Consider the following 55796-nt stretch of genomic DNA (forward strand, 5'->3'; position numbering starts at 1 on the left):
TTGCTTCAGACTTAGTCACTTGCACAGCGTTGACTAGGTGAGCTTCTGTATGAACAACACGCATACCACGACCACCACCACCGGCAGCGGCTTTGATGATTACAGGGTAGCCAATACGTTTTGCAATTTTATAAAGCGTATCGTTGTCGTTCTCTGGCAGTGGTCCGTCTGAACCAGGTACTGTTGGAACACCCGCTTTCTTCATCGCTTCAATGGCTGACACCTTGTCACCCATTAATCGTATGGTTTCAGCTTTAGGGCCGATAAATGTAAAACCTGACTGCTCTACCTGCTCAGCAAAGCCTGCGTTTTCAGCGAGGAAGCCATAGCCAGGGTGGATAGCCACTGAATCAGTGACTTCTGCCGCTGCAATCAGAGAAGGAATGTTTAGGTAACTTTGAGCAGATTGAGCCGGGCCGATACAGACCGCTTCATCAGCTAGACGGACGTGCATCAAATCACGATCAGCCTGTGAATGAACAGCGACGGTTTTAATGCCTAACTCTTTACAAGCTCGCATGATACGTAGCGCAATTTCGCCACGGTTTGCGATCAGAACTTTATCCAACATGATGGAATATTCCTCTGTTGATTAGAGTTTAGGCAATGACAACGAGTGGTTGATCAAATTCAACCGGCTGACCATCTTCAACAAGGATGGCTTCAATCACGCCACTCTTGTCTGCTTCGATCTGGTTCATCATCTTCATCGCTTCAACGATACAGATGACGTCACCCGCTTTAACCGTTTTGCCCACTTCGATGAATGCCGGAGCACTTGGCGCTGGTGAACGGTAGAAAGTACCCACCATTGGTGAGTTAACAGTATGGCCCGCTGGCGCTGCAGGTGCGGCTTCTGCTGCAGCAGGTGCAGTGGCTGGAGCAGCAGCGGGTGCTGCTGCGGCAACGACAGTTGCAGGTGCTGCTACTGGAGCTGCAACGATAGATCCACCACGGCTAATGCGAACAGACTCCTCGCCCTCTTTGATCTCGATTTCATTGATGTTTGACTCTTCGAGAAGTTCGATCAGTTTTTTAACTTTACGAATATCCATGATGTGCTCCTGTAGCGCAGTTTAGTAATAAATTGTTGGGATATGGCTGTTAATTGCATCGAATAGGCAGATATCTATTAACAGAACCCTATAAGGTTAAGTTTGCATGAGACTAAAGGGGGTTGTCCAGCTGAAAGTTGCGAAAATGGTTTGAATTTCGGCAAATTTAACGCTATCTACACGTTAATTGTCTATTATTTGTGCAAAATAGCTTTTGATATTAAAACGAGGTTGTTTTAAGCAACTTATCGATGGATTGACCCAAGGGGCTGTACAGGTCATAGTGCAGTGCAGCATTTGTATTTTTGTGATGCTTATTTACGCAAAAGGTAGTGTATGAAAGGTCTATTTAGAACTCTGTTGGATCTCCTTGATCGTCTTCGGGAACGGCTCGGAGTGAAGCGCTTTTATCTGTTGCTGGCGCCTCTGGCAGCCTACTCATTGGTGGTGGTTGTATTGGGCTTTCTCTGGAGCTGGACTCCAGCTGAATTTGATGTGAAGCAGTTGACTGAAGCTAGCGCTGCCGAGCGAAATGAAACGGTGGTGGTCGGCAGTTACACAACCGCTACACTGATCGAACTGACAGAGTCGCTTCTTAACAAGCCAGGTGGCTACCTCTCCAATGATCGTTTTCCGCCGGGTGTTCTTATGGATAACCTGCCTAATTGGGAATTTGGTGTGCTTGTGCAGATTCGTGACCTGAGTCGAGCAATGCGCAAAACCTTCAGTCGTTCTCAGTCGCAGTCGACTGAACAGAAGGATCTAGCCTCTGCGGAACCCAAATTACACTTTGATAATAACTCTTGGTTGATACCCTCAAGTGAAAGTGAGTATCGAGATGCGTTGGTTTCATTAAGAGCCTATCAAGGCAAACTCTCTAGTCAGGATGAATCACAGGCGCAGTTCTATGCTCGTGCCGATAACCTTCAAGATTGGTTGGGCGACGTTTCAACTCGCCTGGGTAGTATTTCACAGCGCTTAAGTGCCAGCGTTGGGCAGCGCCGTATTAATACCGATCTCGCCGGCAGTCAGGGGGGCGCCCAAGCAACGGCTCAGCCCTCAGAGTTAGAGATACAAACGCCTTGGAGTGAGATTGATGACGTCTTCTATGAAGCGCGTGGAACTGCCTGGGCTCTGATTCATATTTTACGTGCTATCGAGTTGGATTTTGCACAGAGTCTTGAGAAGAAGAGTGCGGTCACCTCGTTGAAGCAGATTGTTCGTGAACTAGAGGCCACACAGGGCACCATCTGGAGTCCCATTATTCTTAACGGCACCGAATTTGGATTTTTAGCCAACCACTCTTTGGTGATGGCTTCATACATTTCCCGTGCTAATGCAGCCATTATTGATTTGAGAGATCTTCTCTCCCAGGGGTAATTTATGCGTCGAGTTATTTTCAACCAGAAAGGTGGCGTTGGTAAGTCGAGTATCGCGGTCAATTTGGCGGCTATCAGTGCAGCTCGCGGACTTAAAACGCTAGTGATCGATTTGGATCCGCAATGTAACTCAACACACTACCTGTTGGGTGATGACTCCGATGCGCCAGAGCTCGATGTACAGAGTTTCTTTGAGTCGGTATTGAGCTTTCAGCTGAACAAAGTGGCCGAACAAGATTACTGTTTTGCGACCCCATTCGATCATCTCGATATTATTCCCTGTAACCCGAATTTAGGTGATTTGCAGTCGAAGTTAGAGTCGAAACATAAGATCTATAAGCTTAGAGATCTGTGTGACGCTCTGGATGACCATTACGATGCGATCTACATTGATACGCCGCCAGCGTTTAACTTCTTTTCGCTCTCCGCACTTTGCGCCGCTGAGCGTTGTTTGATCCCCTTTGATTGTGATGAGTTTGCACGCCAAGCTCTTTACAGCCTACTGCATAACATCAACGAAACGCGTGAAGATCATAATGAGCAGTTGGTGTTGGAAGGGATTGTGGTGAATCAGTTTCAGCCACGAGCGTCGCTGCCTAGGCAGATCATTGAATCGCTCGTGGAGCAAGATCTGCCGGTGCTAAACGCCAAGCTACCTGCGTCAGTGAAAATGAAAGAGAGTCATATGCTGGCTAAACCACTGGTTCACATGGCAGCCAAACATAAATTGACTGAGGCATTTAACCTACTGTTTGATGAGATCAATCAGTAGGTTACTAAAGACCTTTGACTGCAAAGATACCGGGTGCGTTGCGCCAGTAGCCTTTGTAATCAAGTCCAAAGCCAAAAATGTAGCGATCCGGTATGGTTAGACCGGTGAAGTCTGCTTTCATCCCAGGCACGGCTTTGCGATCGTGTATTTTGTCGATCAGTACGACCGATGCCACGCTTTTAGCTCCACCCTCTTTGAGGTGATTCATCACTTCGTGAAGTGTGTGTCCCTCATCTAGGATGTCGTCGACCACTAACACATCGCGTCCCTGATAATCGATCATCGGTGGAACCTTCCACTCTAGTTCGTGGCCAGAGGTCGTGTTGCGGTAGCGAGTCGCATGTAGGTAGCCCGCTTCGAGAGGGAACTCTAAGCGAGTCAGTAGCTGACCGCAGATAACAAGACCGCCGTTCATTATCGTGAAGATGACAGGATCGCGATCAGCATATTCGCCGGTGATCTCATCAGCAATCTTGTCGATCGCTTGGTTGACTTCAGAGTTTGAAAAGAGCAAGTCTGATTCAATGTAAACTTGCTTGATTTCGTTAATATCGGGGCGGCTCATGTTAGCTCCAGAGCGGTTAAACTTGACTGAATCGACAAGTTTAACCTGTTACATACAAAAAAGCCCGACCCGCAGAGCGGATCGGGCTTTTTAATTATCTAATTACTTAGCTGCTTCGTAAGCTTCAGCTGATTTGATGATCGCGTCGCGAGCTGCAGCAGCGTCAGACCAACCTTCAACTTTAACCCACTTGCCTTTTTCAAGCTTCTTGTAGTTCTCGAAGAAGTGAGAGATTTGATCTTTCAAAAGTGGCGACAGGTCATCAACGTCATGGATGTCGTTGTAAGCCTGGCTTAGTTTCTCGTGAGGAACAGCAACCAGTTTCGCATCTTCACCCGCTTCGTCGGTCATGTTTAGAATGCCGACTGGACGACAGCGAATAACAGAACCTGTCATGACTGGATGTGGAGTCAGTACAAGTACATCTAGAGGGTCACCATCGTCAGCTAGTGTGTTGTTTACGTAGCCGTAGTTCGCTGGGTAGAACATTGGCGCAGCCATGAAGCGGTCAACAAAGATAGAGTCAGAGTCTTTATCGATCTCGTATTTTACAGGCGAGCTCTCAGCTGGGATCTCGATGATAACGTAGATGTCGTTTGGCAGGTCTTTACCCGCTGGTACTTTTTCAAAGCTCATGTTGTTTCCCTATGAACGTTTCATTAATTTCTGCGGCGCATTATAGGCACCTTGGTAATATAACTAAATGCTACTAAGCGCTATTTTTCACTTTTCTTACGGTGGTAGGCTTTCAACATCTCTACCTCCTGTTTTGAACCTAGCGCGACGGATACACGTTGGTGAATGTGCTCTGGGCTAAGATCCATAATCTCTTCGTAACAGGTCGAAGCGACGCCACCAGCCTGCTCGATAAGGAAACTCATTGGGTTGCCTTCGTACATCAGGCGTAGTTTGCCCGGTTTGCCCGGATCGCGTGAGTCCCATGGGTAGGTGAAGATGCCCCCACGGGTCAGTAGGCGATGCACTTCGGCCACCATAGAGGCCACCCAGCGCATGTTGTAGTTCTTCTCGCGAGGACCCTCTTCGCCAAGCAGTAGATCGTCGATGTACTCTTGCATCTGAGGTTCCCAGTGACGCTTATTCGACATGTTGATCGAAAATTCGCTGGTCTCTTCAGGAATTTTGACCGACTCCTCTGTCAGGATAAAGTCACCGGTATGAGCCAGCGTGAACATGTTAACGCCGCTACCAGTGGTTAGGGCTAATACTGCAGAAGGCCCATAAAGCACGTATCCTGCCGCCACTTGCTTACGTCCTGGCTGGAGGAACTCATTGGTGTCCTGTTTAGCCCAAGGTTTTGGGGCTTCGATGATTGAGAAGATCGTGCCAACCGAGACGTTGATGTCGATGTTTGATGAGCCATCCAGCGGGTCAAAAGTTACAAGGTAGCGACCATCACGAGATCCCCAAACTGGCTCCTCTTCCTCTTCTGAGGCAACGCCACGAACAAGTCGATTATCCAGAAGGACTTTTTTAATGATGTCGTTAGAAACGATATCGAGTTTCTTTTGGGTCTCGCCCTGTACGTTAGTCAGAGTGCTGGTGCCCAAAACGCCGGCCAGAGCGCCTTCGCGAAGCTGCAATGCAACCTCTTTACAGGCGATCATTAAGACTTCGATCACCTCTACAAGGTCTGCATCGGTTTTGTTGTGCTTTAGGAAGGAGCTCAGTAACTGCATTAGAGAATCTCTTAGTCGTGTGAAATATGGTGAAAATTATAGGCAAGTTGGTACGCTATTGCATGTGCGAAATGGGTTTTTCGGTTAATTAAAGCCCATCTTTATAATTTTTTGTGGGATACCACCGGTTTGCATCTTCATTTTCTTGGTATTTGTGGCACCTTTATGGGCTCTTTAGCGATTTTGGCCAAAGAGCTAGGTTATCGTGTCAGCGGTTCGGATCAGAACGTCTATCCGCCAATGAGTACGCAACTTGAAACCTTAGGCATTGAGATTATTCAAGGCTACGATCCCACTCAATTGGACTCCAATCCCGATCTAGTGATAGTCGGTAACGCGATGTCGCGCGGCAATCCTTGTGTTGAGGCGGTGCTTGAGAGAGGGATTCACCACACATCGGGACCACAGTGGTTACATGATCACTTGCTCAAGGATCGTTGGGTATTGGCTGTTTCAGGTACTCACGGTAAAACCACCACAGCGACCATGTTGGCATGGATTCTGGAGTACGCTGGGTTGAAGCCTGGTTTTTTGATTGGTGGCGTTCCGCTCGATTTTGACTGCTCAGCTCGTTTGGGAGAGACCGACTTTTTTGTTATCGAGGCAGATGAGTACGATACCGCTTTTTTTGATAAGCGATCTAAATTTGTCCACTACAACCCAAGAACACTGGTGATTAATAACTTAGAGTTTGATCATGCAGATATCTTTGATGATCTTGCAGCGATTCAGAGGCAGTTTCATCACCTCATGCGTTTGGTGCCTGCTACTGGGCGAGTGATCTACCCCTCGGATATTCCGGCAGTCGAGCAGGTGATAGAGCAGGGGTGTTGGAGTGAGTTAGAGTCAACTTCAATGAATCCTGGTCACTCTGGTGCTGCAATCGGTGAGCAAGAGTCTGGTGGTCAGCGTTTTCAAATTTGCGTCAAAGAGACGGCCCCTGTCTGGGTTGATTGGGAATTGACCGGTGAGCACAATCAACGCAATGCACTGCATGCTCTGTTGGCAGCAAGACACGTTGGCATTACCCCCGAAGTGAGTGCGGAGGCATTAAGCCAATTCAAAAGCGTGAAGCGCCGCATGGAGCTGTTAGGTCAGTTCTCAGGGGTCTCTCTGTATGATGATTTTGCTCACCATCCGACGGCTATTGCGACGACCTTGCAAGGTATGAGAGCGAAAGTGCACGATGAGAAGTTGATTGCCATCATCGAGCCAAGGTCTAATACCATGAAACAAGGCGTATTTAAGAGCCAGTTAGCTGAATCCGCCGCGCAAGCTGATACTGTTTTTTGGTATCAACCGGATTCTCAGGGGTGGTCTTTAGAGAATCAGATTGCTGGCTTTGACGGGCAGGCTGTATTTAATAGCATTGATCTTCTGCTTGAGTCTCTCGAATCAGAGCTACAACACAACAGTCATATCGTAGTGATGTCGAACGGTGGATTCGAAGGCATTCACGAGCGAATTAAACAACTCCTTATTTCGACGACACATTGAGGTGAACCGTGGCAGATTTTGACTCAAGAGTAACCCTAGCCATTACCGGAGCTTCGGGGGTTCAGTACGCACTGCGTTTGATGCACTGCTTGGTTCAGCAGAACGTTCAACTCTTTGTGATGGTCTCCAAAGCGGCTCAAGTTGTTGTCGCGGCTGAAACAGAGCACAGCTTGCCAGGGACTCCTGATGCTCAGCAGCAGTTTTTTACTGATTTCACGGGTGCTAAAGCGGAGCAGATTAAAGTCTTTGGTAAAGAGCAGTGGTTTGCTCCTGTCGCTTCAGGCTCAGGCGCTCCCAGTCAGATGGTGGTCTGTCCCTGTTCAACAGGAACACTGTCAGCCATTGCGACTGGGGCCAGTAATAATCTGATTGAGCGTGCTGCGGATGTTGCCCTAAAAGAGCGTCGATCACTTATTTTGGTGCCGCGAGAGGCTCCCTATTCTGAGATACATCTTGAGAATATGTTGAAGTTGACCCGCATGGGGGCGGTCATACTGCCGGCGTCACCAGGTTTCTATCATAAACCCACCACGGTCGAAGATATGATCGATTTTGTGGTCGCAAGGGTGTTGAGTCAGCTCGGTTATGATCAATCGATCATGCCATCCTGGGGCTCAGATTTAATTTAAGAGTAATATTATGACGAAGGTTCTAGCACTAGATACTTCAACTGATGCCTGTTCAGTCGCCTTACTAAACGGCGAACAGCGCATTTGTCGGTTTGAAGTGGTACCCAGAGGGCATACCCAACTGCTGTTGCCGATGGTTGAAAGTGTTCTTGAAGAGGCCAAGCTATCGGTAAAAGAGCTTGATGCGATCGCTTTTGGGCGCGGGCCAGGGTCATTTGCCGGCATTCGTATAGCAACAGGAGCAACACAGGGGCTAGCAGTCGCCTTTGATACTCCTGTGATCCCTCTATCGACCCTTGAGACCTTGGCTTATCAGGCGCTTGCATTATGCCCAGAGGCTGGCTTTATTCTATCGACTTTGGATGCCCGAATGGATGAGGTCTATTGGGCAGTCTATAAGGTGGAAAATGGCACAATCTTTGCTTTGACTGAGGAGCAGGTGACGGCACCCTCAGCCGTTGTTCTGCCTGAAAAGGTTTCTCAATGCGTAGCAATTGGCCCAGGCCTTAACTACTTGGATCAGTTGAATTCATTAGTTCAAAACGGTTTGGGTAGGGTGTTGTCTGATCAGTACCCTCAGGCTGAGAGTATGCTCAATATGGCAGTGTCAGCTCTAGAAAGGGGTGATCAAGTGCCGCCTGAAGAGGCTTTACCCGTTTATGTTCGAGAGGGCACTTGGAAAAAAAGGAGTGAGCAGTGACGCTCAGTGATTGGATACATACTCTGATATTGGCCCTGATACAGGGGTTAACTGAATTCCTACCGATCTCAAGTTCTGCACATTTGATTCTACCCTCCCAGCTGTTTGGTTGGAGTGATCAGGGATTAGCATTTGATGTTGGTGTTCATGTTGGCACGCTGACGGCTGTCATCATCTATTTTCGGCGCGAAGTGGTGTCGATTGTGGCAGCGTCAACATTAACTCTGGCTGGTAGAACCTCGGATGATGGGAAACTTGGTTGGTTTGTAGCATTTGCGACGATCCCAGCTGTCATAGCAGGCCTGCTGTTGGGCGACTGGATTGATACCTATGGTCGATCCATTTTGGTTATTGCTGGCACCACCATTCTATTTGGCCTTGCACTCGGTTGGGCAGACGCTACCAATAAGGCGACGCGTATTATGAAAGAGCTCGGCTTTAAGGATGCTATTGTGATTGGTGTAGCTCAGGCCATCGCTCTCATTCCTGGAACCTCTCGATCGGGTATCACCATTACAGCAGCGCTTATGTTGGGATTTGATCGTCAAAGTGCCGCCCGTTTCTCATTCTTGCTCTCAATCCCAGTTATTCTGGGGGCAGGGTTATTGAAGGGTAAAGAGCTTATCGATATCGGCGCAGACGCGCATTGGCAGATGATTGGTGTTGGTGCACTCGTAGCGGCCCTCAGCGCTTGGGCGTGTATTCATCTGTTTCTGAAGCTGCTTGATCAAATCGGCATGCGTCCTTTTGTAATCTATCGTTTGATTCTAGGTGTTACTTTGATCGCAGTTTGGGCTTTGACTCGCTGATGATTGGTCTTTCCGTTGAGTCTCATGAACTGCTTCCGGAAGCCGAAAAGCTTAGCAATGGCTTAAATCTTCCCTTGGTAAAAAGTGGTCAATCAGGTTCTGAGTTCGACTATCTACTTCAGGTGGGATTTGATGGTCTGTCGCTGGTCCAGCTTGGCCCTAAAGCGCCCGGTCCTATTCGAGTAGACTTTGAATCGGGTGCGGTGGCTCATCGTCGTCGTTTTGGTGGCGGTAAAGGGCAACAGATTGCTAAGGCTTGTGGCGTATCCTCTGCATTTACCCCTTACATAGCCGATCTGACCGCTGGGCTGGGTCGTGATAGTTTTGTGCTGGCGACCTTAGGTTGTCGTGTGGATATGGTGGAGCGGGTGCCAGTAGTTCATGCGTTGTTGAGAGATGGGTTGCACAGAGCTCAGTTCTCATCCGATCCAGAGTTGCAGGAGATTCTGGCCAGACTCTCATTAAGTCACCTCCAAGCGGTTGAGTTCCTTCAAACGACCTCTAATCAGTACGACGTGATCTATCTCGATCCGATGTTCCCTCACACGGATAAGTCGGCTCAGGTGAAAAAAGAGATGCTAGCCTTTCGCTCGCTTGTGGGTGCCGATCAGGACAGTGCAGAGTTGCTAGACGCCGCTTTGCAACATGACCCAGCAAGGGTTGTTGTGAAGCGACCAAGAAAGGCGCCTATTATTGAAGGACCGAAGCCTAGCTATGCATTAGAGGGTAAGTCTGGGCGTTTTGATATCTATGCGAGACGCAAGTTAGGCAGTTAGTTTGTTAACCGCTAAATGAGTCGATTAATAGTGTGGTGGTGGCACATCCGCCGCTGGTGAAAAGCCACTATTATCAGCGTTCTTAACACGGTCGTTCAGAATCATAATCATGCGTCGCAGTTCATCCAGCTCTTTCGCTTGGCGAATGGTGATTTCACTCAGTTGATCGATCGCTTCCTCTTGAAACGCTATTCGACTCTCCAGATCATCTAAACGACTGTTCGATTCACTCATAATTTCGTGTTCTTCTTACTCTTTGGGTTAATTTATCCGCCGTAAACCCCTAAGTTGTTGAAAAAATATAACTAATACGTTATATCTCACTTTCTGTGCGGGTTTTTTAATGTCGTACAGAGTAATTTGTTTGTTCCAAAAAATACAAAGAAATATTTCCAATGGGTGGTTAATCAGTGATTAAAAATATCATTATCAGCGTAATTGCAGCCTGTGTTATCGCAGCTGCTGGTCACTTCTTTAAAGCGGAATCGCACTACTTACCAGTGCTTGCCGTTTCGTTTGTGGCTGTTTTCATCAGTACTCTTGTGGCTAGCTCTGGCTCCGCATCAGCATCTCAATCTTCACGTCGTGTAAACGGTGCGGATGAAGAGGATGACATCGATGATGGTCGTGAAGTCGGTACTGTTAAGTGGTTCAATGTTTCTAAAGGTTTCGGTTTTATTACTCGTGCCAATGGAGATGATGTTTTCGTTCATTTCCGTAACATTCGTGGCCGTGGACACCGTTCATTAAACGAAGGCCAACGTGTTCGTTTTAATGTGCACGACAGCGATAAAGGTCTTCAAGCTGAGGATGTTTCAATCATCCGTGAGTGATGAATAAGACGTCTAACACAAGGGTAGCTCAAGCTACCCTTTTTTATGTCCAGGACGGACGGTATACAGCGATTCCATGGATGGAAATGAGCTGTGAATGTCCAGGACGGACGGTATGCAGCGATTCCACGGATGGAAAGGAGCTGTGAATGCCCAGAATGGTATGCGTATTCATTTTCTACTCAGTTAAGTGGGTTAGAATAAATCTTATGAAAATCTATCCTCTACTTTTTTTGTTCCTCAGCTCTTTGGCGTCGGCAGACACTCAATGTATGCAGAATTATTTTGCATCCAGAGTCGGCGAGACTCTTGAGTATCGTGTTGAAATTGATGGTATTCGGGCGAAAGGGGCTCGAGCGATCTCTCAATCAGATTCAGGTCAGTTCACATTGCTTCAGTCTGTCTCTGTTCTACTGGCTTCGCTAGAGGAGGAGAGCCATTTTATTGTTGATGAGCAAGGCATCGTTCCGATTAATTACCTCTTTGAACAGCAAGGGCTTGGGGCGCGTAAAACGACCATTCAGTTCAATGGCGCAACGGCTGAAGTGAATAGAAAAGGTAAGACGTCTCAGTTGGAGCTTCCGCAGGGTTTTCAGGATCCTTTGACCTTCATCCTTCAGCTTCAAGCAGCGACTAGTTGCGGTGAATCTATTGAAACGCTGAAGATACCTCTTGTGAAGTCGAAAGGGGTTTCGGAGGTTGTTTTTGTTAAAGGTGAGGACTCTTTAATTAAGAGCCGTGATAAGGATTTGGTTCTGGAAACTTGGCAAAGGGTCGATGGTGATAAAATTGAAAAGGTCGGCTTAATTCCTGAATTAAATAACCTTCTGTACTCATTTGAGCAACGAGAAGGAGAGAAGATCAATCGCCTTCAGTTGATTGATCTTCCTTAGTCTCTGCTGATTTTTGTGCTGCCTGCTGCTTTTGCCATGCGGCTCTATCTGCATAGTAGATATCCCAAACGCAGGGTTCACAACCACTTTCGCAGCAGTCGTAATCCCCTGGTGGAATCGGTTCCTGAAGAGAGTCTATCGAGCTCATCAGCCAATAATCTTCCCAGGGTTTAGAATCCCTTTAGGATCCAGAGCGGCTTTAATACTGCGCATGACGGCGAGTTCAGCTTCACTTCGGCTTAGCTGGATATAGGGCTTTTTACTCAGTCCAATGCCGTGTTCTGCCGAAACAGAGCCTTTGTATTTCTCTAGGATCTTATAGACTACCGTGTCGATCGCTTTTTTATCGCTGACCGGACCTACACAGAAGTGAATGTTGCCATCGCCAAGGTGCCCAAAGGTCAGGCAGGTCGATTCAGGGAACTGTTCTGACAGTGCCTCTTTGACTTCGTTTGTGTAGGCTTCCATATGACGCAACGGTAGGCTGATATCGTAAGGAATCAGAGGACTGAAGGCTTGAACCATCGCCTCAATGTCATCTCGAACTGCCCAGAGTGCCGCTGACTGCTGCTGACTTTCGGCAATCACAGCATCGACAATGACCTCTTGTTCTAGAAGTTCGCCAAGCACCTCAATGAACTGCTCTTTTCCGCGAGTGTCATCGACACACTCTGACTCTACTAGGATGTAGTAGGGTAGGGAGTCATCAATAAACTTTTGATGATTACCGGTTTCGTTAACCATAAAGCTATAGAAACTGTTCCACATCGCTTCAAATGCCGAGAGCTTACCTTCGAGTTTCTGTTTCAGCGTGTTAAGCAGTAAGAGTGCGTTATCAAAACTCTCGACGCCGACCAGTGCGGTTTGACGTGCTGGCGCTGAAGGCCAAAGTCTCAAAACGGCGCGTGTGATAATACCTAGAGTTCCTTCTGAGCCGACAAACAGCTGTTTTAGGTCGTATCCGGTATTATCTTTCAGTGTCTCTTTAAGATTGGTTAGGACGGTGCCATCGGCTAGCACCACCTCTAGACCGAGAACTTGATCACGTGCCATACCGTAGCGAATAACCTTATTGCCACCGGCGTTGGCTGCAAGCATTCCTGCAACCTGTGCTGAACCCCGAGCACCCCAATCTACTGCAAAAAGGAGGTCGTGCTCGGCTGCTGCATTTTGAAGATCCTCAACAACCACACCGGCTTGAACGAGCACAGTGGCACCTTGGGTATCTAACTGCTCAATGGAACGCATGCGCTCAAGGCTTAGAACAAAATCCCCTTCAGTCGCTTTGGTCGCGTCCGCTAAGCCGGTCATGCCGGCTTGTGGAATGATGGTCTGATTTGCCTCGTGACACAGGGCGAGCACTTTTGAGACCTCTTCCGTCGACGCGGGTCGAATCACCGCTTTCGCCGGACAGCTGCCTTTACTCCAACTCTCATTAGGTCGTTGAGCAACACGCTCGTCGGTGATGAGACCTTTATCACCTACAATGGCGTGGATTGCATTCAGTAGTTCAGACATAGTGTTTACCTGTTAGTCGCAAAGAGCATCCAGTTTAGATTTAAGTATGCCGGTGACCGCACCAGGGTTGGCTTTGCCACCGGATGCTTTCATGACCTGGCCCATAAAGAAACCTAACATTTTGCCGCGTTTCTCTGGTTCAGCGGCTTTGTATTGCTCAACCTGTGCTGTCGCATTGGCAATGACCTCGTCGATCATTGTCTCTATCGCACCGGTGTCAGTAACTTGCTTCAACCCTTTGGCTTCAATCACTTCGTCGGCGGTACCGCCTTCGTTCCATTGGATTTCAAAGACTTTCTTAGCAATGTTGCCAGAGATGGTGTTGTCCTTGATGCGAACCAGAAGACCGCCTAACTGCTCTGCGCTAACAGGGCTGTTATCAATGCTTAGATCGGCTGCGTTTAAGTTTTTGGCCAACTCTCCCATCACCCAGTTAGCAGCCAATTTGGCATCGCCACAACACTCAACCACTGACTCAAAGTAGTCCGCTTGGTTGCGATAAGCTGACAGAACACCAGCGTCGTATTCAGACAGAGCCAGTTCACTGATGAAACGCTCTTTTCGTGCGTCCGGCAGTTCTGGAAGCGTTAGACGAATGGCTTCTACATAGGCATCATCGACCACGACAGGAAGTAGATCTGGGCAAGGGAAGTAACGGTAGTCGTTAGCATCCTCTTTCGAGCGCATGCTTCGAGTCTCGTTTTTGTCTGGATCGTAAAGACGAGTCTCTTGTACTACTGTGCCGCCATCTTCGATTAAGTCGATTTGACGCTCTACCTCGGTGTCGATTGCGCGCTCAATGAAGCGGAACGAGTTGATGTTCTTGAGCTCGGTGCGAGTACCTAGGGTGTCACTGCCTTTTGGGCGAATGGAGACGTTACAGTCACAACGCATTGAGCCCTCGGCCATGTTACCGTCACAGATGCCAAGAGTGGTTACAATCGCATGGATCTTGCGAGCGTAAGCAGCGGCCTCTTTAGAGGTGCGCATATCGGGTTCAGAGACAATTTCGACTAGAGGTGTACCGGCTCGGTTAAGGTCGATACCGGATTGGCCGTGAAAATCTTCGTGTAAGGATTTTCCGGCATCTTCCTCTAGGTGAGCGTGATGAATACGAACACGACGTTCGCCATCTTCCGTTTCAATATCGACGTAACCTTCGCCAACAATAGGTGCTTCTAGTTGGGTTGTCTGGTAACCCTTGGGAAGATCTGGATAGAAGTAATTTTTGCGCTCAAAAACGGCACGTTTACCGATTTCGGCATTAATCGCTAAGCCAAACATGATGGCCATTTTCTGTGCGCCATCGTTGAATACCGGCAGTGTGCCCGGCAATGCCAGATCAACGGCGCACGCTTGTGTATTGGGTTCGGCACCGAAGGCAGTGCTAGCACCTGAAAATATTTTCGTATTGGTCGCGAGCTGAACGTGGATCTCTAGACCGATAACTGTTTCCCATTCCATATCGATCTCCTTATGCCGTAACCGGTGACAGGGTGTGCCACTCTGTATTTTGTTGGTATTGGTGAGCTACGTTCAATAGGCGAGCTTCGTCAAAGTAGTTCCCTATCAACTGAAGGCCAACAGGCAAGCCGTTTACCTGTCCACAAGGTACGGACATACCGGGAAGACCAGCCAGGTTTAACGACAGTGTGAAGATGTCCTCCATGTACATTGCGACAGGGTCATTCACTTTTTCACCAATGGTAAACGCAGGGCTTGGTGTTGTCGGCCCAACAATGACATCGACCTCTTCAAAGATGCGCATGAAATCTTGTTGGATTAAACGGCGAATCTGTTGAGCTTTGTTGTAGTAGGCGTCGTAGTAGCCGGCACAGAGTGCGTAGGTTCCAACCATGATGCGGCGTTTAACTTCAGAGCCAAAGCCTTCGCCACGAGTCCGTTTATAGAGGTCTTCCAAATCTTGTGGGTTCTCGCAACGGTAGCCATAACGTACGCCATCAAAACGTGACAAGTTTGACGATGCCTCCGCCGGAGCAATGATGTAGTAAGCCGGAATCGACATGCGTGTATTCGGAAGGCTAACCTCTTTGATTGTGGCGCCCAGCGATTCAAGCTGTTTGATCGCTGTCTCAATCTGAGCCGCCATTGCACTGTCTAAATCGGCACTCATAAACTCTTTCGGAACTCCGATTTTTAGGCCTTGAAGCGAGTTGTTGAGCGACGCAGTGTAATCCTCAGTCGGTTGTGCCGATGAGGTTGAGTCCATTGAGTCCTGTCCCGCCATGACGTTCAGCATAAGAGCACAATCCTCAGCACTGCGAGCCATTGGACCGCCCTGATCAAGCGAAGAGGCGTAGGCAACCATGCCGTAACGAGAGACGCGTCCATAAGTTGGCTTGATGCCGGTAATGCCACAGAACGCTGCCGGTTGGCGAATCGAACCACCTGTATCTGAACCTGTTGCTGCAGGTGTTAGTCGTGCTGCGATTGCAGCAGCAGAACCACCTGAAGAGCCTCCTGGTACACGGCTTGTATCCCAAGGGTTTTTACAAGCACCATAGAAAGAGCTCTCGTTGGTTGATCCCATCGCAAACTCATCCATGTTGGTTTTACCCAGCATTACAGCGCCTGCTGATTTGAACTTGGCAACTACGGTAGCGTCATAGGGTGACTCAAAGTTGTCCAACATTTTGGAGCCACAACTGGTTTTGACACCCTCTGTACAAAACAGATCTTTGTGTGCGATCGGAAGTCCTGTGAAAGGGCCTGCAGTACCCGCTGCAAGACTCTCATCAGCTGCTTTTGCTTGCTGCAGAGCCAGTTCAGGGGTGGTGGTGATGAACGAGTTGTACTCGCTGTCACAACGGTTGATGCGATCGATAAACGCTTGGGTAAGCTCAACACTGCTCACAGTGCCATTGCGAAGGTCTTGAGCCAGTTCGCTCAGTGTTTTTTCAAACATATCTCTAATCCGAATCCTGTTACTCAATGACTTTAGGGACAAGGAAAAGCCCCTCTTCAACAGCTGGTGCAACCGCTTGAAGTTTATCTCGTTGATTCAACTCGGTAACTTCGTCAGCACGCAAGCGTTGGACTGCATCCAGTGGGTGTGCCAGTGGTTCCACACCGTCTGTATCAATCTGCTGCATCTCATCAATAAGATTTAAAATGCTGCTTAGGTTTTCGGTGTAGGCCGGAATATCCTGCTCGTTCAGCTCTAAACGGGCAAGATGGGCAATACGTTCAACATCGGAGCGATCGATGGACATGCTTAACCTTCTTTCTTTAAATGGTGTGATTGAAACTATTTTGCGGCTGTAAGAAGTGGAAAATAGTTTCGTAAAAACATTGTGATGGCGCGTAATCTATCACATTTGCGCCTTGCCCAAAATCCCCGTCGTTGCTAACATTCTTTGATTAATGAATTGGCTTCTAAAGTCATCGCTTATAAGGTTTTAAATCCAATGTTTAAAAAGATTCGTGGTCTCTTTTCTAGCGACCTTTCCATCGACCTGGGAACTGCCAATACGCTGATCTATCTTCGAGATAGTGAGATCGTGCTAGATGAGCCATCTGTAGTGGCTATCCGCCAGCAAGGCAACCAGAAGACCGTAGCGGCTGTCGGTACCGATGCAAAAAGAATGTTGGGTAGAACGCCAGGCAATATTACCGCTATTCGTCCATTGAAAGATGGTGTTATTGCTGATTTCCACGTGACTGAAAAGATGCTTCAGTACTTCATCAGTAAAGTTCACAACAACAGTTTTCTTCGTCCATCGCCTCGTGTTCTGATTTGTGTGCCTTGTAAGTCAACTCAGGTTGAGCGTCGAGCAATCAAAGAGTCTGCAGTAGGTGCAGGTGCTCGAGAGGTCTACCTGATCGAAGAGCCAATGGCGGCTGCGATCGGTGCTGGTCTCCCAGTTGATGAAGCAACCGGTTCGATGGTGGTCGATATCGGTGGCGGTACCACTGAGATTGCGGTGATCTCGTTGAGCGGTATCGTCTACTCTGAATCTGTTCGTGTCGGCGGTGACCGATTTGACGAGGCGATTGTTACTTACGTTCGTCGTAATTATGGAAGCTTGATCGGTGAAGCGACAGCCGAGCGAATCAAACAAGAGATAGGTACAGCCTACCCAGCACCTGAAGTGCTAGAGATTGATGTTCGTGGTCGTAACCTGGCAGAGGGTATTCCTCGCATGTTCACGCTTAACTCGAATGAGATTCTTGAAGCCCTTCAAGAGCCTCTTCAGTCGATTGTTCAAGCCGTTAAAGGTGCACTAGAACAGTGTCCACCTGAATTGGCAGCGGACGTTGCTGAGCACGGTATTGTTTTGACAGGCGGTGGTGCACTGCTAAGAAATCTTGATCGCCTTCTGACGGAAGAGACCGGCCTTCCTGTGATTGTGGCAGAAGATCCATTGACCTGTGTGGCCCGTGGTGGCGGTAAAGCACTTGAGATACTGGATAAACAGGGTTTTGAGTTACTGTCACGTGACTGATCTTTAATAACGGCAACGCGAAGGGTTTAAAGTCATGATCTTTAAAAGTGGTCCGTCGCGTTTGCTGTTTACTCTTCTCATAATCGTAGCGCTCTCTATCGTAGCGCTCGATCTTACCTCCAACAAATTTCGTGAAGGCAAAGCCTATCTAAACCTTGTTGCTACCCCCTTGCAGTGGTTGGTGGATTTGCCAGTCAAAATGGCAGGTGGCGTTTCAGATGTGGTGGTCAGTCGTGCCACACTGATTGCAGAGAATGATGAGTTGCGAACAGAAGCCATTCTGCTAGAACAAAAAGTGCTACAAAACGCGACTCTTGCCAGTGAAAATCGCCGTTTAAGAACTTTGCTGAATGCTCGCCAGAAAGTGGAGGAAGAGGTTCAGATGGCTGAGTTGATCGGCGTTAGCTCTGACCCTTTTCAGCATGAAATATTGATTAACCGCGGTGAACAGGATGGAGTTGTTATTGGGCAACCTGCACTGGACTCCGGCGGTATCATGGGTCTTGTCGTTGATCTTGCGCCCGTCACCAGTCGAGTCATGTTGGTGACTGACTCTAGATCCTCTGTGCCTGTTCAACTGTTACGTACGGGTTTCCGTACCCTTGCGCTCGGTAGTGGATCCACTACTGAGCTCAAACTGGACCACATCCCCAATACTGAAGATATTCGTATTGGTGACCTGTTGGTTACCTCAGGGTTGGGCGGCGTCTTTCCAATGGGTTACCCTGTCGCTGAGATAACCGAATTTAGACAGGAGCCTGGTCGTTCCTTTGCAGTGGTTAGAGCAAAGCCAACGGCAACGCTTGATAAGAGCCGCTATCTGCTTTTGGTTCAGCAGGTGAATGGGTTAGAGAGGTTGGAGAGTGAGTGATCAAGCCTCTGGCGGTGGTTTTTTTGTCACTCTAGCTACTTTTCTGCTAGCAATAACGCTGAGTCAATTTCCTTTGGATAGCTCTCTGCAGTGGTTCCGGCCAGACTTCGTTCTGTTGGTTCTTTTCTTTTGGCTTATTTGGGCCCCCAATCGTGTTGGCTTAGTCTATGCGTTTTTTATTGGGCTATTACTGGACTTAATGCGAGGCTCAGTGCTTGGTTTAGGTGCTCTATCTCTGACTCTGATTGCCTTCATTACACAGTTACTGCACAGTCGGTTAAGAGTGTTTCCAATGCTTCAGCAGTCCTTTGTGTTGCTGCTGTTGGTGGGGCTTAATCAATTGATCTACTATTGGATGCAAGGTCTGGTGGGAAATTCTGCTGATACACTGCTGTTTCTTGTGCCGGCTTTGACCAGTGCGCTTCTCTGGCCATTCGTGTTTATGTCTTTGCGTCGCTTGGCACGATCCTTGGATTTGAACTAATGAACGTGGTTTTGGCCTCTCAGTCACCTAGGCGACTAGAGTTATTAAAACAGATAGGGATCTCTCCAGAAGTTCATCCGGCTCATATCGATGAGACACCACTTAGCGAGGAAACACCTGAGGATTATGTAAACCGCCTGGCACGCAATAAAGCCAAAGCAGTTGCAAAACACTACCCAGGGGCTCTGGTAATAGGTTCCGATACCAGTGTAGTGATCGATAATCAGATATTAGGGAAGCCTGAAAGTCCTGACCACTTCTTTACTATGTTTAAACGCCTGTCGGGTAATCAACATCAGGTTATGACGGCGGTCGCTATTACTGATGGTCAACAGACTCGCAGCGAAGTGGTGATTACTCAGGTTAGCTTCTATCCTGTCAATGAGAGAGATATGGAGCGCTATTGGTTCAGCGGAGAACCTCAGGATAAAGCGGGTGGATATGGCATTCAGGGCATGGGTGCACTGTTTGTCAAAGAGATTAAGGGAAGTTACAGCGCAGTCGTGGGTTTGCCGATCGCTGAAACTGGAAAGATTTTAGAAAAATTTGGATTCTCAGCGTGGACCCAAGGGTCTGTTGAGTAAGGAGTAAGGTTTTGGGTGAAGAGATACTAATTAACTTCACACCGATGGAGACTCGAGTCGCAGTCATTGAAAATGGCATGCCGCAAGAGATCTATGTTGAGCGTGCAAAGCGTCGCGGGATTTTAGGTAATATCTATTTAGGGCGAGTGGTTCGAGTGCTTCCGGGCATGCAGGCTGCATTTGTCGATGTGGGGCTTGAGCGAGCTGCTTTTATACACGTTGATGAAGTGGTTGATCAGTCTCTGACACCGGATGAACGTGCTGCTCTTTCCATTGCTCAGGTGTTGCGTGAAGGCGAATCACTGCTAGTACAAGTGACTAAAGATCCTATTGGCAGTAAAGGAGCCCGCCTGACGACCCATATATCTCTTCCATCACGCTATCTGGTCTTAATGCCAGATGCCTCTCATATTGGGGTCTCTCAACGAATTGAAGATGAAGAAGAACGAGATCGCTTGAAGCAGATTCTCAGATCTGAGTTGATCAATTCTGACGATGAGACAGCTGAGCCTGAGTATGGCTACATTCTGCGCACCGTCGCTGAGGGTGTGACAGAGTTGGAATTAAAAGCCGATATCAGTTTCTTGCATCGCTTGTGGGAGAGTATTCAGAACCGAGTTAAGGGGGCGAAAGCGCCGGCAACCGTCTATGAGGACCTGCCGCTCAATATGCGAGCACTCAGAGACATGACTCATTCTGAAATTGAACGTATCAGAATTGACTCTAAAGAGACCTTTCAGCGTGCACAAAGCTTCGCTCGCACACTAGTTCCTGAAATTGAATCGAAGCTGGAATACTACCCAGGTGAACGTCCTATTTTTGACCTCTTTAACGTTGAAGAGGAGATGGAGAAGGCTCTGGGTCGCAAGGTTGAGCTTAAGTCGGGTGGCTACCTGATCTTTGACCAAACCGAAGCGATGACCACGATTGATATCAATACCGGCGCTTTTGTCGGTCATCGCAATTTGGAAGAGACGATATTTAAAACCAATTTGGAGGCTGCGACGGCGATTGGTCGACAACTGAGGCTTCGTAATTTGGGTGGCATTATTATTATCGATTTTATCGATATGGAAGACCCAGAACACCAGCGTCAAGTTTTGCGAACTCTTCAGCGACAGCTAGATAAAGACCACGCTAAATGCAAAGTGACTGGCGTATCCGAATTGGGGCTGGTTGAAATGACGCGTAAACGTACTCGTGAGAGTTTAGAGCAGGTTCTGTGTGAAACCTGTGAGACCTGTTCAGGTAGAGGCATGATTCGCACGCCTGAGACGGTGTGCTATCAAATCTTTCGAGAGATCTTGCGTCAACATAGGGCCTACGATACCGACTCCTATTTGGTCATTGCGGCTAAAGCCGTGGTTGATTACTTGCTGGATGATGCATCAGACCATGTCGCTGAACTGGAGTCGTTTATTGGGAAAACGATTCGCTTCCAGAGCGACACTCACTACAACCCAGAACACTTTGATGTGGTTCTGAGGTAGCGGGGAATTCATGGTTCGGCATACGCTTTGGGTCACTTGGTGGGTTTTGATGGTAGCAGCACTGTTAGCCATCTTGCTAACGGCTGTGCGCTTAGCCTTCCCTTTGCTGGGCGATTACCGAACCGATATTGCGGCTCAGCTTAGTCAATATCTTGGCGTTGAAGTCTCGATAGGTGAGCTTGAGACTGGCTGGCGCGGCCCCTATCCAACTTTTGAGTTTAAAGAGATCCATTCGGATATCGACTACCTCAAACCAAAGCAGATCGAGTTTCACCTCCAAAACATCTCGTTTGAATTGGATCCATGGCGTTCATTGATTGATGCTGCACCTATTTTTCAACGGGTCACGGCAAAGGGGTTGAACGTAAAATGGCGTCAGTCTGAAGGGCGGTGGTTAGCTGACTCGAATCAATCAAAGACGGATAATCGCGCAATCGATACGTTGATTGCTATTCTATTTGAACAGCCTTCCATCGAATTTTCTGAATCACAACTTCATCTGATTCCAGAATCAGGTCGCTCTCGTTTCATCAATCTGGACAATATGTCTCTTGAAAGCAGTGAAACAGAGCATCAATTGAGCGGTAGTTTTTGGATGCCAGTGTTGGGTCAAGATAGTCGCATGCGTTTTGCGATTCAGCACCAAGGTCAATCCACAAACGGTCAGCTACTATTACCTTTCTATGTTGAACTCGATAACATTGGCTCAGAGTTGGCCGATCTTGCAGGGGTCGAACAGCGCTTCTCTATTAGTGCGAATGCGCGGCTATGGGGGCAGTTGCGTGGCGCCAGTCTGGATTATCTTGTCGGTAATTTATCAGCCAATAGCTTGCAACTTGTACTGCCCGATGAGCTTGGTGAGCTGGCACTAGAGCAGCTTTCAACAAATTTCTCTGTTCAGTCGGTTGATCGTGATTATCAGCTGCAACTTCAAGACTTTTCAACCCTCTATCAAGGCAGTGAATTCTCACTGCCACCGACTGCGATCGATTTAAGTACTGGCGTCAATGGTTGGATGGCTAATCGAATTCAACTGGCTGAGCTTAATCTATCAGACCTGTCGGCTCTTGCGCTTAACCAGCCTTTGGGTGATCAAAGCAGAGAGGTGATTAAATCGCTCTCTCCCGGTGGTTTAGTCAAAGGGTTAACCGTTGATCTTAGCCAGGGATTTGAAAACCTCTCTGTGGTCGGTGAGTTGTCAGATGTGTCGGTCAAATCCTGGAAAGGTTCACCTGCTGCATCACAGTTGAATGGTTCGTTTTATGTTTCAAGTGACCGCGGCTGGGTAGATATTGACAGTCAGCAGCTTGTCATGGAATTCCCAACGGTCTACGACTGGGCATTGCCGTTTAATTTTGCGCAAGGACGTGTTAACTGGCAGCTCCACAGTGATTATGTGGCCGTTGGATCTGATCTATTAGAGCTGGGGTTGAATAACATCCGAACACGAGGCCAGTTCTCGATTGATCTACCCTATGATAAAGAGCAACAAGCGCTACTTAATCTATCGATGGGGCTTAAGGGCGCAATAGCCCGAGAGGCTCTACTGCTAACTCCGCCTAAGGTTGTCGGTGAAGGGCTTTATAGCTGGTTAAACAGAGCGCTGATTCAAGGTGATGTCAAAGAGGCCGGTTTAGTTCTGGTGACTCCGACTAGGCTTATGGCTGATAGACCTAAGCCATTGAGCGAGCTCTACGTAGCGGTAGAGAATACAACACTAGATTATCAATCACCCTGGCCCGTGTTGAACCGGGCCGAAGCCATCATTCATGCTCGAGATGGGGCAGCTCGTGTTCAGTTAGAGCAGGGCAGTGCTGCAGGTACTGAGATCGGTTTTGCAGATCTTTGGATGGAGAGTGGGTCGGGTGAACTCGAGACCTTGTTAGCGATTGAGGGTTCAGCTTTTGATTTGAACAGCCTATTTCACAGTGAGGCGTTGGCCAACAGCGTTGGCAATAAGCTAGGGGATTGGCAGCTATCGGGTAGTCATAAATCTTTAGTGGATCTATACGTTCCTCTCAAAGGAGGGGCCCCTAAACTGCAGATTCAATCCGAGCTGAATCGTGGTGTCTTTATATCTGAAACCCAACGGGTTGCCGTAACGGATATAGATGGCACAGTTAATTTTAATTTGGCAAGTGGACTGTCGGCTGAGGGTTTGAAAGCAAGCTTCTTAGGTCGAACATTTGATGTTGATATCTCAAATGACTCAACCGCAACTGATATTCAGATTGCCGGTCGAATCGATTCTCATAGGTTAATGCAATGGGCCGGTATCCCACTGTCAGGTGTCATCTCGGGTGAAATTCCACTCAACTCGACATTAAAACTCTGTTCTAAACAGTGTCAATCGACTCTAAAAGTGGAGTCTCAATTAACCGGTACCCGAGTAGATGCTCCAGACTATTTAGCACATCAATCTTCCGATATTAGCCGCTTGAGCCTACTGATGACCCTGCACTCATCACCAACAATACAGCTTAATTATGCGGATCGTTTAAAGGCTCACCTAAATTTAGATTCACCCTTAACCGGTAATATTCGTCTAGGCGGAAATCAGGCGAGCTATAAAATATCTGATCGCCTTCACATTGATGGATCCCTTCCTTCAATTGAAGTTGAGGAGCTACTTGGGTTTATTGATGCTCTATCAGAGCCTAAAAATGGAACTAAAGAAAGGCTTTCCGTTACAACAGCCATCGAGATCGGACAGCTGAATGTTGGAGCTCTTAAATTTGAGTCAATCCTTGCTGAGGCGAGCAATCCTAACGATCGGTGGTCTATTGCACTGGATGGCCGTGATATTCAGGGTGTTATAGATTACAAGCTTGCTGATTCCAGCTTGAACTTAAATCTTCGCCACCTTCACCTGCGCACACCAGAGAGCGATCCATCGATAATAGAACCAGAAGTTCCATTGCCTGATCCGACACCCATCGAGGTGATTAGCAAAATACCTTCAACCAACATTCTGATAGAAAATCTTGTGTGGAATGATGATCATTGGGGTCGTTGGACAACCCATCTACTTCCATCCGGCAATAGCCTCTTGATCGATCAATTGGAGGCCGATGTCGCAGGTATCAGCATAACCGGACAGGGTATCTGGTCAGTCGGTCAGGGTGAACAGAGTCGCATTGCTCTTAGCGCAAAAGGCAGCAACCTTGCTGACTATCTTGAATCAATGGGTGACCCAAGAGCGATAGAGACCAAAAGTCTCTCCGCTGAGTTTGCACTGAGCTGGCCTGGAGCGCCTTGGTCATTCAGTCGTTATCGCCTAGGAGGTGATCTGCAATTTGACCTTCGAGACGGGCAGATTACTGAAGCAAAAGGTAACTCAGCGCTTCTTCGATTGTTTGGAATACTCGATTTTAACAATCTATTTAAACGTCTGCGCCTCGATTTTAGTGACCTTTATAAATCCGGTATCACCTTTGATAAGTTGGTTGGTAAGTACCATTTAGAGGATGGGGTTGCTAAGACTCAAGAGCCACTCATTATGAGAGGCGCTTCGGCCGATTTGACTGCAGAAGGCTCTTTAAATCTTATCAATAGAACGGTGGATAAACGGGTTGATGTGATTTTGCCACTGACAGGCAATACACCCTTGGCAGCGGTTCTACTTGGGGCCCCTCAGGTGGCAGGAGCCCTGTTTCTTATCGATAAGTTGATTGGGGATAAGATCAACGAAGCGACTAAACTTAGCTATTCAATGACAGGCCCATGGAGAGAACCTGTGCTTGAAATCATTAATAAGAGAGATCGTTAAATGTTACTCTCAAGACTCGTCATCTAAGTCACGAAGGTACTGAAATACCTTTCTGAAATTGGCCGGTGGCTTGTTCTCTTTGCGCTCTTTTTGAGCATTTCGAATCAAAGCTCGTAGATGCTGCATATCGCAGTTTTCAAACTTCTCCATCACCTCAGAGAGCGCTGACTTGTCTCCGGCTATCAACCGTTCACGCAACTGCTCAAGTGCATGAAATTTCTGGTTATGAGCAGCGCTAGCTGAGTCGAATTGGTCAATGGCGACACGAATGGCATCGGCATCCTCTGTGCGCATCAATTTGCCGATGTACTGCAGTTGACGTTTTTTCGCACCATTAGAGGTGATTCTTGTCATCTCTGCACAGGCCTCTGCTAGGCGTTCAGACATGGGGACTTTCGCTTGTTGATCAAGTCGTAACTCAGTGATGCGACCACCCAGTTTTTGAAGCTCTTCAGCTTCTCGTTTAACCTGGCTGCGGCTGACGAGTTCGATCTCTTGATCACTCTCTTTTGAAAAATTTTTACTGCTCATAATTAACCGTAGAAAAAGGTGGCTAGTCCGAGGAAGGCAAAAAAACCTACCACGTCTGTAATGGTGGTGAGTAATACACCCCCGGCTAGTGCTGGATCGATTCCCGCTTGCTTAAGGGTCAGTGGCAGAAGGCTGCCTGCCATCGCGCCCGCGACTAGATTGATCACGATGGCCATTGCGATCACTATACCGATGGTCATATCTTGGAACCAGAGGACAGCAATGGCGGCCACTACAACAGCCCAGAGTGACCCGTTGATGATGCTAACGATTAACTCACGGTTAAACAGCCAGCCAATATTGTGTCTTTCAATGTGTCCAAGTGCTTGGCCACGAATGACAAGAGTGAGGGTTTGACTGCCGGCGATGCCACCCATTGAGGCGACGATGGGCATCAGTACTGCCAAGGCTACAACCTGATCGATGGTGGCTTCAAACAGGCCAATGACGGCCGAGGCCAAAAAAGCGGTAATAAGGTTAATTCCCAGCCAGACTGCACGACGGCGACTGGTTTTTAGTACCGGAGCAAAGGTGTCTTCATCCTCGTCCAGACCGGCCATGCTCATCAGTGAGTGATCGGCGTCTTCTCGAATGACGTCGACTACGTCATCGATGGTGATACGACCTAGAAGCTGTCGATCCTCATTGATAACAGGGGCCGAGATCAAGTCGCGCTGTTCGAAGATTCGAGCTACCTCTCGTTCAGGAAGATCGGCAGGGATTGCATGGTCATTCTCGGTCTTCATGATTTCACGAACCAGCATCTGTGGGTCTGAAATAAGAAGTCGAGTAATAGGAAGTACACCGATTAGTGCGTTGCGTTTGCGACTCACTACGAAAATACTGTCGGTACTGTCAGGAATCTCACTGTGTCGACGTAGATAACGAAGCGCCGTCTCAACCGTAATATCAGGTCGAATGGTTACCGTATCGGTATTCATCAGACCGCCGGCCGTATCATCAGGATAGGAGAGTACCGCTTCAACCCGTTGGCGATTCTGCAAATCCATGTTTTGCAGCATCTCTTGCATGACCGTGTCAGGAAGTTGCTGAAGAATATCGGCTAAGTCATCGACATCGAGTGACTCTGTCATCGCCAAAATTTCTGCCGCGTCTAAATCGCTGACAATTTCAGCCTGAATATCTTCACCGAGGTGCTGTAGAACCTCACCCTCTATCTCTGGGTTGAGCAAGTTCCATACAATGCGACGTTCGCGAGGAGGGGTTTTCTCTAGAAGGTGAGCAACTTCAACAGGTCTCATGCCCTTATTGAGCATGTAGCGAATCTGTTTAAGATTGTCTGACTGAAGGGCTTCGCTTAACGTATCTAGAGCGATCGGTGCTTCGTCCGTACTCATGCAGCCCTCCTTTACGAGTAGGTTAGTCTCTACTCATCTTCGTCAAAACGGTTATTTATGATCTCAATCACAGCATCCATCGCGGCGGATTCATCAGCGCCATCCGTTTGTATGATTAGATCTGTTCCTTGGGATGCAGCCAACATCATAATGGCCATAATGCTTTTAGCATCGACTGTTTTGCCATCTTTTGTGATTTTGATGTCACAACCAAACTTGCCTGTTACGCCAATAAGTTTAGCCGCTGCACGCGCGTGTAGTCCCAATTTGTTGATTATAGTAACGTTTTTTTCAATCATTGCGAAACTTATTCTGATAATTCTCGATGTCGTACTTGGATGTTATCCATTCTGTCAGCAAAGCGAGATGCAAGGCTCTCAGCAATGTATACAGAGCGATGTTGGCCGCCCGTGCATCCAATGCCTACAGTAACATAGCTTCGATTATTGGTTTTGAAATGGGGAATCCACTTCACAATGAACTGCTCTATGTCATTAATCATTTCATTCACTTCATCGGAAGCGTTGAGAAACTTTTTAACCGGTTCATCTTTCCCAGAGAGAGGGCGCAACTCTACAAACCAGTAGGGGTTAGGAAGCACTCTGACGTCAAAGCTGAAATCAACATCTAATGGTACGCCGTGTTTGAAGCCAAAGGATTCAAACTGTAAAGAGAGCGCTTGCTCTTTACGCTGTGCGACCCTCAATTTAATGGTGTCACGCAGTTCATAGAGTGAAAGCCGAGTGGTATCAACTCTCATGTCTGCAGAACTTGCGATGGGTTCAAGCAGATCTCGTTCTAAGGCTATTGCCTCTTCCAGTCCAATATCTTGGTTGCTCAGCGGGTGTTTTCTTCGAGTGGCGCTGTACCGTTTCAATAGGGTCGCTTCTGATGCGTCAAGATAAGTGATCTCGATGCCTATATCTTCTCTAGCCCTCAAGGATTCCATGATCTCTGGGAAGGCTTTTAGGTCGGTATGCTGGTTGCGGGCATCAATGCTCACAGCAATCAGGGGTGCGGTATTCTGGTCGTTAAGCATCTGCTCGACCAACGCTGGCAATAGCGTCGCTGGTAGGTTGTCTATGCAATAGAACCCAACATCTTCAAGTGCTTGCAAGGCGGTACTCTTCCCTGAACCACTGCGACCCGAGATAACAACGACTCTCATGATTAGACCTTTGATAGCTCAGTTGCTTTATTGAGTAGGGCCTCAGAATTCGTGCAGTCTCTAAGTGAATTAAGGGCTTCGGGCTTGCTGAACAGCTCGGCTAAACCAGCCAGTGTCTTAAGGTGCTCATCATTTCCATCATCGGGCACGATCAGTGCGCAGACAAGATCGACCGGCGCTGAATCGATTGAATCAAAATCGACACCGTCATCAAGTGTGATTAAGCAGGCGGATGCTGTTGAGCAACCTGGGATCCGACAGTGTGGTATACCCACGCCAGAACCTATTCCTGTACTGCCTAACCGTTCACGATTGAGAAGGCCTGTAAAAATTTCATCTTCTGTTACGCCATCAACTGAAGAGGCCAGCTTTTCGCTGGCCACTTGTAGAAGGCGTTTTTTACTGGCGACTGACTCCCGGCAGGCGGTTGTTTCAGTCGTCAGTAGGTCACCTAGTTGCATGTTGTCGTTCGTTTATTTGTGAGATTTCATTTTTTCTTTATGCTTGATGATTTGGCGATCAAGCTTATCCACTAAGCCATCAATCGCTGCATACATGTCATCATGCTCATCAGAAGCTACCACTTGGCCACCGGCTAAGTGAACATCAGCCTCGGCTTTTTTACCCTGCTTTTCGACACTGAGAGTAACTTGTACATTCTGAATGTTGTCGAAGTGACGTTCTAGCTTATCGAACTTGTTACGTACGTATTCACTTAGAGCTTCAGTCAGGTCCACGTGATGACCAGTAATATTTATCTGCATATGACTTCTCCTCGTCTTAGGCGGAGTGAAAAAATGAGGCCGCCCACCTCAATTAAACCAAACGCTTTCTCTCATTTGAAGGTGGAATGTTGAGAACTTCGCGATATTTAGCAATGGTTCGTCTTGCAACATTCACCCCCTCTTCATCTAGTAGTGTAGCAAGCTTACTGTCACTTAGTGGCTTGCGAGGGTCTTCTTCTGAAATTAATTTTTTAATGATTGCTCGAATCGCAGTTGATGATGCACCACTGCCGTCACTGGTAGCCACCTGACTCGAAAAGAAATATTTCAATTCAAAGACACCGCGCGGGGTGTGCATGTATTTTCGAGTTGTAACACGGGAGATGGTGGATTCATGTAGATCAACGGCTTCAGCAATGTCGTGAAGAATAAGAGGCTTCATCGCCTGTTCACCCTGTTCAAGAAAACCGATCTGTCTGGAAACGATCTCCGTTGAGACCTTTAAGAGGGTCTCGTTGCGGCTTTGTAAACTCTTTATGAACCAGCGTGCATCCTGGAGATGGTCTTTTAAAAATTGGTTCTCCGCGGAGTTGTCTGCACGTTTAATCATGCCTGAGTAGACATCATTGATACGTAGTTCAGGGACTACGTCGTTATTGAGAGTGAGTGTCCACTCCCCCGCGCGTTTACGCACGATCACGTCCGGTACGATGTAATCAGTATCACCCAGATCTAAAGAGTCTCCTGGTGTTGGGTTAAGTGATTGAATCAACCTAACCACCTCTGACAGTTGCTCCTCTTTGAGCCTCATACGGCGCATCAAAGATTTAAAATCTCGACTGCCCAACAGGTTTAAATAGTCGGTCGCTAGGCGCAGTGACTCTGCGCGCCAAGGTGTCTCTATGGGTAGCTGTCTTAACTGGATTTTCAAACACTCTGCAAGATCACGGGCACCGACACCGGGTGGGTCAAACTGTTGAATGCGGTGAAGTACTGTCTCCACCTCATCCATTTCCACTTCAAAAAAGAGTTCAGGTAGCTCCTCTTGGCAGCTGAGAAGAATGTCCTGCAGATCGGTGATCAGATAGCCACGATCATCGATAGAGTCAATAATCATCTCAGCAATGTATCGATCAACATCGCTGAAATTAACCAGATTCAGTTGCCAATTAAGGTGGTCTTGGATGGTTTCAACCGCAGCGTCATTATCACCTGGCATCCAATCATCATCACGATTGGAATTTGAAGAGCTTTGGTAAGTATCGTCCCATTGACTGTCGGTTGAAAGCTGTTCAGGTATGTCATCAGTAGACCAGCTATCTTCCGGCTGAGACGATTCGAACGTCTCTTCGATCTCTGAATTAGATTGGGTCTCATCTGAGGTTGATGACTCTTTTTGCTCAATGCTTTGAGAGTTCTCTTCACTCTGATCTTCTTCATCGGCTACCTCCAGTAGTGGGTTACTATCGAGTGCCTCTTGAATCTCTGTCTGTAGCTCTAAGGAGGAGAGTTGCAGCAATTTGATCGCTTGCTGCAATTGTGGGGTCATGGACAGGTTCTGTCCGACTTTGAGCTGTAAAGAGTGCTTCATTAAAATGATAATTACTTAAAAGTGTGAGAGTTACAAGCGAAAATCATTGCCCAGATAAGCCTCTTTAACGGCTTGATTCATCATGATCTGCTCAGGCTCACCCTCTGCAAGAATGTTACCCTCACTAACGATGTAAGCCCGTTCGCAAATGTCGAGAGTCTCTCTGACATTGTGATCGGTTATCAGGACGCCAATACCTCGATCTTTAAGGTGCCTTATGGTCTGTTTGATGTCGCTGACAGAGATGGGGTCTACACCAGCAAAAGGCTCGTCCAGTAGGATGAAGTCAGGGTCGTTTGCTAGGGCTCTTGCAATCTCAACTCGGCGTCTCTCACCCCCAGATAGGACCATCCCTTTGGACTCTTTGATGTGAGTGATATGGAACTCTTCTAGTAGAGATTGAGCTTTCTCGTGTTGTTGATCTTTGGTCAGGTCTTTTCTCTGCTCCAGTATGGCCATCAGGTTATCGTAGACACTCAGCTTTCTGAATACAGAGGCCTCTTGCGGAAGATAGCCTAAGCCGCGTTTTGCGCGCTCATGAATAGGCATTCTAGTGACGTCGTCGCCATTGAGACGAATGTTGCCTCGATCCGCTCTGACCAGACCTACAATCATATAGAAGCAGGTTGTCTTACCCGCACCGTTGGGCCCAAGCAATCCGATAATCTCACCAGGCTCAACAGTGACGGACACATCTTGAATAACAGAGCGTCCTTTGTAGCTTTTGGCTAGGTGAAGGGCTTCGAGTGAACTCATGGTTAATTATCTTTTTTAGGCTGAAGAACCATTTTGACACGCTGGCTTCCGCTCTCACTGCTAAAGGCTTTTACTTTAGAGTTCGCCATGTCGTAATTAATTTTGGCGCCAGTGAACTCGTCACCACCCTGAGTCACTCTGGCGTTCCCCGTAATTAACAGCAGTTGAGAGCTTACTGTGTAATCTAGAGTTGAGCCCGTTGCATAGGTAATCTCTTGGTCCAGTTGAGGGCGTTGTTCGAAGTAGGCTGGAGCACCTTTTGAGATAATCTGATTGATGGTGTCATCATTACCACGTAACAGATCGACGGTTTCACCTTTAAGCACCATTGATCCCTGGGTGATGATGACGTTGCCTGTGTATCGAGTGACTCCTTTGGCCTCATCAATATTAGCTGAGTCTGCCTCTACGTAGATGGGTTCGTCTCGATCGGTTGGCAGCGCTAAAGCTGATCCACTAAGAACAACTGTAAAGGCTAGAAATAGGTTACTGGTCAGTGCTCGAAGCGACATAGGCCCCCCTCACGGTTGAATGAAGATCTAAGGTGTTTAATTCCGTATTCAGTGTCATGCCAACCCCTTTGGTTGAACCCTGGTTGTTCAGAAATTCGACGGCTACATCACTGGTCGCCAGATTCTGTTCTGGAAAGTAGCTCAACTGCTCTGTGAAGAGTGCAGTGTCTTTCTCAGAATCTGGATTATGGTGAAGCTCTACACTGCCTTCAAGGTCTAGTTGACTGTTGTCGTCAGCAAAAAAGCCCAGATCAGCATTGATGGTGTGTTCAGTCGTGCCATCTTGGCGATAGCCTACTGAGAAAGGTGTTGTTAACTTCATCTGTTCTGAGTTAACTAAATGCTCTGCTCGCGGAGTGTGGGTGACAGAGCTTAGATTGCCCGCTTCAGACCAACGAGTAAGAGTGGCGTCTATTACAAAAAAATCAATTCTGTTCGGGTTCTCTTTTAGGAGTACGCCCTCTTCAATATCGCCTTGATTCAATAACAGTGTGAAGATCAAAAAAAGAGCAATCAACGTCGACGCAATGGCTAATCGAATTTTCGCTCTGAGATTAGTGATCACTTAAATCGCTCCAACGCGTTGTCTAGCGTACCTTGGCAAGCCATGATCAATTCACACAGCTCACGTGCAGCTCCGCGACCGCCTGATTGAGTCGTAATATGATCAGCGTTCTCTTTTACGAGCCAGTGACCGTTCGGAACGGTGACCCCAAAGCGTGCGGCTATAATGGCAGATAGGTCAGGTAAGTCATCGCCGATATAGGCCGTGTTTGAAGCGTTAAAACCGGTGTTTTTCCAAAGCTCTTGAAGCGCGGTCAATTTATCTTCTCGGCCTTGCTGTATGTAATTGATGCCCAGTGACTCAGCGCGTTGGATGACTTGATTAGATTGTCTACCGGTAATGATGGCGGTTTTTACGCCGGATTCCGTTAACAGCTTAATGCCAAGGCCGTCCAGTATATTGAAGCTCTTAATCTCACTGCCATCGGCTAGGAAGCTAAGATTGCCCTCGGTCAGTATGCCATCAACATCCATCACCAGTAGTTGAATGGGTTTGATTAGTGCTATCTGTTCTTCTGTTGGATTGGGACGCATTAGATGACCCCTGCTTTTAACATATCATGCATGTTCAATGCCCCAGCAACTCTCCCTGTCTCATCTAAAGCAATGAGTGCATTAATTTTTTTATCTTGCATGATCTGTAAAGCTTCGGCGGCCAACATCTCAGGCGTCACCGTTGTGAAACTCTTTGTCATGACAGAGTCGATTGAGGCTTGATTCAGATTAACGCCTTGGTCAATGGCACGGCGGAGGTCCCCGTCGGTAAAAATGCCAAGAGGTTGGAGTTCTTCATCCACAACGGTTGTCATTCCCAGGCGTTTTTGGGTGATCTCCAAAAGCGCTTCTTGAATGGGAGTGCCTGGTGCAACTGAGGGAACTTCGTCTCCAGAGTGCATTAAATCACTCACTTTCAACAGCAGTCGACGACCCAGCGCACCGCCGGGGTGTGAAAAGGCAAAATCTTCTGCACTAAATCCTCTCGCCTCTAAAAGAGCCGTTGCGATCGCATCGCCAAGCACCAGTTGTGCGGTTGTACTGGAGGTGGGGGCAAGATTAAGTGGGCAAGCTTCGCGTTCGATAGGGGTCACAAGGCTGATATCAGCACTGGTTGCCAACGCTGAATGGGGTTTAGAGGTGATTGAAATGAGCGTAATCCCTTTGCGTTTAAGCAGAGGTAAAATAGTAACGACTTCGTTGGATTCACCTGAGTTGGATAGGGCAATGACAACATCTTCTTTCGTGAACATGCCCAGATCGCCATGACTCGCCTCGCCTGGGTGCACAAAAAACGCGGGTGTTCCGGTGCTTGCTAGAGTTGCTGCTATTTTGGTGCCAATGTGCCCTGATTTGCCCATGCCAGTCACGATGACACGCCCTTTGCAGTTCAAAAGAGAGTGACAAGCTTGGTTGAACGCCTCTCCAAGAGAGTCATTTAGGGCTTGTATAGCCTCTTGCTCAATCGAGATGGTCTGTTTGCCTGCGCTCACGTAATCGAATCGAGTGGTATTGGAGTCGGACAAGGGTCGAGATCCTTAAGTTCGCGTTAATACTGTTTAATTTACAGTATATTACTGTTTTTATAAGTGACTGTCCGGTAAAGAGTCTCGATATTTTTCTCTTAATCTAAAGGTCTGCTTGATAAGCTATGTTTTTAGACTAGAATTCTACCAATATTTTCTATTTATTCATCGATAGGCACTGATGGCTCAATTAAATGATACACATATCGAAGTGAGTAATCTCAGCTTTTGGCGTGGTGAACGAAAGATCTTTGATGATCTATCGTTAACCATTCCTCGCGGCAAGATCACAGCGATCATGGGGCCCTCAGGAACGGGAAAAACGACCCTTCTTAAATTGATTGGGGGACAGCTTACGCCTGATCAGGGCTCGATTAGAGTCGACGGTGACAATGTTCACTCTCTTTCACGTCGCCGTCTCTTCGAGTTACGGGCAAAAATGGGGATGCTGTTTCAAAGCGGTGCTCTATTTACGGATATGTCAGTAGCTGAAAATGTCGCCTTTCCTTTAAGAGTTCACACAGATTTACCCGAAAGCGTTGTTCGAGATCTGGTTTTGATGAAGTTGAATGCTGTCGGCTTGCGAGGTGCCAGTGAACTTAAGCCAGCTGAGTTATCAGGGGGTATGGCAAGGCGGGCTGCATTAGCTAGGGCAATAGCCCTTGATCCGGATTTCTTGATGTATGACGAGCCCTTTGCAGGACAGGATCCTATTGCCATGGGCGTTCTGATTAATTTGATTTCTCGTTTGAACAGGGCGCTTGGTCATACATCAGTCATAGTCTCGCACGATATCCAAGAGACCTTGAGCATTGCAGACTACGTCTATCTTATCTCTGATGGGAAGGTGCTGGCTCAAGGTGCACCTGATCAACTCAATGGTTCTGAAGATCCGCGCGTTGAACAGTTCATGAAAGGTCGACCTGATGGCCCCGTTCCTTTCCACTTTCCAGCTCCCTCTTTCAAAGATCAGTTGTTTGGTGGCTCACAATGATTCAGTTTCTGCAACAATTGGGCGCTAAAACTCTTAATCGCGTGGCTGCAGTGGGTCGTGCAGGGCAGTTATTGAGTCAATCTCTAATTGCCAAGCCAGCACCTGTGATGATGTTGCCGCTGTTGGTTCGCCAGCTCTATTTCATTGGTGTGCTATCGCTGGTCATTATCATCGTATCGGGTCTGTTTATCGGAATGGTACTCGGTTTGCAGGGCTACACTATTCTGGTGGATTACGGTTCAGAACAGGCTGTTGGTCAGATGGTGGCGCTGTCGCTGGTTCGTGAGTTGGCCCCTGTGGTTACTGCACTGCTATTTGCTGGACGAGCGGGTTCCGCGGTCACTGCTGAAATTGGTTTGATGAAGGCGACCGAGCAGTTAGCCAGTTATGAGATGATTGGTGTCGATCCCATGCGACGCATTATTGCTCCGCGTCTTTGGGCAGGATTTATCAGTATGCCATTACTGTCTATGATCTTTGCAATCGTGGGTATCTGGGGTGGATCTTTAGTCGCTGTTGACTGGCTAGGTATTTTTTCTGGGAGTTTCTGGGCCAATATGCAGGCTTCAGTCAGTTTCTCTGAAGATGTTTTAAATGGTGTAATCAAATCGTTGGTATTTGGTTTTGTAGTGATCTGGATAGCTGTTTTTCAGGGTAATGATTGTGTGCCAACGTCAGAAGGCATTTCGCAGGCGACCACCCGAACAGTTGTCTACTCTTCGCTGGCTATATTAGGGTTGGACTTTCTTCTAACCGCAATGATGTTTGGAGATTTTTAATGCGTATTCGTGCCCTCGAAATCAGTGTTGGCGCACTTATCCTCGCCGGTATGTTGGCTCTTGTCGCTCTGGCAATAAATGTCAGCGGTTTAAACCTCTCTCAGAAGGGGACTGGCTACACCGTCTATGCTCGCTTTGACAATATTGGGGGTCTAACTGAGCGTGCAAAAGTCTCCATGAGCGGTGTTCAAATTGGTCAGGTTTCAGCTATTCGCATTGATCCTAAGCGCCTGATGGCCGAAGTGGAGATGCAGATCTTTGATGATGTTGACTACCTTAGCATTGATAGCTCAGCGCAAATTCTAACGGCAGGTCTTTTAGGGGAGAAGTACATCGGTATTACCCCTGGGTTTGAAGATGATCTTTTGGAAAATGGTATGACGATTGAAGATACGCAGTCAGCATTAGTACTTGAAGAGATTGTAGGTAAGTTCCTGTTTAATAAGGTGAGTGAGTAACATGTTAGGTCGTTTTATTTTTCTGACCGCACTTTGGTTGGGGGTGTTATCTCCTGCGCAGGCTAATTGGGACTCTGCCAGTCAGATCATGGAGACAGTGACTGCGGATATGCTCGCCTTGGTGAACGATGAGCGCCTTCGACAGCCAGAGAATATTGATGAGTTGATGGGCGAGATCGATAAGCTGGTCGGTGAGTCGGTTGATTTTGAGTACATTGCGAAATCGATCATGGGCAAATACTACCGCCGTGCCAGTGACAGAGAGGTTGCTGACTTCTCTGTCGTCGTGAAAAACACTCTGCTTAGGACCTATGCTAAAGCAGTTGTTGGGTTCAACTTTAAAGAGTTTGAAATCATCCCTCCAGTTGAGCAAAGCCCAGATCCCGATAAACAGATTGTTAATGTGAATGTCTCTGCGGAAGATGGAGCTGTTTACTCGCTTCTTTACTACATGGTTTACAAAGATGACCGTTGGTTATTGGTCAATGTGGTTGTTGATGGAATTAATCTGAGAATCACCTTCCGTAACCAATTTGCTGGCTTGATGGAGCAGCATGGAAAAATCGCTAAAGTGATTGAGCAGTGGTCTGAAGCGATGTCCGATAAAGTGTCAGGTGCCTAATGGATCCGGTGTTTAAGATTCAAGGTGAGTTGACTCGTAACACTTACAACCAAGTTGTTGAACAGGTTTGCTCTGCTATTGCTGCCGGAGCAAGCGCGATCGATCTATCTAATGTAACGAAAGTCGATAGTTGTGCGGTTGCGTTGTGGGTAGAGATCAAACGAAATAACGCCAATATTGAGTGGGCCAATCTTCCAACTCAGATGGAGACCATTGCGGACCTAGTGGGCGTTGATATTCAATAATCTGTAGTGTTCGTTTTGAATGCATTTATAGGGCCTTGATAGATGATATCAGGGCCCTTTTTCGTTATTATACGCGGCTAAATTTAAGGATTATCTGGAGATTACTATGCACGCCGATGAAGTGAAGCAACTGGTTGAGAGTCAGCTTGAGGGTTGTACGGTCCATACGGCGGGCGAAGGCTGTGATTTTCAGGTAACGGTTGTTGGTGAAATGTTCTCTGGAATGAGTCCGGTTAAGAAGCAGCAAGCGGTATACGCTTGTTTGACTGATCAAATTGCATCAGGTGCTATCCATGCTGTTTCCATTAAAACGTTTACTCCAGATCAGTGGGAGTCACAGCAGTAATTAATCTGCTTAGGTAATCAGATGGATAAATTAATCATTGAAGGTGGCGCTCGTTTAGACGGCGAAGTGTGGATCTCTGGTGCAAAGAACTCTGCACTACCGATTCTTGCTGCAACCCTAGTCGCCAGTGAGCCAGTCACTATATGCAACCTGCCACACCTGCATGACATCACCACCATGCTTGAACTGCTGCGTCGCATGGGCGTTGAACTTACTGTGGGCGATAAGATGAGTGTGGAGCTTGATCCCACTACAATCACCGAATTCACAGCACCTTATGAGCTGGTAAAAACCATGCGCGCATCAATTCTCGTGCTTGGCCCTCTGTTAGCGCGACATGGTCGTGCACAGGTTTCCCTGCCTGGTGGTTGTGCTATTGGTAGCCGTCCGGTCGATCTTCACCTGCGTGGCTTGGAAGCGATGGGGGCTCAGATTGAAGTCATGGATGGCTACATTGATGCTCGTGTTGATGGTCGCTTAAAAGGGGCTACGGTCTTTTTTGATACAGTGACGGTCACCGGTACCGAAAACATTCTATCAGCTGCCGTTTTGGCCGAAGGTGAAACGATTATTGAAAACGCGGCACGTGAACCCGAAGTGGTCGATCTAGCCAACTGCCTTATCGCTATGGGCGCTAAAATTTCAGGTGCTGGTACAGATACGATTCGTGTTCAGGGTGTAGAGACTCTTAAAGGGTGTACTCACTCAGTTATGCCGGATCGCATTGAGACCGGTACTTACCTAGTCGCTGGCGCTATCACTTCTGGTCGAGTGCGTACCCGTAATACTCGCGGTGATATTCTTGAAGCGGTTTTGAAAAAGCTTGAAGAGGCTGGTGCCAAGATTACACAAGGTGATGACTGGATCGAGCTGGATATGGAGGGCCGCCGTCCGAAAGCGGTCAGTGTTACTACAGCTCCATACCCGGCGTTTCCGACCGATATGCAAGCTCAATTTGCAGCGCTTAACAGCATTGCTGAAGGTGTGGGTCGCATTAAAGAGACTGTCTTTGAGAACCGATTTATGCATATCCAAGAGATGATTCGTCTTGGAATGAAAGTCGTTGTTGATGGCAACACTGCAACCATTGAAGGTGTAGAAAAACTTAAAGCGGCACCGGTTATGGCGACAGATCTTCGAGCATCAGCAAGTCTTGTACTCACTGGCTTGGTTGCAGAGGGCGAGACTCCAGTGGAACGTATCTACCACATTGACCGTGGCTATGAGTGTATCGAAGAGAAGATGCAGTCCTTAGGCGCTAAAATTCGCCGTGTACCCGCTTAATAATTGGATTAGTGATGAAAGAGCAATTAACCATAGCGCTGTCTAAAGGTCGAATTCTTGAAGAGACCCTACCGCTTTTTGCTGCAGCGGGCATAGAGCCGACTGAAGATATTTTTAAAAGCCGAAAGCTCATCTTTGATACTAATCACGAGAATATTAAGCTAGTAGTGATTCGTGCGACCGATGTTCCAACCTACGTTGAGTACGGTGGTGCTGACATGGGTGTTGCCGGGAAAGATGTTTTAATGGAGCACGGCGGGGCCGGACTCTACGAACCCTTAGATTTAGAGATCTCTACCTGCCAACTTCGCGTAGCAGGAATGAAAGATGCTGAAGCGGTTGAAGGTCGCATGCGTGTCGCTACCAAGTTCGTCAACGTGACTCGTGAATATTTTGCTCGTCAAGGACGTCAGGTCGACATTATTAAGTTATACGGCGCGATGGAGTTGGCTCCTATCATGGGTTTGGCCGATCGCATTGTAGACATCGTCGATACCGGTAACACATTACGTGCCAATGGCTTAGAAGCGATGGATCACATTGCTGATATCAGCTCTCGTCTCGTAGTAGGACAGCCCTCTATGAAGATGAAGTACGATCTGATTCAACCAATTCTTGATCAACTAACACAAGCGGTTATTGATAAACGTGGAAAGTAATATGACTTCTCAAGTTAAACGTCTTAAAAGTTCACAAGCCGATTTCGATCAGCAACTTGATGCGATGTTGGCTTGGGAGAGTGTCTCAGATAAAGCCGTCAATGAGCGAGTTGATGACATTATTGCGCAGGTTCGAGCTAGGGGTGATGAGGCGGTTGTTGAGTTAACCAATCGTTTTGATCGCACGACTGTATCTGAGATCTCTCAGTTAGAGATGTCAAAAGCTCGTTTGCAGCAGGCACTTGAGGCTATTTCTCCAGAACAGCGTAATGCACTTGAAGTGGCTGCTGATCGTGTGCGTTCATACCACGAACGACAGCTCTCTCACTCTTGGCAGTACGAAGAGGCTGACGGTACATTGTTAGGCCAGAAAGTAACCCCTATGGATCGCGTAGGTATCTACGTTCCTGGTGGTAAGGCGGCATACCCCTCTTCAGTTTTGATGAACGCAATGCCTGCGAAAGTAGCCGGTGTTGAAGAGATTGTCATGGTTGTGCCGACGCCGGATGGTGTTATCAATGAGATGGTTTTAGCCGCCGCAGCGATTGCTGGCGTCGATCGTGTCTTTACAATCGGTGGCGCACAAGCCGTTGCTGCTCTCGCTTATGGAACACAGACAGTGCCTCGAGTCGATAAAATAGTTGGTCCAGGTAACATCTATGTTGCTACAGCTAAGCGTGCGGTCTTTGGTGCTGTTGGTATCGATATGATTGCAGGACCTTCGGAAATTCTTGTGATTTGCGATGGCAAAACGGCCCCAGATTGGGTTGCGATGGATCTCTTCTCTCAAGCGGAGCATGATGAAGACGCTCAGCCTATTTTGATCGCAACCGATGCCGCTTACATTGATCGTGTTGAACAGAGTATTGCCAAATTACTGCCTACTCTTGAGCGTGAGCAGATTATTTCAGCATCTTTAGCAGATCGTGCTCTATTGATTGAAGTTGCTGATTTGGATGAAGCGGCTGCACTCTCTAATAGAATTGCGCCAGAGCACCTTGAACTCTCTGTTGAAGACCCTGTCGCCTTGACTGAGAAGATTAAGCACGCTGGTGCCATCTTTATGGGTCGCTATACGGCAGAGGCTCTAGGTGATTATTGTGCGGGTCCGAACCACGTTCTGCCTACTTCAGGTACTGCGCGATTCAGTTCACCATTGGGAGTCTACGATTTCCAGAAACGCTCTTCACTGATCATGTTCTCTGCTGAGGGTGCATCAGAGATGGGCAAGGTTGCTTCTGTTCTAGCGCGAGGAGAGGGGCTAACAGCTCACGCTCGCTCTGCTGAGTACCGAATTAAGGACAACACTTAACTTAGTCTCCAAGCTGATGGTTATCGGCTTGGAGGTCTCTCACTGGTTGTCACCTCAAGTACCAACTCTTTGTTGTCCCTAAAGATCTTCATCTCTGTTACATCACCCGGTTTAACGCGAGCAATCTGATTCATTGATGCGACTCCGGAACCTTTAACGGGTTCACCGTTGATCGCTAATAAAACGTCACCCGGTTGTAGGCCTGCCAGCTCCGCAGGACTATTGCGATAGATGCCGGTTAACAACAAACCTTTGATGTCTCCTCTCAGACCAGAGGCCTCCGCCTCATTTGGAAGCATCGGACGAGCTTCCACGCCTACCCAGCCGCGAATGACTCGGCCATAACGGACTAGATTGGATAGCACATCTATGACTTGTTCCGTTGGAATGGCAAAGCCAATGCCCTGTGAGCCACCTGATTTAGAAAAAATGGCAGTATTGATGCCAACCAGATCGCCGGTAGCCGTGATCAGTGCACCACCGGAGTTGCCTGGATTAATAGCAGCATCGGTTTGAATAAAGTCCTCATAGGTATTCAGCCCTAAACTGTGTCTGTCCATGCCAGAGATAATTCCTTGGGTAACGGTTTGCCCAACACCGAAAGGGTTTCCGATGGCCAGAACAACATCACCGATCGCTACACTGCTGGTTGGAAGCAGTGTTATGCCGGGTAGATTCTCCAGGTTTACTTTTAACAGTGCCAAATCTGATTCTGGATCGGTGCCGACAATGGAAGCCACTGCCTCACGTCCATCAATTAACGAAACGATGATCTGTTCAGCAGCAGCTACAACGTGGTTATTGGTCATGACGAAACCATCTTTGCTGATAATAACGCCAGAACCTAAACTTTGAGGAAGTGAAATCTGGTTGTTCTCATTAGTCTCTAAAGAGCGTCCATAAATACTGACAACCGATGGCGCTGCCTTCTTCACGGCTTCAGAGTAGCTTGTAATCAATTGCGGCCCAGCTTGATCTGCGGGTGTGTTGATCAGCTTAATTTCGGTACTGTTAGAACCGCTGAGCTGTGGGAAGAATTGAACGATCAATACTGCCGCTAGAATGCCAGCCAGTGTTGGCCAAACCAAGGTGTTCAGATACTTGCCCATGTTAAATTGCTCTTACCAGCTTGTAATGATTACTGATTATAAGGCGATAGCGGGGTAAGATGTAACTTGAACACTATTTTTCTAAGAGGTATCCAGTGTCTGTCGCGTTGAAAGATATTGTCAGTTACTGCAACGACTATTTATCCGTTGATCGGTTTAAAGACTACTGCCCCAATGGATTGCAAGTTGAGGGTAAGAGAAATGTCTCGAAAATTGTCAGTGGTGTTACAGCAAGCCAAGCGTTGATTGATGCGGCAGTTGAAGCCGGTGCTGATCTTCTGTTGGTTCACCATGGCTACTTTTGGAAAGGGGAGGCGGAGCCATTAACCGGTATCAAAGGCAATCGCATTCGATCCCTTATGAAAAATGATATCAGCCTACTGGCTTATCATCTGCCTCTCGATGCGCATCCTGTAGTGGGAAACAATGCTCAGTTGGCTGAGATCATCGGCATGCAGATAGAAGATGGCATGGATCAGGGTAACCCGTTCAGCGTGGGAAATGTCGGGTCAATATCACAACCGATGAGTGCTCAAGCGTTTTCAGATTTAGTCTCCACAAAGCTGAGCCGTCAGGCTGAATTGGTGCTGGGTGACGATCGTTCTGTGCAACGCATTGCCTGGTGCACCGGATCGGCAGAACGCATGATAGAGCGTGCTGATCAGCTTGGGGCTGACCTTTTCATTAGTGGCGAGATCTCTGAGCCAGTGGTTCATTATGCCAGAGAAGCGGGTATTCACTACCTGTCAGCTGGACATCACGCGACGGAGCGTTACGGTGCAAAAGCGCTGGGAGAGCATTTGTCGAATGCTTTTGGTATCGAACATCAATTTATCGATATCGATAACCCCGCCTGATTTTGACTGGCTAATTAGCAATAAAAAAGAGCGCTTAGGCGCTCTTTTCGTCTCGGTTGTAAACCTTGGCGGGGTCCGCTGGGTTCTCAACAATTTCAGAGTGAAGTCCAAAGCTATCTGACAGTGTGCCAGGTTCATCTTCTCTCTTCGGAGCATAGTCTAGTGGCATTGATAGAGTCGGTGGCTCTGCTTGAGTGCTAGAAGCTGTAGACTTGTCTTCCAGTTGGCTGCCTGCACTGCTTTTTAGACTAGCAACCAGTTTTTCATCACGAACCAGTGTTTCAGCACTTTCGGCTAAATGCTGGTGCACTTTTTGGTATTGGTTGGTTAAGCCGTTCACAAGTTCAGCCGTCTTGCTGAAATGTTGGTTAACTTCATCACGGTAGCGCTCTAAATCAAGCTGAGCCTTCTCAAGATCGTTCGCAAGTTGTACTTCGCGTGAACCGTTACTGCCACTGCGGCCAAACAAGAAACCCAATAAAGTACCGATAATAAGCGCAGCGATTGCAATAACCCAAACAGTATTCTGATCCACGTTAACTCCTTTGTGTGACTCGAACTCTATCCGATAAGAATAAATGAAAGTCGCGCTAAAGCCCATGCTAAACTTGAGGCTTAATTCAATTATTGCTCAGTAATAAGTATTAATGAGGCTAGTTTTGCTGCTGCGCTTTCTGATTATTCTACTCATTCCTGCTTCGGCTCTAGCAGACCTTCGGTTGGTGGTGTTGTCGCCGGACCTTACTGAAAATATTTATGCACTGGGAAAAGGGGGGTGGGTTGTTGGTAGGGTATCTGCCGCGGATTACCCTAAAGAGATTTTAGATGTTCAAGTGATAGGGGACTACCAATCGCTCGATGCCGAAGCGATTGTGAAGTTAGATCCCGATTATGTATTGGCTTGGCAGGGGGGTAACCCCGAACGGCAGTTAACTTACCTTGAATCTCTGGGTCTGAATTTGATCAGGATTAAAGGCGATACTCTCACTGAGATACCTGCTCAGTTAACGGAGTTGGGTAGATTGCTCAATGCAGAGGCAGAGGCGAGTAATTTGATTGCCGAGTTTAATCGCCGCTTGGCCAGCAGCGCCGTCAAGGTAAAAGAGCCTAAGAGAGTTTTTTACCAACTATGGTCAGATCCGATGCTCACGCTTAACGCCCAATCGGTTGTTTCAGAAGCTGTGGATCATTGCGGTGGAGTCAATGTATTCAAAGATCGGCCTGAAATGGCACCGCAAGTCAGTATTGAATCGGTCATCGGTATGAATCCAGAGCTGATTTTAGCATCCGATGGTCTTCCCGATGCTTGGCAAGAGGCTTGGCAGCAGTGGCCATTTCTTGATGCGGTTAGGCACCAGAATCTCTATAAAATCAATTCTGATTATCTACATCGTTTGACGATGAGAACTTTGGATGGAGTGGATGAGGTCTGTGAAATTTTGAGTCGCTTGGATTAACCACTACTCTGTTGCTTCATCTTTAGGTTTGTCGATCATTCCATCGATAAACGATTTGGTGTTTTCCCAAGCCTTTTTACCCAGATCTTTAGCTTGATCAGCCGTAAATCCTTCAATAAAGGATTTTGACTCTTCTAGTGCTTCTTCACCAAACTCTTTCGCTTTACCCGCCCCGATTTTAGCCGAACAGAGAGTTCTTTCAGCAACGCAACGCGAGATACAACCCGCTTTTTCAGCATCATTGGTAATGAAGCGAAGTTTACAGGATGCTTCGCACACATCTTGATCAAACGCACAGTCTGCAAAACTGGTTGTGCTGAAGGTAAGAAGCGTAAGAAAAGCCAGAAGGCGCATGGTTGGGTTCTCGATAGATTAATTTTTAGGTGAACGTTGTTGCCAGAGTATCTCTTCTTGTCCATCGCGTCGAGCTAGGACTCTGCCTAGTACAAACAGCAGATCCGACAGGCGGTTTATATAGGCTATGGCTTGCGGATTGACGCTACTCTCCTGTGCTAGCTCCACCAAGCCGCGTTCAGCTCGCCGGCAGACCGCTCGGGCGAGATGAGTGTGAGCCGCTTCAGGTGTTCCGCCTGGAAGAATGAAATTCTCTAGTGTTGGGAGGGTGTCGTTGTAGTGATCCAACACCTCTTCAAGCCAATTAACCATCTCGGGTGAAATAACCACATAGCTGTCATCAGCAATGGCAATCTCACCACCAAGATCGAACAGATCGTTTTGAATTCTGCGAAAGGTTGGCGATAGATCATCAGCTTCTGAAAGGTGTGAATCGATCACACCAATCAGACTATTTAGCTCATCAACAGTACCCATCGCTTCAACACGAGGATGTGTCTTATGCACTTCTGCACCAGTGGCGAGGCGGGTAGTCCCTTTATCGCCAGTGCGTGTATAGATTTTGGTAAGTCGATTAGCCATATTTTTACCATTAAAAGCTGTAAGTTAACGTTGCTTCAAAGTATCTGCCGCGGCCATTGTAATCATAAGCAACCTGATAATCTTCATCTAAAACATTATCCACTTTTAAAGAGACTTTCATTGAATCTGTATAGTTTTTTATCAAGCCTAAATTGATTGTTGTCGAGGCTGGCAAATGACCGTTACTACCGTATGTTTTTAATCGATTTATCCAATTTAGTGATGAATTAATACTGAAATCGCTCGCTATATCTTGGTTGTAGGATAAAACGAAATTATCCATTGGACGCTCATCCAGTTGGTTGCCGTTTGCATCTTTAGTTTGTGTGAATGAGTAAGATGCAGATAAATCAGCCGATGCCCATCTCTGTTTTAGTGAAATCTCTGTGCCTTCGCTGGTCGCTTTGGCTACGTTTTTCATGCCACCAGAAGAGTATTGAATAAGGTTTTTAAAGTCATTTTTAAAAAATACGATTTCAGAAGTGAAGGAGCTGTTAATTAGATTTCTAACCCCAACTTCAGTTGATTTAACCTCTTCTGGTTTAAGGTCCGTATTACCGTAAACTGGATCTAAGTCTGAGAAGGTTGGTGCGGAAAAGGCTGTTTTCATTGAGCCGAAAATAGATGCCATTTCATTTAAATTATAATTAAATCCTGTCGACCAAGTGTTATTGGTTCCCCATTGATCGTGATTTTCATGGCGAACGGTACCTTCAATAACCAAGTCTTCAATCGTGTGCTCAGCACCCAAATAGAAACCTTTGGTTATGTAATCACCGCTACCGTAGGTGCTACTTCCATACTCTCTTCTTAAATCAACTCCCCCATGAAGGCTGGTTGTTTTAGAGAGTCCATAAATTGCGGAGGTGTTCCACTCATTTGTATCAATGAGAGTCTTGCGAGCATCAGCAGGTTTATTCAACCGCTCGTTCTCCGTTCTACTTAACTTTGAATCAACAGAAAATTGGCTCGTTGTATGTTTGAGTCCAAGACTTAAATATTTAGTTGTATATTCAGTCTCATTATTACTCCAAGAGTAGGAATCGGTGTAGTCATACTGATTTGTTCCCTTCCAAAAACCAGTATCTAAATTGACCGTTGTTGCATTGCTTAATGATTTAGAAAGATAAACATCAATATTCTGTTTTTTGTAACCATCGCCATCGTTATCACCGCGAATGATAGATGTGTGGGTGTCGAAGCCTCCGGTCTTTTCATTGGCTATAACCATTTTGCTTTCAAAACTGTCGTCGCCACGTTTGAACTCGATTTTCTCTTTTAAAGTGTTTTGAGAGCCCGCAGTTATGATTACTTTGTTGCTGTTAGTTTCTGCACCAAAATCTTTAGTAAATATCTGAATGACACCGCCAATTGCATCCGCACCGTATTTGCTCGACAACCCACCACGCACTACCTCGATTCGTTCAATTGAATCTAGAGGTATATTTTCTAGTTCGGCACGGCCATCATTTGTCGATGTAAGTCTTCTGCCATCCATAAGAACAATGCTGTGGTTTGATGATGTTCCACGCAAATAAACTTTAGCTTGCGAACCATTCCCACCAAATCGCTGGATATACACTCCAGCCATTGATTCTAGTGCTTCACTCAAAGAGGAGAATTGTCCGCTTTCAAGTTCCTCACTGGTTAAAATAGATATCGCTTGAGGTGTGGTCGCAATAGAAGAAGTTATTCTTTTTGCGGTCACTGTAACTTTTAACGGGTCAACTGTTTCAGCAGCCGCAAAAGAGGAGACAGTCGACGCTGCCAGTAATAGGGTCGTAAATAATTTCATGATCTCTCTCGATGCGCCCACCGCGCATGGTTGGATGGAATTGAGAGTGGGCCGGTATCCGGGCTTGGAGGTCTCTATCTCAACGCCTTCCCAGCTGTCGCCAGTGGCATGATGTTGAAATAACCGTCCTTACCGTTGCGGGGGCAGCGTCAGTTTTTCACTGAACTTCCCGTTTAACCCTATTAAAGGGCACCTACTCCGATGAGTGACGCGCATTGTAGCAGTGCGACTTGGTAAGGCAACTTGAATCGATTCAAGCGATGTTGAATGGCATTCACTCTGTTAGCGTTCGGTAAGCGTTAGGCTTTGGATGGTATTAAACATCTCTTGGTTATAGGGAACATCGACGGCGTACTTTTTAGCGAGATCCACAATGGCCCCGTTAATATGCTCAACTTCAGTGCGTCGACCCTTTGCGACATCCTGCAACATGGATGATCGGTTTTTAGAGGTTAATTCGGTAACGCTTCTAACTTCATCAATGAGAGGGGTTTGACGATCAACCCCCATCTTGATCTCAAGCCGCTCAATTTCCTCTGCCAGGTTGGTTGTCACTGTTGCCCGCTTCTCAGTCGAAAATATTTCGCCGTTAGTGCATTGATGGATAGCAGTGACAGGATTTATACAGCAGTTTATCGCGACTTTTCGCCATAGGATGGTATCGATATCATCGATCCAGTCGGCCCCACAAATCGGTGATACTTTATTATCTACTTTTTTATTAAGGCTTCCGATTAGCGTAGTGCCATTTGCCGCATGAACCGTATGGAAAGGGGCTAGATTAAAAGCACCATCGGTCGTACTGGCAAATAAAATGTTGTGATCTGGAAAGGTCTCTTGAATCGTCTGTTGTACGCCGTAGCCATTGATCATAACGACGATGGTGGCATCGCTCGCTAACTGATTCTTAACCCTGTTAATGGCATCAAGTGCATCAAACGCTTTAGTAGTGATTAGTATATGTGTAATGGTGTCTGAGAGATTTTCTGCGCAGGTCGCTTTGCATTGAACCACTCTCAACTCTTTATTAGGGCTCTCAACACGAAGTGATTGTCCATTGCGATTGAATGCGTCGACCTGCTCAGAGGAGCGGAGTACTAGTGTAATCGCTTCGCCTTGTCGATGTAATCGATCAGCCCAAAGGCTGCCAATCGCACCGGCACCAATTATATGCCAAGTCACACGTACCACTCCTAATGAAAAAAGGTATTATATCGACCATTCATTCGTTTTAAGAGAGGAGAGGGCGATGCCATCGTTCGATATTGTTTCTGAAGTAGATTCTCATGAAGTGGCTAATGCGGTCGATCAAGCGAATCGTGAGATCTCAACACGTTTTGACTTTAAGGGCGTGGATGCCAGTTTTGAGCTAGACGGTGAATCGGTTAAAGCGGTAGCTGAAGCGGACTTCCAGTTAAAGCAGATGATCGATGTGCTTCGAGCTAAGTTGGTTAATCGCAAGATCGATCCAAACTGCATGGACATTCAAAAAGCTGAGCAGAATGGTAAACAGGCTCGCCAGACGATTGTTCTTAAGCAAGGTCTAGATCAGGCGGCGAACAAGAAGCTAGGTAAATTGATCAAGGACTCAAAGCTAAAAGTTCAGACTCAAGTGCAAGGCGAACAACTGCGTGTCACCGGTAAGAAACGTGATGACCTTCAAGCGGTCATGGCGCTGCTGCGTGAGTCAGATTTTGAACTGCCTTTACAGTACAAAAACTTCCGCGACTAGAGGTTACGCTCAATAAAAAAGCGACGTCTGAAAAGAGGTCGCTTTTTTGTTTCTTAAGAGTCGTGATCAGCTTTGCTCACGTTGATTCTGTTCTAGAGTCTTAGCTTGAGCTACCTCCAGTTTGTCGCGCAGCATCCACAGCATGACCAGTGATGGAATGACCATCAAGAAGGTGATGATAAAGAACAGTGACCAGTTACCATCAAGGCCATCTACCATGGTGCCACTGAAGCTCGCCAGCGTTGTACGACCGAGGTTACCCAACGACGCGAGTAGGGCGTATTGAGTGGCACTGAACGCTCGTCCTGTCAGTGCTGTTAGGAAGGCTACAAAGGCAACTGTTGAGAAGGCGGTAGTAAAGTTATCGACGATAATAGTTGCTGCAAACAGCCACTCTACTGGCCCAACTTCTGCTATCAGTGCGAACATTAAGTTAGATGCACCCATTGCGATACCACCAATCATAAGCCCTTTAAGCACACCAAAGCGAACGTTGATGGCACTGCCGATGAGTGTGAACACTACCGTCGCGATCCAGCCTAGCATCTTGGTGTATTCACCAATCTGCTCGTTTGTAAAGCCAACCTCTTTATAGAAGACCACTGACATCCGGCCCAAGAAAGCCTCGCCAATCTTAAACATAAAGATAAAGGCGATTAGTGTGATGGCTACCGACAGACCGTTTCGGCGAATAAAATCGGCAAAGGGTTCAATGACCGTAACTGCGAACCAGCTGGCGAAGCGACCTAAACCAAAGCGGTTTTGGTAGTTCTCTTCCAGTTTGCTCTGAAGGTTGGAGCGGCGATCGACTGGCTCACCCACTAACAGAGTAAATACCATTAATAGGCCCATGATCACTGCCATAACACCGAAGACACCATTCCAGCCCATTGAGTCGGCATTAACGAAGGCTAGGTAGCCTGGAAGCGAGTAGCCAGTCCACCAGCCGACAACGGCCATAGCTGAAGCGGGCGGCATCTTCGTGGTTTCATTGATATCAAACTGGTCGATACGGAAAGCGTCAACTGCAATGTCTTGGGTGGCCGATGCAATGGCGATCATCAATGCGATCAGTGAGATGTAGAGCATACCCGGCACTTTGCCAGACTCTGTGGTTGGTTCTCCCATCGCGGAATAGGCACTGCTTGGGTCTGCCTGAGTGATCAGCAGAATCATAAACAGCATGATGCCCTGACATAAAAATATCCAAGAGCGGCGTTGTCCTAAACGGCTTAAAACAGGCAGGCGAACACGATCGACCAAAGGGGCCCATAAAAAGTTAAATGCATAGACGGCAAAGATCGAACCGAAGAAACCGATGGCGGTTCGAGATAGGCCCTCATCTTTGAGCCAACCGCTCATGTTGGAGCCGATTAGAACCCAGGGGAAGCCGGAGCTACACCCCATCAAGAAGACCCAAAGTAGGCGCTTATCTTTATAAACTCGAAGGGTATCGATCCAGTTTGTTAACATTTTTTATAGCATCCTTAAAACTTAAAGTTGATGCTATCAATTCGTGTATGAACGGTAAATGAAGCAATAAAAAAGCCGGCAGAAGCCAGCTTTTTTAGAGAGCGATTCGAATTAGATTCGAAGACCGCCATCAACCTCGAAACAACGACCTGATACATAGTCGTTTTCAAGGATGAAAGAGACTGTGTGAGCGATCTCTTCAGGTTTACCAAGACGTTTAGCCGGGATGCCCGCAGCGATTTTCTCGCGTGCTTCCTCTTTCATCGCCATAACCATCTCAGTACCGATGTAGCCTGGTGCAATCGATGCTGCACGGATACCGTAGCGAGCAAGTTCTTTCGCCCAAGTAACGGCCATCGCTTCAACACCTGCCTTAGTAGCGGTGTAGTTGGTCTGACCCATGTTGCCACTGCGCGAGATAGAAGAGATGTTGATAATGCAGCCCTCTTGCTTGTTTTTGATCATTTGTGCCGCAGCTTCACGGGCACAAAGGAAAGTACCAGTAAGGTTTACATCCATTACTAGGTTCCACTGATCCATGCTCATTTTCGAGACGATTTCGCCATCTTTTACTTTGATGAATAGACCGTCACGTGTGATGCCAGCATTGTTAACAAGACCGTTTAAGCCACCCATATCAGCAACCACCGATTCGAATAGAGCTTCAACTTCAGCCTCTTTAGAGACATTACATACGTAAGTGCGGCCATCGCTGCCAGCAGCTTTTACTTGATTGAGAGTCTCATCAAGGTCTTCTTGGTTAAGGTCTACCAGTGCAAGACGTGCACCTTTGTTTGCTAGCTCAAGTGCCATTGCACGGCCAAGACCACGACCACCACCAGTGATCACTACTACTTTATCTTTTAGATCCATTTCCGGACTCCTACCAACAATCTAATATTTTCAGCGCTTAAGGCTGATTGCTGCCTGTTTTTATTTTGCGTTGCAGCTAGTGCACTGCACAAACTAAGCCTTCTGCAGTGCAAAATCCATAGCTTTTGTGGAGTTTTTTAAAAATTGAAAAGAATTGTTTGCAGAGGTTCGGGTCAAACCCTTTTTTGTGCATTTAAGTAATTGAATTTATTGTTTATTCAAGTTGGTTATACCCGCCATCTAAGGTATTAGACATAGGTAAAAGATCACTGCACAAAAGTGATATTGCGCTGCAAAAGCCCAGTTGTAGTCCGGTTGTGGCTCGAATGTAGCCCATATGTAAATAGTTGCCTGAATGTAAATTTAAGTTAAACCACCTGTTGTTCTCTTTAGATTTCTTTTAAGCCTTGATAGCCTTTGTTAAAACAGAGCGAGAACAGCATGCCAATACTCTTTATTATCTTTGTCGTAATCCCCGTTATTGAAATCACCATCCTTATAAAGGTCGGTCAAGCGATTGGTGGCTGGTATACCGTGGGCCTGGTTCTGCTGTCAGCTTTTATCGGGGTAAATATGTTGCGTTATCAGGGTGTGACGACCCTGTTAAAAGCTCGCAGTCGTATTGAGAGTGGAGAGATTCCGCTATCAGAAATGAGAGATGGGATATTGATAGCGATAGGCGGAGCCCTTTTGGTTACTCCTGGGTTTGTGACCGATGTAATTGGTTTCTCCTGCCTGTTGCCATTCACTCGTGGCCTGTTTTTTAATCTTTTCGGACAACGCATAAGTGATGCGTTTACTAAGAGTGGTGGGCAAGCACACTTTTACTCATCGACCCAGAACTCCCAAGAACCCTTCTCTCAAAATAGAAGTGACATCATTGATGGTGATTTTGTTGAGGTGAATGACCCAACAAGTAATAACGACGACAAACGGTTGCACTAATTTACACCGGGTTGTCCATTAATAAGTCCTGCACTTTCTGCTTGTGGCCTGCTAAGACCTAAGTTGAAAATTTAAATTTTTTTCAACTTGGGTGTTGAAATCTTTTCCCCCCTCCCCAATTAAATATTTCACCTAAGAATTGTCGGTGAATTATTGGTTCACTGGCTTTAAACAAAAAAACCAACATCGTATTGGATCCTAGATTCAGGAGAAGAACCAGATGAAAATTCGTCCACTTCATGACCGTGTAGTAGTTCGTCGTAGCGAAGAAGAAGCTACTTCGGCTGGCGGTATCGTATTGCCAGGTGCAGCTGCAGAGAAACCAAACCAAGGTGAGGTTGTCGCAGTAGGCGCTGGTCGTGTCACTAATGATGGCCAGGTTGTTGAGCTGTCTGTCAAAGTCGGTGACAAAGTGATCTTTGGTCAGTACGCGGGCACTAACACTATCAAAGTAGATGGTGAAGAGCTGCTGATCATGCAAGAGAGCGAAATTTACGGCGTACTAGAAGCCTAATTCGTTTTACTGGTAAAGAATTGAATAAATTTAAAGGATTCTAAGAAATGTCTGCTAAAGAAGTACTCTTTGGAAATGATGCTCGTCAGGGCATGCTTGCTGGCGTAAACGTTCTAGCAAATGCGGTTAAAACAACTCTAGGCCCTAAAGGTCGTAACGTTGTACTAGAAAAATCATTTGGTGCACCAACAGTGACTAAAGATGGTGTATCAGTCGCTAAAGAGATCGAACTTAAAGATAAGTTCGAAAACATGGGCGCACAGATGGTTAAAGAAGTAGCCTCTAAAGCTAACGACGTTGCTGGTGACGGTACTACGACTGCAACTGTTCTAGCTCAAGCGATTGTTAATGAAGGTCTTAAGTCTGTTGCAGCGGGAATGAACCCAATGGATCTTAAGCGTGGTATCGATAAAGCGGCTGCTGCTGTAGTTGCTCAGCTTGCTGAAATGGCTGTGCCATGTGCTGATTCTAAAGCGATTGCTCAGGTTGGTACTATCTCTGCAAACTCTGACGCTGAAGTGGGTAACATCATTGCAGAAGCTATGGAGCGTGTAAGCCAAGATGGTGTCATCACTGTTGAAGAAGGTTCTGGTTTCGAAAACGAACTAGACGTTGTTGAAGGTATGCAGTTCGATCGCGGTTACCTATCTCCTTACTTCGTAACTAACCAAGACTCTATGGTTGCTGAACTAGAAGATCCATTCATTCTTCTAGTTGATAAGAAGATCTCTAACATCCGTGAGCTGCTTCCAGCACTTGAAGGTGTTGCTAAATCATCACGTCCACTGCTTATCGTAGCGGAAGACGTTGAGGGTGAAGCGCTAGCGACTCTTGTAGTGAACACTATGCGCGGCATCGTCAAAGTATGTGCTGTTAAAGCGCCAGGTTTTGGTGATCGTCGTAAAGCGATGCTTGAAGATATCGCTATTCTTACTGGTGGTCAGGTGATCTCTGAAGAGGTGGGTCTGAGCCTAGATGCAGTTGAACTTGAGCAGCTTGGTCAAGCTAAGCGCGTAGAGATCAGCAAAGAGAATACAACCATTGTTGACGGTGCTGGCGCTAAAGCAAACATCGACGCTCGTGTTCAAGCGATCCGTGTACAGATGGAAGATACTACATCTGAATACGACAAAGAGAAGATGCAAGAGCGTGTTGCTAAGCTAGCAGGCGGTGTTGCAGTGATCAAAGTGGGTGCTGCGACTGAAGTTGAGATGAAAGAGAAGAAAGCTCGTGTAGACGATGCACTTCACGCAACTCGTGCAGCCGTTGAAGAGGGTATCGTTCCTGGCGGTGGTGTTGCTCTGATTCGCTCACTTCAGGCTGTCGAGAGCCTAGAGGGTGACAACCATGATCAGACGATCGGTATTCAGCTAGCACTACGTGCAATGGAAGCACCACTTCGTCAAATCGTAGCAAACGCAGGTGGTGAGCCATCAGTGGTTGTCAACGAAGTTCGTAACGGTAAAGGTAACTACGGTTACAACGCGGGTACAGAAGTCTACGGCGATATGCTTGAGATGGGTATCATCGACCCTGTTAAGGTAACTCGTTCGTCACTTCAGGCGGCAGCGTCAATTGCGGGTCTAATGATTACGACTGAAGCGATGGTTGCTGAGATCCCAGAAGATAAGCCAGCTATGGGTGCACCTGATATGGGTGGCATGGGTGGTATGGGCGGCATGATGTAATCATCCCCCCCAAATGTGAAGCCCCGAGCGGTCAGCCGCTCGGGGTTTTTTTATGTCTATAATTCAGTAGTTGAAGAGGTTCTTTATACCGCTAAGTTTTTGTATTTACTTTAATATTTTTACTTTGGTTATAGGTTGGTATGAGATTTCATATCTTGAAAGAGTTTTCCTAGTACATTGGTCTAAATCAACCTTTAGTAGGGTAGTCACTCAGTGTTGACTCTAGTAGTTTGCAGTTTCCGATTGTAATAAAAACAAACCCAACAACGGAGTTACAAAGTAATGACTGATAAGACTCAAGGCGTTTCACGCCGTACGGTACTTAAAGGCACTGCAGCTTCTGCAGCGGCTATCGCAGTACCAAGCTTCTACATCCCAACTGCTTCTGCTGCAGGTTCGTTCCGTAACGACCCTAAGGCTTCTGGTAAGTGTGTCCTAGGTTTTAACGTACCTCAATCAGGCGCTTACGCAGATGAGGGTGCAGACGAACTACGCGCATTCAAACTTGCTGTTAAACACCTTAACGGCGAAGGCGATGGCGGCATGATGCAAACCATGAAACCAATGAACCTTAAAGGTAACGGTATTCTTGGTATGAAAGTTGAGTACGTAACTGGTGATACTCAGACTAAGTCTGACGCAGCACGTGCATCGGCTAAACGTATGATCGAGAAAGATGGCGTTATCATGTTCTCTGGTGGTTCATCTTCAGGTGTAGCTATCGCAGTTCAGGCTCTAGCTGAAGAGATGGGTACCATCTTCATGGCAGGTCTAACACACTCAAACGATACAACTGGTAAAGACCGTCGTCGTCACGGTTTCCGCCACATGTTCAACTGTCACCAATCAGCACTAGCGCTACGTCCAGTACTTAAAAACGAGTACGGTACAGATCGTCAGGTTTACCACCTAACAGCTGACTATACTTGGGGCTGGTCTCAGCAGGACTCTATCGAGAAGGGTATGGCTGCTGAAGCAAACTGGAACACAGTTGCTAACGTTAAAACACCAGTAGGTGCAGGTGACTTCTCTCAGTACATCACACCAATCCTAAACTCTGGTGCAGATACTCTTATCCTTAACCACTACGGCGGTGACATGGTTAACTCTTTGACTCAGGCGATTCAGTTCGGCCTGAAAGATAAGCAAGTTAACGGTAAGGACTTCCAGATCATCGTTCCTCTATTCTCTCGTCTAATGGCGAAAGGTGCGGGCGACAACATGAAGGGCATCCTAGGTTCTACAAACTGGAACTGGAAGCTAACTGACGAAGGTTCTAAAGCATTTGTTAAGTCGTTCGGTCAGGAATACGGTTTCCCACCATCACAGGCTGCTCACACTTGTTACGTACAGACTATGCTTTACGCAGATGCTGTTGAGCGTGCTGGTACTTTCGATCCACAAGCAGTTATCGCTGCTCTTGAAGATCACGAGTTCGATGGCATGGGTAACGGTGCTTCTCTATACCGTAAAGCGGACCACCAGGTAATGAAGAATGGCCTAGTGGTACGCGGTAACATGAACCCAACATCTGACTTCGACCGTCTTGAAGTATTGGATGTGGTTTCACGTGAGAAGCTTACTTACGATCCAAACGAAGGCCCATTCGCCGGCGGCGCTCAGTGGTCTTAATCCAAGTGTAATTTTAATTACACCTTGGCACGCGAAGGGGTCCAAGGGACCCCTTCGTTTTTTATTAGCTTTTTTGGAGATTCATAGCTGTGGATGCAATAATCCTCCAGATCTTGAACGGTCTAGATAAGGGTGGTGCTTATGCACTGATTGCCCTAGGTCTAACGTTGATTTTCGGTACCTTAGGTGTCGTGAACTTTGCTCACGGTGCTCTTTTCATGTTGGGTGCTTTCGTCGCAGTTTCAGTTCGCGAAGTACTTACTATTTCAACAAAAGTTAAAGATGAGTCGGTTACTTTCTTTGAAGCATTCAAAGAGATCCCATACCTAGAGCTCTGGCTCGGTGATACGGGTAGAGCCATTATCGACTGGTCTGTTCCAATATCGATTTTAATCGCTATACCTATCATGCTTGTGATTGGCTTGGTGATGGAGCGTGGTCTAATTCGCCACTTCTACCGTCGCGCACATGCTGATCAGATCCTTGTAACTTTCGGTCTTGCGATCGTTATTCAAGAGATCATCAAAGCTATCTACGGTGCAAACCCGATTCCACAGCCAGCACCAGAAATGTT

The 55796-nt window shown here is 47.1% G+C and carries 63 protein-coding genes and 1 riboswitch (2 of these 64 running past the window's edge); of the genes, 32 read left to right on the forward strand and 31 right to left on the reverse strand.

Annotated features, from left to right (window positions below; translation table 11 throughout):
* Positions 1 to 571 carry the 5' portion of an acetyl-CoA carboxylase biotin carboxylase subunit gene (gene accC / locus XMM312_RS01150; RefSeq protein ID WP_173480484.1) on the reverse strand. It extends 773 nt beyond the left edge of the window, so the window shows 571 of its 1344 coding nt (coding positions 1-571); the start codon lies at positions 569 to 571; its stop codon lies beyond the left edge, outside the window.
* A gap of 28 nt (positions 572 to 599) precedes the next feature.
* Positions 600 to 1055, reverse strand: coding sequence for an acetyl-CoA carboxylase biotin carboxyl carrier protein (accB, locus tag XMM312_RS01155; protein WP_173480485.1), 456 nt, complete (start codon positions 1053 to 1055; stop codon positions 600 to 602).
* A gap of 336 nt (positions 1056 to 1391) precedes the next feature.
* Between accB and XMM312_RS01160 the strand changes: the two genes are divergently transcribed.
* Positions 1392 to 2435, forward strand: a complete 1044-nt coding sequence (locus tag XMM312_RS01160; protein WP_173483329.1) for a DUF2333 family protein — start codon at positions 1392 to 1394, stop codon at positions 2433 to 2435.
* Between the two features lie 3 nt (positions 2436 to 2438).
* Complete coding sequence (locus XMM312_RS01165) at positions 2439 to 3206, forward strand: ParA family protein (protein ID WP_173480487.1); 768 nt, start codon at positions 2439 to 2441, stop codon at positions 3204 to 3206.
* A gap of 4 nt (positions 3207 to 3210) precedes the next feature.
* On the opposite strand, the gene XMM312_RS01170 is transcribed toward XMM312_RS01165, so the two are convergent.
* The 3 genes from XMM312_RS01170 to XMM312_RS01180 all read right to left on the reverse strand — a co-directional run bounded on the left by XMM312_RS01170 (position 3211) and on the right by XMM312_RS01180 (position 5468).
* On the reverse strand, positions 3211 to 3771 hold the full coding sequence (locus tag XMM312_RS01170; protein ID WP_173480488.1) for a hypoxanthine-guanine phosphoribosyltransferase: 561 nt from the start codon (positions 3769 to 3771) through the stop codon (positions 3211 to 3213).
* A 102-nt stretch (positions 3772 to 3873) separates the two neighbouring features.
* Positions 3874 to 4407 (reverse strand): inorganic diphosphatase, encoded by a 534-nt coding sequence (gene ppa / locus XMM312_RS01175; protein ID WP_173480489.1) that lies wholly within the window; start codon positions 4405 to 4407, stop codon positions 3874 to 3876.
* Positions 4408 to 4487: 80 nt separating this feature from the next.
* Positions 4488 to 5468, reverse strand: a complete 981-nt coding sequence (locus XMM312_RS01180; protein WP_173480490.1) for a class 1 fructose-bisphosphatase — start codon at positions 5466 to 5468, stop codon at positions 4488 to 4490.
* A 129-nt stretch (positions 5469 to 5597) separates the two neighbouring features.
* On the opposite strand from XMM312_RS01180, the gene mpl reads away from it, so the two are divergent.
* From mpl to XMM312_RS01205, 5 genes are read left to right on the forward strand one after another with little or no spacing between them, the layout of a single operon-like run.
* A complete protein-coding gene (mpl, locus tag XMM312_RS01185) occupies positions 5598 to 6965 on the forward strand; it encodes a UDP-N-acetylmuramate:L-alanyl-gamma-D-glutamyl-meso-diaminopimelate ligase (protein ID WP_173480491.1) in 1368 nt (455 codons plus the stop codon).
* A gap of 8 nt (positions 6966 to 6973) precedes the next feature.
* A complete protein-coding gene (locus tag XMM312_RS01190) occupies positions 6974 to 7594 on the forward strand; it encodes a flavin prenyltransferase UbiX (RefSeq protein ID WP_173480492.1) in 621 nt (206 codons plus the stop codon).
* A gap of 10 nt (positions 7595 to 7604) precedes the next feature.
* Positions 7605 to 8294 carry a tRNA (adenosine(37)-N6)-threonylcarbamoyltransferase complex dimerization subunit type 1 TsaB gene (gene tsaB / locus XMM312_RS01195; RefSeq protein WP_173480493.1) on the forward strand — a complete coding sequence of 230 codons (690 nt, stop codon included), beginning with the start codon at positions 7605 to 7607 and terminating at the stop codon, positions 8292 to 8294.
* Positions 8291 to 9103 (forward strand): undecaprenyl-diphosphate phosphatase, encoded by an 813-nt coding sequence (locus XMM312_RS01200; protein WP_173480494.1) that lies wholly within the window; start codon positions 8291 to 8293, stop codon positions 9101 to 9103. Before tsaB ends, XMM312_RS01200 begins: the two co-directional genes overlap by 4 nt.
* The gene (locus XMM312_RS01205; protein ID WP_173480495.1) at positions 9103 to 9879 is read left to right on the forward strand and encodes a class I SAM-dependent methyltransferase; all 777 of its coding nucleotides are present in this window, start codon (positions 9103 to 9105) and stop codon (positions 9877 to 9879) included. The genes XMM312_RS01200 and XMM312_RS01205 overlap by 1 nt, the downstream gene beginning before the upstream one ends.
* A 24-nt stretch (positions 9880 to 9903) precedes the next feature.
* Here XMM312_RS01205 and XMM312_RS01210 read toward each other — a convergent pair whose 3' ends face one another.
* Positions 9904 to 10113, reverse strand: a complete 210-nt coding sequence (locus XMM312_RS01210) for a SlyX family protein (protein ID WP_173480496.1) — start codon at positions 10111 to 10113, stop codon at positions 9904 to 9906.
* A 176-nt stretch (positions 10114 to 10289) separates the two neighbouring features.
* On the opposite strand from XMM312_RS01210, the gene XMM312_RS11635 reads away from it, so the two are divergent.
* Both XMM312_RS11635 and XMM312_RS01220 read left to right on the forward strand, forming a co-directional pair.
* Positions 10290 to 10712, forward strand: coding sequence for a cold-shock protein (locus XMM312_RS11635; RefSeq protein ID WP_371731415.1), 423 nt, complete (start codon positions 10290 to 10292; stop codon positions 10710 to 10712).
* A 209-nt stretch (positions 10713 to 10921) separates the two neighbouring features.
* Positions 10922 to 11605: a DUF3108 domain-containing protein gene (locus tag XMM312_RS01220; protein WP_256368148.1), complete on the forward strand. Its 684-nt coding sequence runs from the start codon at positions 10922 to 10924 to the stop codon at positions 11603 to 11605.
* Here XMM312_RS01220 and XMM312_RS01225 read toward each other — a convergent pair.
* The 5 genes from XMM312_RS01225 to gatC are packed head-to-tail and all read right to left on the reverse strand — an operon-like array spanning position 11574 to position 16356.
* Complete coding sequence (locus XMM312_RS01225; RefSeq protein WP_173480498.1) at positions 11574 to 11753, reverse strand: oxidoreductase-like domain-containing protein; 180 nt, start codon at positions 11751 to 11753, stop codon at positions 11574 to 11576. The genes XMM312_RS01220 and XMM312_RS01225 overlap by 32 nt on opposite strands.
* Complete coding sequence (locus XMM312_RS01230) at positions 11753 to 13123, reverse strand: FAD-binding oxidoreductase (RefSeq protein ID WP_173480499.1); 1371 nt, start codon at positions 13121 to 13123, stop codon at positions 11753 to 11755. The genes XMM312_RS01225 and XMM312_RS01230 overlap by 1 nt, the downstream gene beginning before the upstream one ends.
* 12 nt (positions 13124 to 13135) lie before the next feature.
* Complete coding sequence (gene gatB, locus XMM312_RS01235) at positions 13136 to 14587, reverse strand: Asp-tRNA(Asn)/Glu-tRNA(Gln) amidotransferase subunit GatB (protein WP_173480500.1); 1452 nt, start codon at positions 14585 to 14587, stop codon at positions 13136 to 13138.
* 10 nt (positions 14588 to 14597) lie between these two features.
* Positions 14598 to 16049 (reverse strand): Asp-tRNA(Asn)/Glu-tRNA(Gln) amidotransferase subunit GatA, encoded by a 1452-nt coding sequence (gene gatA, locus XMM312_RS01240; RefSeq protein WP_173488562.1) that lies wholly within the window; start codon positions 16047 to 16049, stop codon positions 14598 to 14600.
* A gap of 19 nt (positions 16050 to 16068) precedes the next feature.
* A complete protein-coding gene (gene gatC / locus XMM312_RS01245; RefSeq protein ID WP_173488563.1) occupies positions 16069 to 16356 on the reverse strand; it encodes an Asp-tRNA(Asn)/Glu-tRNA(Gln) amidotransferase subunit GatC in 288 nt (95 codons plus the stop codon).
* 195 nt (positions 16357 to 16551) lie between these two features.
* Between gatC and XMM312_RS01250 the strand changes: the two genes are divergently transcribed.
* Genes XMM312_RS01250 through XMM312_RS01275 form a run of 6 tightly spaced genes read left to right on the forward strand, consistent with a single transcriptional unit; the run spans position 16552 to position 24787 of the window.
* A complete protein-coding gene (locus XMM312_RS01250; RefSeq protein ID WP_173480503.1) occupies positions 16552 to 17589 on the forward strand; it encodes a rod shape-determining protein in 1038 nt (345 codons plus the stop codon).
* A gap of 34 nt (positions 17590 to 17623) precedes the next feature.
* Positions 17624 to 18460 carry a rod shape-determining protein MreC gene (gene mreC / locus XMM312_RS01255; RefSeq protein WP_173488564.1) on the forward strand — a complete coding sequence of 279 codons (837 nt, stop codon included), beginning with the start codon at positions 17624 to 17626 and terminating at the stop codon, positions 18458 to 18460.
* On the forward strand, positions 18453 to 18944 hold the full coding sequence (mreD, locus tag XMM312_RS01260; protein WP_173488565.1) for a rod shape-determining protein MreD: 492 nt from the start codon (positions 18453 to 18455) through the stop codon (positions 18942 to 18944). The genes mreC and mreD overlap by 8 nt, the downstream gene beginning before the upstream one ends.
* The gene (locus XMM312_RS01265) at positions 18944 to 19528 is read left to right on the forward strand and encodes a nucleoside triphosphate pyrophosphatase (RefSeq protein ID WP_173488566.1); all 585 of its coding nucleotides are present in this window, start codon (positions 18944 to 18946) and stop codon (positions 19526 to 19528) included. The genes mreD and XMM312_RS01265 overlap by 1 nt, the downstream gene beginning before the upstream one ends.
* An 11-nt stretch (positions 19529 to 19539) precedes the next feature.
* Positions 19540 to 21018 (forward strand): ribonuclease G, encoded by a 1479-nt coding sequence (gene rng / locus XMM312_RS01270; protein WP_173483910.1) that lies wholly within the window; start codon positions 19540 to 19542, stop codon positions 21016 to 21018.
* A 10-nt stretch (positions 21019 to 21028) separates the two neighbouring features.
* Complete coding sequence (locus XMM312_RS01275; RefSeq protein WP_173488567.1) at positions 21029 to 24787, forward strand: YhdP family protein; 3759 nt, start codon at positions 21029 to 21031, stop codon at positions 24785 to 24787.
* A gap of 9 nt (positions 24788 to 24796) precedes the next feature.
* On the opposite strand, the gene yjgA is transcribed toward XMM312_RS01275, so the two are convergent.
* Genes yjgA through XMM312_RS01335 form a run of 12 tightly spaced genes read right to left on the reverse strand, consistent with a single transcriptional unit; the run spans position 24797 to position 33512 of the window.
* On the reverse strand, positions 24797 to 25318 hold the full coding sequence (gene yjgA / locus XMM312_RS01280) for a ribosome biogenesis factor YjgA (protein ID WP_173488568.1): 522 nt from the start codon (positions 25316 to 25318) through the stop codon (positions 24797 to 24799).
* 2 nt (positions 25319 to 25320) lie between these two features.
* On the reverse strand, positions 25321 to 26676 hold the full coding sequence (gene mgtE, locus XMM312_RS01285) for a magnesium transporter (protein ID WP_173480510.1): 1356 nt from the start codon (positions 26674 to 26676) through the stop codon (positions 25321 to 25323).
* A 29-nt stretch (positions 26677 to 26705) separates the two neighbouring features.
* Complete coding sequence (locus tag XMM312_RS01290; protein ID WP_173483320.1) at positions 26706 to 26975, reverse strand: HPr family phosphocarrier protein; 270 nt, start codon at positions 26973 to 26975, stop codon at positions 26706 to 26708.
* 8 nt (positions 26976 to 26983) lie between these two features.
* Positions 26984 to 27844, reverse strand: coding sequence for an RNase adapter RapZ (rapZ, locus tag XMM312_RS01295; protein WP_173480512.1), 861 nt, complete (start codon positions 27842 to 27844; stop codon positions 26984 to 26986).
* Between the two features lie 2 nt (positions 27845 to 27846).
* Positions 27847 to 28305 (reverse strand): PTS sugar transporter subunit IIA, encoded by a 459-nt coding sequence (locus XMM312_RS01300; protein ID WP_173480513.1) that lies wholly within the window; start codon positions 28303 to 28305, stop codon positions 27847 to 27849.
* A 12-nt stretch (positions 28306 to 28317) separates the two neighbouring features.
* Positions 28318 to 28608 (reverse strand): ribosome hibernation-promoting factor, HPF/YfiA family, encoded by a 291-nt coding sequence (hpf, locus tag XMM312_RS01305; protein ID WP_173480514.1) that lies wholly within the window; start codon positions 28606 to 28608, stop codon positions 28318 to 28320.
* A 52-nt stretch (positions 28609 to 28660) separates the two neighbouring features.
* Positions 28661 to 30160 carry an RNA polymerase factor sigma-54 gene (locus XMM312_RS01310; protein ID WP_173488569.1) on the reverse strand — a complete coding sequence of 500 codons (1500 nt, stop codon included), beginning with the start codon at positions 30158 to 30160 and terminating at the stop codon, positions 28661 to 28663.
* A gap of 30 nt (positions 30161 to 30190) precedes the next feature.
* Positions 30191 to 30916 (reverse strand): LPS export ABC transporter ATP-binding protein, encoded by a 726-nt coding sequence (gene lptB, locus XMM312_RS01315; protein ID WP_173480516.1) that lies wholly within the window; start codon positions 30914 to 30916, stop codon positions 30191 to 30193.
* A gap of 2 nt (positions 30917 to 30918) precedes the next feature.
* Complete coding sequence (lptA, locus tag XMM312_RS01320) at positions 30919 to 31428, reverse strand: lipopolysaccharide transport periplasmic protein LptA (RefSeq protein ID WP_173483318.1); 510 nt, start codon at positions 31426 to 31428, stop codon at positions 30919 to 30921.
* Entirely contained in the window at positions 31403 to 31993 is a 591-nt protein-coding gene (gene lptC / locus XMM312_RS01325) for an LPS export ABC transporter periplasmic protein LptC (protein WP_173480518.1), read from the reverse strand. The genes lptA and lptC overlap by 26 nt, the downstream gene beginning before the upstream one ends.
* Positions 31990 to 32526, reverse strand: a complete 537-nt coding sequence (locus XMM312_RS01330) for an HAD family hydrolase (protein ID WP_173480519.1) — start codon at positions 32524 to 32526, stop codon at positions 31990 to 31992. The genes lptC and XMM312_RS01330 overlap by 4 nt, the downstream gene beginning before the upstream one ends.
* Positions 32526 to 33512: a KpsF/GutQ family sugar-phosphate isomerase gene (locus XMM312_RS01335; protein ID WP_173480520.1), complete on the reverse strand. Its 987-nt coding sequence runs from the start codon at positions 33510 to 33512 to the stop codon at positions 32526 to 32528. Before XMM312_RS01335 ends, XMM312_RS01330 begins: the two co-directional genes overlap by 1 nt.
* Positions 33513 to 33693: 181 nt before the next feature.
* Between XMM312_RS01335 and XMM312_RS01340 the strand changes: the two genes are divergently transcribed.
* The 9 genes from XMM312_RS01340 to hisD all read left to right on the forward strand — a co-directional run bounded on the left by XMM312_RS01340 (position 33694) and on the right by hisD (position 40211).
* Positions 33694 to 34506: an ATP-binding cassette domain-containing protein gene (locus XMM312_RS01340; RefSeq protein ID WP_173480521.1), complete on the forward strand. Its 813-nt coding sequence runs from the start codon at positions 33694 to 33696 to the stop codon at positions 34504 to 34506.
* Positions 34503 to 35285, forward strand: coding sequence for a lipid asymmetry maintenance ABC transporter permease subunit MlaE (mlaE, locus tag XMM312_RS01345; protein ID WP_173480522.1), 783 nt, complete (start codon positions 34503 to 34505; stop codon positions 35283 to 35285). The genes XMM312_RS01340 and mlaE overlap by 4 nt, the downstream gene beginning before the upstream one ends.
* The gene (gene mlaD / locus XMM312_RS01350) at positions 35285 to 35743 is read left to right on the forward strand and encodes an outer membrane lipid asymmetry maintenance protein MlaD (RefSeq protein WP_173488570.1); all 459 of its coding nucleotides are present in this window, start codon (positions 35285 to 35287) and stop codon (positions 35741 to 35743) included. Before mlaE ends, mlaD begins: the two co-directional genes overlap by 1 nt.
* Before the next feature lies 1 nt (position 35744).
* Positions 35745 to 36365, forward strand: coding sequence for a phospholipid-binding protein MlaC (locus XMM312_RS01355; protein WP_173488571.1), 621 nt, complete (start codon positions 35745 to 35747; stop codon positions 36363 to 36365).
* A complete protein-coding gene (locus XMM312_RS01360; protein WP_173480525.1) occupies positions 36365 to 36610 on the forward strand; it encodes a lipid asymmetry maintenance protein MlaB in 246 nt (81 codons plus the stop codon). Before XMM312_RS01355 ends, XMM312_RS01360 begins: the two co-directional genes overlap by 1 nt.
* A 106-nt stretch (positions 36611 to 36716) precedes the next feature.
* Complete coding sequence (locus XMM312_RS01365) at positions 36717 to 36956, forward strand: BolA family protein (RefSeq protein ID WP_173480526.1); 240 nt, start codon at positions 36717 to 36719, stop codon at positions 36954 to 36956.
* A gap of 21 nt (positions 36957 to 36977) precedes the next feature.
* A complete protein-coding gene (gene murA / locus XMM312_RS01370) occupies positions 36978 to 38240 on the forward strand; it encodes a UDP-N-acetylglucosamine 1-carboxyvinyltransferase (RefSeq protein WP_173488572.1) in 1263 nt (420 codons plus the stop codon).
* 14 nt (positions 38241 to 38254) lie between these two features.
* Positions 38255 to 38899, forward strand: coding sequence for an ATP phosphoribosyltransferase (hisG, locus tag XMM312_RS01375; protein ID WP_173480528.1), 645 nt, complete (start codon positions 38255 to 38257; stop codon positions 38897 to 38899).
* Between the two features lies 1 nt (position 38900).
* Entirely contained in the window at positions 38901 to 40211 is a 1311-nt protein-coding gene (gene hisD / locus XMM312_RS01380; protein WP_173488573.1) for a histidinol dehydrogenase, read from the forward strand.
* A 20-nt stretch (positions 40212 to 40231) separates the two neighbouring features.
* Here the strand turns inward: hisD and XMM312_RS01385 are convergent, their stop codons facing one another.
* Positions 40232 to 41320: a S1C family serine protease gene (locus XMM312_RS01385; RefSeq protein ID WP_173488574.1), complete on the reverse strand. Its 1089-nt coding sequence runs from the start codon at positions 41318 to 41320 to the stop codon at positions 40232 to 40234.
* Positions 41321 to 41415: 95 nt separating this feature from the next.
* On the opposite strand from XMM312_RS01385, the gene XMM312_RS01390 reads away from it, so the two are divergent.
* Complete coding sequence (locus XMM312_RS01390) at positions 41416 to 42177, forward strand: Nif3-like dinuclear metal center hexameric protein (protein ID WP_173488575.1); 762 nt, start codon at positions 41416 to 41418, stop codon at positions 42175 to 42177.
* A gap of 34 nt (positions 42178 to 42211) precedes the next feature.
* Here XMM312_RS01390 and XMM312_RS01395 read toward each other — a convergent pair whose 3' ends face one another.
* Positions 42212 to 42712: a ZapG family protein gene (locus XMM312_RS01395; RefSeq protein ID WP_173480532.1), complete on the reverse strand. Its 501-nt coding sequence runs from the start codon at positions 42710 to 42712 to the stop codon at positions 42212 to 42214.
* 124 nt (positions 42713 to 42836) lie between these two features.
* On the opposite strand from XMM312_RS01395, the gene XMM312_RS01400 reads away from it, so the two are divergent.
* Positions 42837 to 43634: a helical backbone metal receptor gene (locus XMM312_RS01400; RefSeq protein ID WP_173480533.1), complete on the forward strand. Its 798-nt coding sequence runs from the start codon at positions 42837 to 42839 to the stop codon at positions 43632 to 43634.
* Positions 43635 to 43637: 3 nt separating this feature from the next.
* On the opposite strand, the gene XMM312_RS01405 is transcribed toward XMM312_RS01400, so the two are convergent.
* The 4 genes from XMM312_RS01405 to XMM312_RS01420 form a co-directional block, all read right to left on the reverse strand.
* A complete protein-coding gene (locus tag XMM312_RS01405; protein WP_173483927.1) occupies positions 43638 to 43988 on the reverse strand; it encodes a hypothetical protein in 351 nt (116 codons plus the stop codon).
* Positions 43989 to 44006: 18 nt separating this feature from the next.
* Entirely contained in the window at positions 44007 to 44570 is a 564-nt protein-coding gene (locus XMM312_RS01410) for a cob(I)yrinic acid a,c-diamide adenosyltransferase (RefSeq protein ID WP_173480535.1), read from the reverse strand.
* Between the two features lie 10 nt (positions 44571 to 44580).
* On the reverse strand, positions 44581 to 46365 hold the full coding sequence (locus XMM312_RS01415; RefSeq protein ID WP_173488576.1) for a TonB-dependent siderophore receptor: 1785 nt from the start codon (positions 46363 to 46365) through the stop codon (positions 44581 to 44583).
* Positions 46366 to 46396: 31 nt separating this feature from the next.
* Positions 46397 to 46577: riboswitch (cobalamin riboswitch) on the reverse strand.
* A 70-nt stretch (positions 46578 to 46647) separates the two neighbouring features.
* Positions 46648 to 47547, reverse strand: coding sequence for a ketopantoate reductase family protein (locus XMM312_RS01420; protein ID WP_173488577.1), 900 nt, complete (start codon positions 47545 to 47547; stop codon positions 46648 to 46650).
* 67 nt (positions 47548 to 47614) lie between these two features.
* Between XMM312_RS01420 and XMM312_RS01425 the strand changes: the two genes are divergently transcribed.
* Positions 47615 to 48097, forward strand: a complete 483-nt coding sequence (locus XMM312_RS01425; protein ID WP_173480538.1) for a YajQ family cyclic di-GMP-binding protein — start codon at positions 47615 to 47617, stop codon at positions 48095 to 48097.
* A 66-nt stretch (positions 48098 to 48163) separates the two neighbouring features.
* On the opposite strand, the gene XMM312_RS01430 is transcribed toward XMM312_RS01425, so the two are convergent.
* Complete coding sequence (locus XMM312_RS01430; RefSeq protein ID WP_173488578.1) at positions 48164 to 49570, reverse strand: MFS transporter; 1407 nt, start codon at positions 49568 to 49570, stop codon at positions 48164 to 48166.
* A gap of 111 nt (positions 49571 to 49681) precedes the next feature.
* Positions 49682 to 50443, reverse strand: coding sequence for an SDR family oxidoreductase (locus XMM312_RS01435; protein ID WP_173483302.1), 762 nt, complete (start codon positions 50441 to 50443; stop codon positions 49682 to 49684).
* 441 nt (positions 50444 to 50884) lie between these two features.
* On the opposite strand from XMM312_RS01435, the gene XMM312_RS01440 reads away from it, so the two are divergent.
* The 5 genes from XMM312_RS01440 to XMM312_RS01460 form a co-directional block, all read left to right on the forward strand.
* The gene (locus XMM312_RS01440) at positions 50885 to 51388 is read left to right on the forward strand and encodes an FxsA family protein (protein WP_173480541.1); all 504 of its coding nucleotides are present in this window, start codon (positions 50885 to 50887) and stop codon (positions 51386 to 51388) included.
* Between the two features lie 220 nt (positions 51389 to 51608).
* Positions 51609 to 51902, forward strand: a complete 294-nt coding sequence (locus tag XMM312_RS01445) for a co-chaperone GroES (RefSeq protein ID WP_173480542.1) — start codon at positions 51609 to 51611, stop codon at positions 51900 to 51902.
* Positions 51903 to 51949: 47 nt separating this feature from the next.
* Entirely contained in the window at positions 51950 to 53590 is a 1641-nt protein-coding gene (groL, locus tag XMM312_RS01450) for a chaperonin GroEL (RefSeq protein ID WP_173480543.1), read from the forward strand.
* Positions 53591 to 53872: 282 nt separating this feature from the next.
* Positions 53873 to 55222 (forward strand): substrate-binding protein, encoded by a 1350-nt coding sequence (locus tag XMM312_RS01455; RefSeq protein ID WP_173480544.1) that lies wholly within the window; start codon positions 53873 to 53875, stop codon positions 55220 to 55222.
* An 89-nt stretch (positions 55223 to 55311) separates the two neighbouring features.
* Positions 55312 to 55796: the beginning of a branched-chain amino acid ABC transporter permease gene (locus XMM312_RS01460; RefSeq protein WP_173480545.1), read on the forward strand. The gene runs 532 nt beyond the window's last position; 485 of the gene's 1017 nt are visible here — the first part of the coding sequence; it begins with the start codon at positions 55312 to 55314; the stop codon falls past the right edge of the window.

Source organism: Marinobacterium sp. xm-m-312 (assembly GCF_013283295.1).
Taxonomy (GTDB): domain Bacteria; phylum Pseudomonadota; class Gammaproteobacteria; order Pseudomonadales; family Balneatricaceae; genus Marinobacterium_E.

Excerpts from the sequence above, each read along its gene's own strand:
- XMM312_RS01415 (WP_173488576.1), bottom strand. The coding sequence starts at position 46,365 with ATGAAATTATTTACGACCCTATTACTGGCAGCGTCGACTGTCTCCTCT.
- groL (WP_173480543.1), top strand. The coding sequence starts at position 51,950 with ATGTCTGCTAAAGAAGTACTCTTTGGAAATGATGCTCGTCAGGGCATG.
- murA (WP_173488572.1), top strand. The coding sequence starts at position 36,978 with ATGGATAAATTAATCATTGAAGGTGGCGCTCGTTTAGACGGCGAAGTG.
- XMM312_RS01205 (WP_173480495.1), top strand. The coding sequence starts at position 9,103 with ATGATTGGTCTTTCCGTTGAGTCTCATGAACTGCTTCCGGAAGCCGAA.
- XMM312_RS01330 (WP_173480519.1), bottom strand. The coding sequence starts at position 32,526 with ATGCGTCCCAATCCAACAGAAGAACAGATAGCACTAATCAAACCCATT.
- XMM312_RS01435 (WP_173483302.1), bottom strand. The coding sequence starts at position 50,443 with ATGGATCTAAAAGATAAAGTAGTAGTGATCACTGGTGGTGGTCGTGGT.
- XMM312_RS01220 (WP_256368148.1), top strand. The coding sequence starts at position 10,922 with ATGAAAATCTATCCTCTACTTTTTTTGTTCCTCAGCTCTTTGGCGTCG.
- XMM312_RS01160 (WP_173483329.1), top strand. The coding sequence starts at position 1,392 with ATGAAAGGTCTATTTAGAACTCTGTTGGATCTCCTTGATCGTCTTCGG.
- XMM312_RS01290 (WP_173483320.1), bottom strand. The coding sequence starts at position 26,975 with ATGATTGAAAAAAACGTTACTATAATCAACAAATTGGGACTACACGCG.
- gatA (WP_173488562.1), bottom strand. The coding sequence starts at position 16,049 with ATGTTTGAAAAAACACTGAGCGAACTGGCTCAAGACCTTCGCAATGGC.
- XMM312_RS01300 (WP_173480513.1), bottom strand. The coding sequence starts at position 28,305 with ATGCAACTAGGTGACCTACTGACGACTGAAACAACCGCCTGCCGGGAG.
- mlaD (WP_173488570.1), top strand. The coding sequence starts at position 35,285 with ATGCGTATTCGTGCCCTCGAAATCAGTGTTGGCGCACTTATCCTCGCC.
- XMM312_RS01445 (WP_173480542.1), top strand. The coding sequence starts at position 51,609 with ATGAAAATTCGTCCACTTCATGACCGTGTAGTAGTTCGTCGTAGCGAA.
- gatC (WP_173488563.1), bottom strand. The coding sequence starts at position 16,356 with ATGTCCATCGATCGCTCCGATGTTGAACGTATTGCCCATCTTGCCCGT.
- XMM312_RS01180 (WP_173480490.1), bottom strand. The coding sequence starts at position 5,468 with ATGCAGTTACTGAGCTCCTTCCTAAAGCACAACAAAACCGATGCAGAC.
- hisG (WP_173480528.1), top strand. The coding sequence starts at position 38,255 with ATGAAAGAGCAATTAACCATAGCGCTGTCTAAAGGTCGAATTCTTGAA.
- yjgA (WP_173488568.1), bottom strand. The coding sequence starts at position 25,318 with ATGAGCAGTAAAAATTTTTCAAAAGAGAGTGATCAAGAGATCGAACTC.
- mgtE (WP_173480510.1), bottom strand. The coding sequence starts at position 26,676 with ATGAGTACGGACGAAGCACCGATCGCTCTAGATACGTTAAGCGAAGCC.
- mlaE (WP_173480522.1), top strand. The coding sequence starts at position 34,503 with ATGATTCAGTTTCTGCAACAATTGGGCGCTAAAACTCTTAATCGCGTG.
- hisD (WP_173488573.1), top strand. The coding sequence starts at position 38,901 with ATGACTTCTCAAGTTAAACGTCTTAAAAGTTCACAAGCCGATTTCGAT.
- XMM312_RS01385 (WP_173488574.1), bottom strand. The coding sequence starts at position 41,320 with ATGGGCAAGTATCTGAACACCTTGGTTTGGCCAACACTGGCTGGCATT.
- gatB (WP_173480500.1), bottom strand. The coding sequence starts at position 14,587 with ATGGAATGGGAAACAGTTATCGGTCTAGAGATCCACGTTCAGCTCGCG.
- XMM312_RS01230 (WP_173480499.1), bottom strand. The coding sequence starts at position 13,123 with ATGTCTGAACTACTGAATGCAATCCACGCCATTGTAGGTGATAAAGGT.
- XMM312_RS01355 (WP_173488571.1), top strand. The coding sequence starts at position 35,745 with ATGTTAGGTCGTTTTATTTTTCTGACCGCACTTTGGTTGGGGGTGTTA.
- ppa (WP_173480489.1), bottom strand. The coding sequence starts at position 4,407 with ATGAGCTTTGAAAAAGTACCAGCGGGTAAAGACCTGCCAAACGACATC.
- XMM312_RS01265 (WP_173488566.1), top strand. The coding sequence starts at position 18,944 with ATGAACGTGGTTTTGGCCTCTCAGTCACCTAGGCGACTAGAGTTATTA.
- tsaB (WP_173480493.1), top strand. The coding sequence starts at position 7,605 with ATGACGAAGGTTCTAGCACTAGATACTTCAACTGATGCCTGTTCAGTC.
- lptA (WP_173483318.1), bottom strand. The coding sequence starts at position 31,428 with ATGTCGCTTCGAGCACTGACCAGTAACCTATTTCTAGCCTTTACAGTT.
- XMM312_RS01340 (WP_173480521.1), top strand. The coding sequence starts at position 33,694 with ATGGCTCAATTAAATGATACACATATCGAAGTGAGTAATCTCAGCTTT.
- XMM312_RS01225 (WP_173480498.1), bottom strand. The coding sequence starts at position 11,753 with ATGAGCTCGATAGACTCTCTTCAGGAACCGATTCCACCAGGGGATTAC.
- XMM312_RS01425 (WP_173480538.1), top strand. The coding sequence starts at position 47,615 with ATGCCATCGTTCGATATTGTTTCTGAAGTAGATTCTCATGAAGTGGCT.
- XMM312_RS01430 (WP_173488578.1), bottom strand. The coding sequence starts at position 49,570 with ATGTTAACAAACTGGATCGATACCCTTCGAGTTTATAAAGATAAGCGC.
- XMM312_RS01365 (WP_173480526.1), top strand. The coding sequence starts at position 36,717 with ATGCACGCCGATGAAGTGAAGCAACTGGTTGAGAGTCAGCTTGAGGGT.
- XMM312_RS01250 (WP_173480503.1), top strand. The coding sequence starts at position 16,552 with ATGTTTAAAAAGATTCGTGGTCTCTTTTCTAGCGACCTTTCCATCGAC.
- XMM312_RS01410 (WP_173480535.1), bottom strand. The coding sequence starts at position 44,570 with ATGGCTAATCGACTTACCAAAATCTATACACGCACTGGCGATAAAGGG.
- XMM312_RS01275 (WP_173488567.1), top strand. The coding sequence starts at position 21,029 with ATGGTTCGGCATACGCTTTGGGTCACTTGGTGGGTTTTGATGGTAGCA.
- lptB (WP_173480516.1), bottom strand. The coding sequence starts at position 30,916 with ATGAGTTCACTCGAAGCCCTTCACCTAGCCAAAAGCTACAAAGGACGC.
- XMM312_RS01165 (WP_173480487.1), top strand. The coding sequence starts at position 2,439 with ATGCGTCGAGTTATTTTCAACCAGAAAGGTGGCGTTGGTAAGTCGAGT.
- XMM312_RS01440 (WP_173480541.1), top strand. The coding sequence starts at position 50,885 with ATGCCAATACTCTTTATTATCTTTGTCGTAATCCCCGTTATTGAAATC.
- XMM312_RS01210 (WP_173480496.1), bottom strand. The coding sequence starts at position 10,113 with ATGAGTGAATCGAACAGTCGTTTAGATGATCTGGAGAGTCGAATAGCG.
- rapZ (WP_173480512.1), bottom strand. The coding sequence starts at position 27,844 with ATGAGAGTCGTTGTTATCTCGGGTCGCAGTGGTTCAGGGAAGAGTACC.
- XMM312_RS01455 (WP_173480544.1), top strand. The coding sequence starts at position 53,873 with ATGACTGATAAGACTCAAGGCGTTTCACGCCGTACGGTACTTAAAGGC.
- accB (WP_173480485.1), bottom strand. The coding sequence starts at position 1,055 with ATGGATATTCGTAAAGTTAAAAAACTGATCGAACTTCTCGAAGAGTCA.
- XMM312_RS01310 (WP_173488569.1), bottom strand. The coding sequence starts at position 30,160 with ATGAAGCACTCTTTACAGCTCAAAGTCGGACAGAACCTGTCCATGACC.
- mreC (WP_173488564.1), top strand. The coding sequence starts at position 17,624 with ATGATCTTTAAAAGTGGTCCGTCGCGTTTGCTGTTTACTCTTCTCATA.
- XMM312_RS01405 (WP_173483927.1), bottom strand. The coding sequence starts at position 43,988 with ATGCGCCTTCTGGCTTTTCTTACGCTTCTTACCTTCAGCACAACCAGT.
- XMM312_RS01360 (WP_173480525.1), top strand. The coding sequence starts at position 36,365 with ATGGATCCGGTGTTTAAGATTCAAGGTGAGTTGACTCGTAACACTTAC.
- hpf (WP_173480514.1), bottom strand. The coding sequence starts at position 28,608 with ATGCAGATAAATATTACTGGTCATCACGTGGACCTGACTGAAGCTCTA.
- XMM312_RS01170 (WP_173480488.1), bottom strand. The coding sequence starts at position 3,771 with ATGAGCCGCCCCGATATTAACGAAATCAAGCAAGTTTACATTGAATCA.